Genomic DNA, 57,671 nt, shown 5'->3' on the forward strand with positions numbered 1-57,671 from the left:
ACTAAGCGCCAGAAGGCTGGCTGGGATAATGGCTATATGATGAAAATCCTGACAGTGGGATTTTCATCTGTATAAATTAGACCCGTTTGCCCTACCTTCTGGCCATCAAGCTATTAAATCTATACAGTGTCATCCTCGACCATAAATTTCAGTTTTCCTTTTCCCTCAAAGCCGCACAAACCCTGAATTTTTTAATAGGTTGCGGCTTTGTCTTTTGATCCATTCTTTCACGTAAAATAGAATTCCCCCTTTAATATCATTGCATTAATATTTTTACCGCGATCCGCTTTTGATCCAAAAACTGAAATTACCTGAAAATCTTTTCATTCCTTTCAGTTTGGGGTTTTTTCCACAGCGCCAGCACGGGCGCGCTCTGGCGATTCCCTTTGTCGGATTTTAAAACTGAAATAATTTTTTGATCCAAAACGGGCAGGCGGGTGCGGTGTAGTGCGTTTTACGTCAGGTTGACGTTTATTTCGTGGGGATTGTGCGGCGTGAGCGTGGTGCAATAACGCAGATCCAAATGAACCGTAGCAAGGAGTAAATTAAGGGGGAACAGTGCTGTGTACTTCTGGTGGCGTTTTATTGAGGGTGCGCTAGAAATGTTAAAGGCCACCGGGCGGTTAACCCGATGGCCTTATCTCCGTTTCCGCTACCTATTTCAAAAAGGTACGGATCAATTCTAAAAGCGCAATTAGTGCTTTTAGAACGATGATAGTGGTGTTAATAACCTCTTTCATCCGTTCGCTCCTATGAGCAGGAGCACGACTAAACCAGCCATTGCCTTTACGCTGCCTGTCCGGTTGGTTTCCGTCACGTCAGTTGTGGAATGCCGCGCTCTGACCGAGGCACTGAAGCAGTACCACCTGTTTCAGCCAGGGCTTTGATACATTCCGTAAAACCTACGAAACGCTGAATTCCTTTTCCATATCAGATGCTTTTTAGCGGCGGCCATTGCGCAAACTCAACTAACAATTATGAATTATAAATTTATTTTCAAATGATTCAATCAATTCAAGTGATAAGTAGATAAAACAAAAAAGCCAACTGGTGAGGTTGGCTTTTTTGTTTTATCCATACATGATGGAGTATGTTTGTGCTATTACTGAAGTTGGTAGCCTCAGTCACAGCGCGGCATTCCACAACTGACGTAACCAGTCTAATACCTATAGCATAAAATATCAACCTAGGGTATAGCGTAGAGGATCTCACACAAATAAACGATATTCATCCAATCAAGCCAACTGGTGAGGTTGGTTTCTTTGTTTTTACCCTTGGTGCAGGGTAATTATCTGTGTGCTAGACGAGATTGGTAGCCCCGGTTCTAGCGCGACACATCTAAACTAACATCATCACTCTACCGCCTGTCACGCTGGATATCAACCCGCGCATGTGGAAAAGATAAGTGACACTCACCCAATCACGGGCGAATATTTCTGTTTCAATCCATCGGATTTATACGCCGTGTTCCTTATCGCGCTAGCGTTCTCCGGTGTACCAGTGTTGTGATGGGTATGGGCGGCGGTCAGTTCGGCCAGTTCCCTGACCACATCCAGCGTGTCTAACATCAGGGTCATAACGTTAAGTTGCTGGCTGCCCACCCAGACTACAGGTGCAACAATTTCCTGTTTAACGCCCGCAATGCTCTGTTTCAGCAGGCCAATTTTCTCTATCAGCGTTTGGCCCACTTCAATATTGGCATTTTTCCCGACACTGGCGACGAAATTCGATGAGGTTGCCACGCTGTAGTCACCCTCGGCGATTTGCTGGACAGCACCCGCCAATAGCGTAGACGTGCCCAAGACCGTGATTTTATCCGTCGCCTGTACCGTGGTATCCCGTGCTACCACCGTGCGCGTTTCCGTATCGGCCCTGATTTCGCGGTGCATAGAGGATTCATTGATGGTCTGGTCAGTCTGGCGTATCCAGCTGCCTTCCTGTGTGACGCGCTGCGAGACTTCCGCCCGCTGCTGCTGCAATTGTTCGCCGGGTTGGATATCCGGCAGGGTATTGCCTTGGCTCAGAGTTTGGCGAATAAAGGGTTTGTCTGGTCGTCCGCCCTCGAACGCGATTTCAACCACCGTGCCGATGGGTGGGTACTGGAACATGCCCGATTCCCCGCCTGCCATCGGCAGAGGCAGCGGGACGGCACGATAAACCGGGGCGGCAGCGTCCTTGCCGTTATCATCCAGCAATTGCACATCGACCGCATAACGCGGGCGGAACGGGTCAGACATATCGCCGCTGGCCGTGCTTTCAGTGTGTGCCTCAATGCGGGCAAATTGGGGTAAATGCAGCCCGGCGGATAATTCAGGGTAAGCCGCATCAATCTGGCGCTGGGCAGGGGTTTTGTTCTCCGTCTGGCCTTTCGGTTGCCATGTGATGCCCATGTTTTCATTCAACAGGTTGACCTTGGTCAGCCGCTGCTGATTGACCACAAAACCGGGGCGCAGGGATTGGATCATGGGAATAGTCATGGCATTGCCTGCCGACTGGCTCTGGCTGAATTCATTCAGGATTTCGACAGGCTTTTCGGCAAACATCGAATGTGCCCAACTGCCCAGATAAACCGAACCGTCCGGCAACTGGTGCCAGAGATAATCGTCAATGGCAAAAAGCTGCCCCAGACTGCCCAGTAACTGATAGCCCGTGCTGTTATGGGTGTAGTGCGGGATGGGTTTATCGGTATAAGGGGCATCCGGTAGCGTGAACGTCAGGCCGCTGTGTTCCTGCAACCACGCCACTATCTGGCGTAACGTCGGGTGCTGAAATGAACACGGCCACACTTTATCAAACACGCCGACCAGTTCACGTACAAACAGGCGCTGATAGCCGTTCTGGGCAGGTTGTGAACGTTCCACATACCCGGTAAACCAGCGCAGTACCAAATCGGTATAGCCCACATCAAGGCGCACCAGTTTCCCGGTGTAATCGTTGGTGGTCTCCGCCGTGATAAAGCCCCGGCCACAGGCGGACAGTTCCAGCATGAGATTGGCATCCACCACATGCACCTCATCGCCGGATAAGCAGAGCCGCTGGATGGGTTTCATTCGCCTGCGCCTCCGATGCCATCATTAATGGGTTTCAATACCTCGCGTTCGAACCAGCTTAATTTTTCCGGGTCTTCCCCGGCTTTCGTGCCGCCCTGTCCGGTCTGTTTTTTCGCCTGAATCGCGCCGGTGGCACGGGCATCGCGTTTCTCCGCCACTGATAAATGCTCCCGCAAGGTAAACGTGACCTGCCATGCCTGTTTACCGTCCACCTTGCTGGCATCCATCGTGCCCGTAAAGGTGCCGATGCGAAAGTTAATGGCCTGTGCGGTCAGATTCGCCACCCGGTAGCGTTTCAGGTTGCCGTTGTCTTTGGCTTCCGCCAGTGCAAACAGGCGCGACAGGGTTTTCTGTTCAGTAAAGGGAATAATGCCCGTGATACGCAGTTCTTTCGGCTTGATGCCCTGTTCAGCGACGGCGGTACTGGAAGACTGCCCACTCTGGTCGCTGTCCTGAAACATCACAGAGGGCGTGACGGTCAGGCTTTTTAGCGGGATAGCCTCGCCATCAAGGGCGAGGGTGATAATTTGGCTCATGGTGTAGCATCCTTTCTAATGGGCGGATATCGTCCCCGATAAACAGCGTGGCCAGTGTATAAACGGCATCGGGTTCGGGGATATTCTGCCGCAGTTTTTCCGCCAAATGTGTACCGTCTCCTTTCCCTGAAAACGTCCAGACACTGGCCGATTTATCCCGGATACCGCTCAGGGCATCCGTCACCTTTTGCAAGGCGTTCTGCCTTGCCGTGGTAAACCCGCTTAACTGGGATTTTAATCCCGCAAGGCTGCTGCCCGCACTGGCTTGGGCTTTGGCCTGCTCTATCCGTTGCGCATTGACGGCCAAGCGGCTGGTTGCGGTTGACAACGGCTGAGGCAGCGGCAAACCGCCGCCCTGCTGGCCCGGCAATTGCATTTTGGTCGTTGTCAAACTTTCTGCCGTTTTTGCCATCCGTTTGACCTGAGCAAATGCTGGCAACGGCAGCACCGATGAAAATTGCGTGAGGTGTTGCATAAATTCATCATGGGTCTTGGCGCAAATCATAATAACCAGACTATTAATGTTTCCGGCCCCTGTAATTTTCTTTGCCAGATAGTCAATCGCGTTAGTTGGGCTTAGGTAACTGCCGCTGTCTGTCTGCTGCCCGGTGCCATAGATAAAGGGGTGTACGGACATAATGGTGGCCGATATCCCCGATAGCGCCGGGGACAGTTGCAGGGTTTTACGCTGCCACATTGGGCTGTTCCGGCCATGTAATATCCGTTGTTCCTGAGATATCAAGACGGCTTAAGGCAACGAGGTATTTTTTCCATTCAATCAATACCCGTTTTTCACTCTCTGTGGCTAATTCAGTCTCTATGGCATACTGTAGCAGCCTGATATTCTCTTCTGCCTGCTGGCGCAATTGAGCACGTTGTCTTTCCGCTAATTCAATTCTTTTGGCTTTTTGTGCGGCAAAGTCAGTGACCCATTTTTTACCGTTCCAGACATCAAAATCAGTATTGGGTCTTAACAGCGTCAACTCAGGCGGTAACGATCCCAGTTGCTGTATCACTCGCGACTCTCGGTTTTTGATATGGTAAACCGTCTTCCCACGGTAATCCGGCACATGTCCCCATGACAAGCCATCGGGGCTGCGACAAACCGCGACATTATCGGATTCTGGCAATGTGGGTTCATCCAGATACGCCCCAGCGGACAGGCTAAAACCCAAAACGGTACGCTCCATGTCTGCACAAAGGTATTCACCTGTCTCTGTATTCGCACGATAAACGGTGACCCAACCGTTAGATAGAGCAAAACCATTTTCATTAAATTCTGCTGTTTTAATATTCGTTGCATATTTCATTATGCTTCCCTCACAATATATAAAAAGGCGATGTTACGCGGGCGGGTTTCAGTTCCTATAGCGCCGTTATTGGTAAAACCGTCAAAATCACTGCCGTTATTCGTCATTGGCAAGGGTTGTTTACTATCATCATGAAATGACCCCGCGTATTTCCATTGTGTGGTGATACCAAAATTCCCCCCAGCTCTTCCACCATGTCCCCCTAAATGAGAATGATACTGCACCTGTTGATTTTGCCACGATAACGCGCCACGACCAGAATCAATACCGCGCCCGTTATCCAATCCCCGGATAAACTCGCCCCGCAAATCGGGTAAATAGCAGGACGGGTAAGCTTCTGCCAATTTTGGGCACTTTACCGGATCAAAATGTTGACCCTTACATTCAACATAACCCGCAGGCGGATTAGCATTAGGCCACGGTAGCGGTACGCCAACAGGAATATTGTGTTGATGGTGTTGCAGGTAACGATTATCGAAGTTACTGTAATCTTCAGGTAACATGCTTCCGTTTACTGAAAATTGCACCCCACCATTGCCTAGCCGATGGCTATACCAGAACCATCCTTGATTGTCGCCAGCTTCCAATACGGTGTGTCGATCTCCCCCCCGGGCAGCGTTGCCCCATATATGTATATTGACAGGCGATGCTGCTGATTTTTCAGAACTTAGCACCATGGGTGAAGTGTCGTTACTGCCCACAATAACACGCTTGTCAAAACGAACATGGTCATGAAACGTTCCTCCACGTGATGCAGAAACCGCATCAACATCAAAAGCCGTGGGTTTATTTTTAGTGGTATAGAATTCTGTCCACGGTTCTTCAAATCCAAAGCTATCCCTGGCTGAACGATAAGCGATGCTACCATTTCTGTATTGGGTTTTTAATTGTAGGGCTGGGGTACTGCCCTGACTCACATTAAAGTGGACAACCAGCAGGGTACCTCCCGGTTGTTTGGCAACATAAGCCCCGGACGCGGCATCCCACGGTACGGCATCGTCTCCTTCTACAACGGCTGCCGCCCCTTTGGGAAATGCACCCACATCAACCGCACCTAATACCACATCGGCTGATAATGATTTGCCGTTGATACTTCGGCTTTTAGGTACTGCATTTTCATTAACAGCATTTAGCGCAATATTCGTGGCATAATTGCCCTGCGGTTGCTTCCCATTTACACTATTTTCCAATGCTTGCTGTTTAGCCGCACAATCCTGTTTAACCCGCTCAAGTTCCCGGTTAAGTTCTGCAATATCACGGTCACTTAATGTCCCTTGATGGCGTAAGTCAGTAACATTACCGTTACCATCAATACGGGCAATGGCAAACACATAATGCGGATATCCCGCTACATCAACATAGTTTTTTAGATCATTCGTCGCAGTGATTTTCACCCCCGTTTTCCACTGACTGACCAGATTACCCTGATAACTAAAGTCCGCATACACACGGGTATTGCGCAGGCTGTTTAAGGTCTGGTCAAATGCCAGTACCCCACGCAACCCGCCCACATAAGCCAGCCCTTTTTTTACTGTGTATTTGTCACCACTGCGGATCACCGCAAAGCCATCATTAAAAAATGCCGCCTCGCCGTAACTGTCGGTGTTAATCAGGCGTTGCATTTCATCAATGCCCGTCAAACGCGCGGTAAAATCAATCTGCCATGTTTCCGCTGTGGTGGTGATAGCGGTTTCTGTCGCCGCGCCGTCAAACTCCAGTAAGAAAGAACGGGTTAACACATTGCCCTGCAAGCCATTGGCGGTTTTGATTTTCTTCTGCGTGGGGGCATGGGTGATCATGCCAATGACACCGGAGGCCTTATTGATAAGACCAATCCAGTTAAAATCAAAATTCCCCACTTCCGTACCCAGTGTCACGCTGTAAGCCACGGCGTTCTCACTGGCTAATCCGGTTTTATTGACTGCCTGACGGTGGACGATTTGATTTGCCGCAGGCAATTTTTCACTGCGGCTGATCTCTTTCGACGGATCAAGATTCGGCACATTCGCAAAGACAAATTCATCCAGTATCACAGTCGTTCCCGCTGCGGTTTGCTGTGCCTTCCATTTTTCAAAGTCTGCCGTTATCACTGAAGACATACTATTTCCTTATAATGACGCACCGTAGGTTACGTTCGGTGCGGTGCTTTCCTTGAGGCTGGCACTGTCACAGACGGCAACGCCTGCGATATGCCCCACTTTTAATAATAATGGCTGGGTCGGAATGGCAGCGGCATAAGTGCAATAGTCTGCACTGATACTGCCAACCCGCATCAATAACTGGTTTTTCGCTATCACTTCAAAACGATAACGGCGGCAGGTTCGCCCGTACTGACGGATGATATTCATCAGCAAATCAGGGTTGGCTGCTATCTGTCCGTCACTAAGGCGCAGGATAATCACATCCCAGTCAATATCTGGCTGGCGTTCCAGTAGCTCCACATAGCCCACGCCCAGCCGTTCAAAGATGGCAATAAATCCGGCAATACTGCCTGCGTCTTTCGCGTTGATAAAGGCGTACTTCACCCGCTTGCGAAACAGCGGCAACGGCTCGCCGTTAAAACGCTGGATATCCCGCTGATAGGCCAGCACCGATAACAACGACTCAGTACAGGTTTCGGCGTCCAGTTGGGCCAGCGGCCATGTCAGCCAGCCGTAAACCTGCGTCCAGAATGCCCGTGCTGCCCCCAATAATTTGGCAGGTTCGCCCTTATCCATCCATGAGGGCAGGGCCAGCCGCTTAAGGCGTTCCCTGAACTCAGACATTTTTCACCTCCACTGAGAGCGTTTTCAGCTTCGGTACACTCAGTTCACTGAGAATGTCACCCAATGAAAAAGTCAGTGATACAATCTCGCTGAATTCACGGTGTATTTCGCGTCCCAAGCTGGAAAAAGAAAAACGCGAGTAGGGCCATGTTTTCTTCACCTGATAGTCGGTATTTTCCCGAAAGGCGCAGCGGATAAGGTTTCCAACATCGGTTTTCAATGTCACTATCTGCTCCTGACTGTAGTTCGCCAGATTTTCCACAAACAGCGTGACCGACAAATTATGATGCGTTTCCGGCATCGGCAGGCACTGCATATCATCGCCGTGCCCATGATGCCCCTGATTGGAGATGTAATCGTTCACTGCCTCAATAAAAGGTTGGCTGATTACCCCCGAATCCAGCAACAGATACGCGTTGGCAGTTCCCGCACCACGGGGCGCATCATGCAGAAAGAAGATGCAATCAATACTTAAGCCCGCCACAGCCGCAATCATGCCCCGGTAAACTGCATCGGTATGATAGTTACCTACCAAGTTATATTGGTTGCGGCAACGGTCGCGTAAATCATCGTCCGATTCCGCATCCGCACCGGGGGTTAACAGCCAGCCCTCTTCATTCTGTACCCGCGCAATACCGGATACGGCCACGGGCAGGAGTCGGAAATAACCGGGGGCCAGATTAAATGCGCCGCCTGCGGCTTCTGCCCTCACAGGCAATAAGGCACTGGACACACCGTCAGCAATCACACCACTTTCCGTGGTGCTGACCCGGTAGATTTCGCCATTAATGCGCTCGGTCTGGATCACCGTTCCGGCGGGCACCGTCACGGCAGATGCCCCTGCTGCTTTATAAAAACGGATCACCCCCTGTGCAGCCGAAGCAGGCTTGCGTTTCAGGTTCACGCCCCAGGCAAACATATCCAGCCATGAACCGGATGCACTCGCCAGATACATATTCTTCAGCGTGACATTGATTAATGCCTCTTTCAGCCACAACACCGGGCGCGTGACAAGGGCGTTAATCAGCCGCCAGAACGGGGACATGCGCGAGGTATTGGTCACCAGCCCGGCTTCATCCACCACGTTGGCAAACGCTTTGCTGATGTCGGCTTCCGTGGTCGGCATCCCGCTGTCACGCAACACCTTTTCATAATCAAGGGTTGGCTTAGTGTCCATGTCCCACACTCACGCTCAGTCGGCCAAAATCATAAGTTTCTGCCGTGATCCACAGCTTCGTTGGTGTTTCTTCATTAATGATGACCGTCCCCGGAATAATCCGCTCATCTTCCTCAACCAGAATTTCAATCTGGGTACGGATATCCGCCCGCAAGGTTGGGCTGCGCTCTGCCACCAGTTCCGTGGCAAGGCCGCTTTCCAAAATGGCATGAACACAATCCTGACCGACTGACACGCGGTTATGACAAAATTGCGGCTCATTGCCTGAGTTGAGCGTAAAATTACCGCCCGTGATCAATAAATCAATGTATTTCGGCTCATCCATAAGCCACCTGTTCCCATTCCGTGAGTTGTGCCGGTGTGACGTTACCCTTAACATTCAGCGTCACATTTTCAATCCGGCGGCTGTTATCCGTGATGGTCTGTGAATTCGTTGTCACCGCTTTCATCAGACCTTGCTTGCCAATGCCCTGCTTTTTCCCACCCGTTAATACGCCCTCGGTTTCGGGCGGCTGAATGGCTTTCACCGGCTGGATCATCGCTTGAGGTTGTCCCTGCAAAATTCCGTTGGGCTGAGTCATTAATTTGGGATGATTTACGCCCATGCCCATATTGGGTATTGCCGCTCCTCCCATGACTTTGGGCTGTTCCTGCACCGGAGCCGCCGCTTTTCCGGTCGGTTCGGTGACCGTCTTCTCAATAGCTTGGGTTTCAATATTGATACCCGGAATGTAGTTCAGCTTGTCGATAATCCAGTTATAGGCGTCCCCGAACGACCCTTTCAGCCAGTCCCATAAGCCACTGAACAGATTGCTGACACTGTCCACCATGCCGGAAAACGTATCCGCCAGTGAAAAGTTGCTGAACCAGCTACAGAGGTTATCCCACGCTTCACCAATCCAGGCAAAGACTGCGCCGAAGATCCCGCCAACCCATTTCACACAGGCCGCGATAACCTTAAACGCCGTGGTATTCATAATGGCGGCTTTAATGGCATCCCAGTGCTTAATCAGCAGATAAATGCCCACAGCCAGCAACGCAATCGCAGCAATAATCAGCAAGACAGGCCAAGTCATAAAGCTGAATGAAATGCCCGCTAACATGGCCTGCATACGAACAGCCATCAGTGTATTACGTAATATTCTCAGTCCGACGTTCCATACGGTAACAGCACCATTGCAAAGCCAGACTGCCGCCGTCCACAGTTTCATCACCAGCGTACAGGCGGACCAAATTCCCTTAAGGCCTAGCCAGATAAATTTGGTCACCCCCATCACGATATTGGCCGCAGCACCCGCTGCCGCGAATCCGATAATGCCTGCCGAAATATAACCAATCCAGCGCGCGATATTGGGAAACAATTTCAACCAGCGCACCACTAGCTGGCTGGTATTCGCCATCCTGTTGACCAGCGAAGACACCGCAGGCAGCAGCGTTGAACCCACCGCAATGCGGATATTTTGCCAGATGACTTGCAGTCGTTCCCACGGGTTCGCCATCTGTTCGGCCATCTCCTGCGTGCGCTTCATACCATCATTCGCGCCCAGTGCCGTCATGTTCTTGCGCAGCACATCAACATTGCCGTAAAGCTGTTTGACCACCACGGCAGAATCCCCGAACGCGGCTTCAATTTCGGCTTGTGCTTTCAGGTTGCCTTCAATGCTTTTGCCGTATTTGGCCTGTAGTTTTTCCAGCATTTCCGGCATCGACAGCAATTTCCCGGAGGCGTTGGTAAAACTTAACCCCAGTTTCTTGCCGCTGGCTTCTGCATTGGTGATAAACGACTCATACGCGCCGCTGGCTTCACCGCCCAGCGCGCGGTTGAGTTCCCCCAAGACCGCCAACTGCTCATCAATGCCGACGCCGAACTGGGTTCCGGCGGCGCGGGCCCCTTCCATCAGGTCAGCAATGTCGGTCATGGACGTGCCGAACGTTTTCGACATGATCACCGCCTTGCCTGCCAGTTCTTCGGCAAACTGGAGGTGACCCACCGCCTTGGCATGACTGGAAAATTGGGAAAACATTTTTCCCATGTAACTGGCGGTATCGCTGGCGCTGGATTTGAGGGCGGCGGCAGTGGTATTGGCAATATTCGTCATCTGGGGCAGGTCGCTGTGTGACAGCCCGTTCACGGCCTTGCTGATTTCAGCGGCCGACTGCACAAACTCAATCGACGACTTGCCATACTGGGAACTGAACGTCATGGCATCGTTGGCGACTTTATCCATCACGCTGCTGTCAATGCCCTGCAATGAGGCGGATTTCAGCGCCTCATCCATTTCAATGGCGGGGTCAAGAAAGCCCTTGATTGACCAGAATGACGCGGCCAACCCGGCACCGCCAATCGCCAGTTTGCCGAACGCATCCTGTGAAGACTGGGCGAACTCTGACACCGCCGCTTTCGCCCCTGCCAGCGGTTTTGTGATTTTATCAATCAGGCTTAAGGTAAAATCTAATTCCTGACTCATGGTTCACCCCTGAACGCCAGTGCAATGCCATTAGCCGTGGCAATGCGCGTATTTTCCCAATAACGATTATCTAACCAGATGGCACGGGCTAAATTTTCCGTATTATCTTTTTCATGCGGTAAATAATGACGGCGTAATATTAAGACCTGTTCAAATAAACTATTCTCAATGGCCTTAACCCGTGCATTCAGTTTTTTATTTCGATATCCAGTTTCGGCGCATATTCGGCATTCACCCGTTCCACAATCTGCATCGCTGCACCGGGGATTTGCAGGAATTCGTCCAGCGCGGCTTTTGAGGCAGGCTGCACAATGCGGCGCAGGTAAGTGACAATCGGCACAATCTTATTGTCCATTGCCATGTCATTAATCATGCTGTTATAGGCAATGATATTCGGTTCAAAATGAATTTCAGTTTCGCCGATAATTAAGGTAATGATTTTATTTTCTTTGCTCATGAATGAATTCCTTTCTTTTATTAATTTCGTCCACTAATTGATTATGCCTTGCGGCACAGTTGCCATATAAGGCGGAATAATCGATTAAGATATTGGCTAAATTATTTCCGGTCGTTCCGGTTAATTTCGGTAATATTGCCTGACATTTTTTCAGCAGGTTTTCCTGATAAGGTTCGCCCGATGGTGTCGGCGGTGTCGTTGTACAGCCGGACAAACTCAGGGCTAACGCACACAGCAGTAAAAACAGGCTTGACCACTTCAGTACGAATCTCTCGCGGGGCGGCATTGGCGATCCCCTCCAGTTTATCTTCTAATTGCCGGGCGGAGGCGCTGGAAATGGCTTGCAACTCCTGTCGCATGGCCTCTTTTGCGCTTGCTGCTGCCCGTGTGATGTTCAGCTCGATGCTGTCACGGTAATAGTGATTGACGCGCCAGCCCGCACCGAACGCCAACGCCACCACAACAACATAGAGCGTCCGGGCATTGGACATCATTTCACCCCGTTATGTGAGAGCGAGAAATGATTGCCATCGGGACGGGAAAAGCGCCCGCCCCATGTACCGCCCAGCGACTCCCAATGTTCCCCCAGTGGCAGGTACGCGTCACTGCGGGTCTGATACTCGCCCTGAATAAACAGGTTGAGATCAACCGCCAGGCGCAGCGTATGCAGACTGTTGGCAATCCCCGTGCCTTTCCGGGCATTCAGTTTCGCCTGCTCCGGGGCGCGGTGCGCCTCACCCAACGTCACACGGTAGCCGCGTTCGTCCGCTCATAAGATCAACTGGGCAACCAATACCGCAAATAATTGCTGTTTTTCACTCAGTGTCATTGCTTTAACTTCCCTGTCAGCAATGCGCTGCCGCGCTTACGTAACCAGACCTCAATTAACTGATATCCGGCAATCCCTAATGCGCTGCCAATCCCCGTAACCGCAACTGGGCTGATGCCCGGCCACCAAATCAGCAATGCACCTGCCATCACTGACACTGCTGAACCGAGAATAATACGACCGATAAACAGCCGTAAGGTGATCGGTTCATTGCCGGTCAGCATCTTGCCTAACGCAATCAGTGCCCCCAATAGCACGAGCGTCACAAACGTTTTTTCATGCTCTTCCATGAGTGCCTATCCTTACCCTATCAGGCTTTGTGTCAGTTCCGCTTCCAGATAGGGAATGCCATTGATGCGCACAAAGTCCGGGCTGGTCACCACAAATTTCACCTTATGTGTCATGACACTGCCACCTTTCGGGTCAACGTCCAGAATGTCGCTGACAATCAGCTTGCAGCCGTAAGCCTCCACCTTGATTTCTTCGTTCCCGGCTTTGGCGTACCACATCAGGTCAACGGGCTGAATACCCCGCCATGACCCGGCTGAACGCGCTTTGGCGGTGACAATTTCCAGATATTTGGTACTGAGTTCAATCTCACCCTCCGCCGCCACATCCCCGGCGATATAGCCATCCGGTACGCCCTGCGTCTGGGCAGCGGCGGTGTTATCGGTAATGGACAGATTGACCTTTTCGGCATGCACCAGATCCCCGTCCATATTAAAATCGACCGACTGGCCTGAAATACGTTGGCTCATGCGCTTTTCTCCAGACTGCTATCCAGCAACAGGCTCACTGAAATGCCTTTCGGACATTCATAGGTGCGGATAGTGATATAAATTTCCACCGTGTTTTTATTACGCCATGTGATGGTGACATCGCCATCTTTCGGCGACTTCACTTCCCCCGGAAACGTCACGCCGTTAATCTCGGTACTGCGTGACATTTCACGCAAGGTGCGGGCAAAGTAAGCCTGATGGGTGGCGGTGCTGCCCGGCGTGCTGTTCAGGCTGCGGTCGGCAATTTTGGCAATCGCCTGCAAGCGCACCCGGCGGGCCACTTTATCAACCACCCGCAGATTTTCGATGCTTTGGTAATCGCCGCCTTCCACATCCAGTGTACGGCCATCTGACCAGTACAGGCCGTCATAATCGGGATACCACATCGGCACGCTGAAACGCAGTTTTTCCAGTGCCTGCAAGGTTGCCAGATCAATCGGCAGGCCTGTGCCATCCTTCGGGAAGTCACTGGCCCCCAAATCCATCAACGCCCCGGTCTGTACCCGTGCGGGGCTGTCGGCCACCGTGACGGCACGATTGCACAAGCGCCCGGCCAGTACACCTGCCTCATTGCCCCACAGACACGGCACCAATTGCACCGAGGGCACAGCTTCCCCTTTTTGCAGTTCCGCCAGACGGGTGACGTAATCCGCCCACGGCTCTTTAGACTGGGGGCCATCCACCGACAGGATCGCCCACTGCCAGCGGCCAAACTTGGCAATGGTGTTCGCCCGCAAGGTTTGTGCGGCCTTAATCACCTCTTTGGTCGCACCGCGGGTCAGCACGTAACCTTCAACACTGGCGACGGTCTGTGCCGCAATGACCGCATCCACGAACGCCCGTTCATCAGACAGTTCCGGCAATACATGCACATAGCCCGACCAGTTTTGCCCGGCATTGGCCATCGCCGCCCGTACCTGACGCTTGAGAGCCGTGCTTGCCGTGCCCAATACGGCATCAAAGTCCGTCTGGGTATTCACAGAAATGGTTTTGCCTGTGTTGGTTTTGCCTGTCCCCACGAACAGCAATACCCGTTCAATCTCCTTGGTTTCGCCTTGCAGTTGGTTAATCTGGTTAACCTGAACATGTGGCCACATAATGTCATCCTTTATTGAGGCGCTTACCCTGCGCCATATCCAATCCCTTGTAGCTGGCGAGCCAGCGCTTTGCTGAACTCGTCATCATTCATGCCTAAGAATGCACGGGCAGGCACATCCACTGTCCATGCGCTTTTGGCTGTTTCACCGCTCAGTTCGCGGATCAACGTCCCGGCCTGAATAAACGTCATATTGGCGGTCATTTCTTTTACCGGCGGTTTACGCCAGCGCTTGCCCTTTTTGACCTGATAGCCCAAATCACGCAGCTTTTTAGCCTGTTTAATGGTTGCCATCCGTTCACGGTCAACGGTCTTTTTCACCTGCTGCCGACTGACCTGAAAGCGCATCCCTTGCTGCTGAGCATACCCGACAACCCCGGCAGGGACTGGCTGATTGCCATTGCGGTAATGTCCGCCTTGCAGATAAACCCGTACCGCATCAATGTCGGGCATTTCCCGGATATGCAGCAGCTTCGGCATATTCCTGAGCATCTTCTTACGATACGAGCTTTTTCTGACTGGCCAGCTTTCTCCCTCCGGCGAGCGCTGATTGCGTACATTGCGTTTTGCTGCATCAATCAACCCATATTTTGCGATACGCCATAACAGGCGCTGCCGTTTCTTTTCCGGTAACTCAAGGTTGCTTAATGCGTCTTGCAGTTCCTTAAGCTGGTTGCTATTTAACTGGCCGTGGATCATGCCGGGCGTTTCCCAATCTGGGCGCCTGTCTCGTCCACACTGTGCACCGCACCTTGTTCCGCGAACCACACTTCGGTATCAGCCAGTGACCAGCGCCTGCCATCAAACGGGATCATGCCCTTGGGGTCTTCGCGTATCACGACAGGCTCTGCCAATGATAACGACACCAACACCACCGCCGTATCGCCATCCACTTCCACCGTCAGTGAGGGCCGTTCCTGCTCGACATTGGCATCATTAAAACCGTCACCCTGTCCGGTCAGCCAGCTATCAATCAGCAGCGGAATATTGCGCGGATCACAGTCCCGATAGGGGAAGCGCCCCCACGCAATCACCGCCTCATATTGCTGGACAAACATCTGGTATTGCCCCAGCCCTAAATCCCGTTGTGCCGGAATAAAGCGGATTTCGTCCATTTCACTGGTAAATTCGGTTTCACAAATCCGTTTTGGCAGATTTTCCCGCAAGAATGCGGTTAGTTGCTGTAATTTGCTCATATCAAACGTACCGTTGTGCGTCCTTTCCCTTTCATGTTGCGCAGTGTTACCGCTGATTCAGCCAGCAGGCGTTTTTGCACGTCGGGGCTTTCCTGCCCCGGATTGGGGGCACGGCTGACTAATGAGGTGTATTCCCCCATCAAATCGGCTTTTGCCCGGGCATACACGGCTCTTTTATACTGGCTGACCAGTGCGTTGCTGCCGTTAATCGAGATACCCGGCACAGCCGCAGCAGCCTGATAACCTTTGGCCTGTAAACGGGATTTCAGGTGCTGTAAATCAAGATTAATCTCGGCCACGGTCGCCAGCAGCGCATTGGCGAGCATGTCGTTATCCAAATCCGCAGGCAGCTTGCGATTGACCTGAAATTCCCGCAGGTTCAAATCCGGCCAAAAGCCGTCATTGGTCAGGGGTGCGTCCCGGTAATCCACGGTATTGCCATTAAACATGGTGCGTTCCTCCCTGAAGAAAAAGCGGGCTGTCCGGTTTCCACGGCCAAATGCCTGATGGCTTTGCCTCCACCGCGCCCGCTCCGGCTTGCGGTAGTCGTTATTGATTAAGGTTAAGCGTTTCGTTTGTCAGTGCCCGCAGACGGGCGGCAATCCGTTGCCGATAGGTTTTCACCCCGGATTTCGGGTTGCACTGATGGGCCTTTGCCAGCCAGCTATCGGCCTGTGCCAGCACATCCAGACTGTCCACGCTACTTGCCTTAATGTCGGCGTTATCCCCTCTTAACAGGCTTAACGCCGCGAATTTGTAGTACTTCGCCTTGATTTTCTCGTGAACTTTCCATTTCTCGGTGACATTGTGAAATGTCCTTGAAAAATAGGGTTCGACGGGGTTCCCGGCTTCCGCTTCCCGTTGTGCCCAGAGCAACACGGTGTCGGCCACGAACGCCGGAAAGTTACTGCGAAAATGGTCGGGGGTGAGCTGTCCCTGCTCAATGGCGATATCCGCCCAGTCCAGTCCCTGTGAGAACTCCCCGATATCAAATAACCAAATCACGCAGTAGGCGAAAATCGGGTTACAGTACACCTCGCCTTCATCCAGATAGCGTTGTGCCGTGGGTAAATAATTGGGCAGCAGTTCCTGCCGCTTCATTTCGACCTTTTCTGCCGTCAGTGTGAGCTGGCGCAGCCGCTTCACATCCTGCTCAATGGTACGGGCTTGCAGGTGCATACTGGCGCCATCGGCAATGGCAACCGCTTGCTGCCGTTCCAGTTTCTGGCGAAGTGCAACCTCTGCCCGGTGGCGTTGAGCAGGTGACAACATTAGTCTGTACCCAGTTTTTCAGCCGGTTCCGCCACCGCACCAATCTTCACGGCGTTTTCATCATAAGCCGCATACAACTCTGGCGTTTCCAGTGCATAACCTTCGTTGCGCAGGTATTTGTTTTCGAACTGCTTACGATCGTCCGCAAATTCCGTTTTACGCTGACGGGTATTGCGCTGAGTCAGAATTTGCAGGTTCGGCAACATCGTCACCACCATACGCTTACCCGGCATAAAGGGCGGCACCATGGCCGGACGCCCGGCGATAGAACTGCCCAGCATCTGTGCCGCAATTTTTTCAGTCGGTCTATCCGCTGCCTGATAAAGCCGGTACTGTTCGGCGGCAACCAAATCCGCACCAACCAGCACCGTTAAACGCGGATCATGACGGTATTGCTGTGGAATGCAGGTGTTAATCAGGTCGGAAGCCATCGCATCCAGTGAGTTAAAATCGCCGTGTTCATCCAATATCACAGCACGGGTGATCACCTGCTTGCCACCGTCCCACTCTTTGGCAATCTGGTGCCAGCCTTTGTTCACATCTTCCCCGTTTGGATACGCGTCCGGGTCAGTGGTCTCAGCCGCTCGCTGACCGTTAAAACCGACACGCAGCATATCCAGCGCAAACGACTCATTGATAAACGCCTGCATACGCTGGAAAAACTCCTGTTCATTGCCGGAGTTAGCCCAGATAGACAGGGTGTTCCATTTCAGGGCTGCACCGGAATCGGTTTCTCTCAGTTTGTATTCATTACCATCGACACCCGTAGCACGCATAAAGCGGCCATCTTTCTTACGCCCGGTAAACAATCCCGGATTACCGACCGACACCACCTGCCCGGAAAGCTGATCCACATCGGCACAGGTAATCATACTGAGTAACTCGACCGCCTCCAGCAGCGCACTGCGCAGGGCGGTTTCTTTTGGGTCAGTCAGTGCGAAGTAACGTGAGGTTTTCTCAACGCCATAAGATTCAGCCAATCCCGCAGAGTAGTTTTGTAAAAACTCCCGTGCCCGTTGATTTAATTGCATAGTTCTTCCCTTCGCGGTTATAGGAATTTAAAACGGGCGTTTTTATTGCCTTTCGGATTACGTGACGGCACACGGGTTGCCAGCGTATCCAGCTTGCCGAAGTTTTTCACAATCTTCTGCAAGTTATCGCGCAGGCAGGCAAAATCTTCGGTATCCACCACCTCTTTAACGGTTTCGACATCTTCCTGTACTTCTTCCACGGTCTGTTCAGTGGATTCCAGCTTGCTTTCGACGGCGGTTATTCGCTTATCCATCTCGGCCAACGCCTCAGCAATTGCCTGCAACGCATCGTTACCCGTGGTTTCGGCAGGGGTTTCTTCCGGCTCTTCCACGTTAAAAAAGCTTCTCCATCCTTTTTTGGCCTTTGCCATCTTGCTTTCCTTAATATCTTTAACTTCGTCAATCACCAGTGGCTTATACGCGCCTGACCGATGAGGATTTTTGTTTTTACTAAACTGTAGGCGTGTTGTACCTACACTCGCTGGCGAATCAGTAACTGCCAGTCCTTCCAGATAGGTTTTGCCTGTCCCGCGAAAATTACCGCTAAGGGTAAATTCTACGGAGGTAAACAGCAGTTGCCCGTCCCGGTTGGCATCCAACAAGCGGTGATTGGGTCGCAGTTGCGCATAGAGACGCAAAGCTCCGTCTTCCCCGCGTTCGGCCTTGACCGCGAGCACTTCCCCCATCGCCCCGAACCAGCGTTCGTGTTCCGGCCAGATTCGGGCGGTATACAGTTGAGGGTCGTAGAGTTCGGCGGCTTCCAAGATCCATTGTGGTTCAATTGCCCGGCCATCAACCGTGTCGCCCTCCATGGCAATACATATCCAGTTCGTCATTAACTGAGACATATCGCATTCCTTTCGTTTGCTTCCCCCACAGTATTGCGGATCCAAAAAAATGCTGCGACAGGCGCAATGCGAATGAATTCGGATATGGCGCATAACCGAATTGAACCGAAGTTGGCGGGGCGTAAGGCGGAAATTAGCCCGGCATAATGAGGGCTGAGAAATAAAGGATAGTCAGGAAAAGGAAGCATGGCGAAATATTCTGATGAATTAATTAACGTGGCGAAGTCGCTGTACCTGCGCCGCTATACCCCGGCTGAAATTGCCGGTGAACTGAATCTGCCCAATCGGCGGATTGTTTACTACTGGGCGGAAAAATGGCACTGGGCGGACATGCTCAGCCATGAAAGTGTGATTGAGGCGGTCAACCGCCGTATTGCCTTGCTCAGTGAACGCAACGATAAAAATGCGGTAGAGCTGGACGAACTCCAAGGGGAAGAAAAAACAGGGTCAAAACCCAAACCCTTGTCCGCAGCCAGCGGGCTGGATTTCGGCACAATCTTCCACTTCACAGTACGGGTAATAAAAGAAGAGCACTCGCCCAGACGGGGCGAGTAAATACCAGAAATACGCTGAACATCTTCACCGTAGACATTGCCTTGTTCAGTCACTTCGTATGCAAGGCGGACTGTAAGATCTTTACGGGCAACCAGTGGCCCACCCTGACATTCAATATAGGCTGACCAGTTGCCAACATCGGCCGCAAAGCGAACGTTATCCATATCCTCATCAGGTAAAATCTGCTCATCACCTCTCAAGCGACGCAGCTCACGCCAGACAGAAACCGGAGCACCGCCAATTTGCTGGAACTGACGGATGCGCCAGCGGCTCGCCCAGGCAGAAACCGAACGAGACATATCCTTGAGGTTTCCCCCTGTCTCGTTATCTATTTCGCCATCCAGCGCGTAGCCATCAATGTTCTTTGAAATGTATTTGGCGATATAGCCTGTTGCACTGCCCTTCTTGGGATCAATCGGCTTCACCAGAAAACGGGCATTGCGTGCCGCTTCACTGTTTAACTCGTGGGCATCTTCCTGAGTCGCATACTTCCGAACAATTTCCCGCATTTCTTCGACATGCTCAGGCTGCATAAATAGCAATAGATGCCAGTGTGGTGTCCCGTCATGATGAGGCTCTACCACACGAAAACCGAACACACTGATCCCCGCACGGGAATACGCCGCCCGAATTTTTGCCCAGACACCACACAGATACTTTTGCGTATCCCGTGGGCTTGCGCCGTTCCAGTTCTTCACAAAACCGCCACCGCTGTGTGCCGAATGGTATTTAGACGGGGCAGTGATCGTATAAAAATCACCGACACAACCCATTTCATTGGCTAAATCTTCAAAGCCACGCTGACGAACCATCAGTTCACAGCGACGAACAGCAGGGTTAGCAATACTGCCCAAGACCTTATCGCTTAGTGAAACCCGCTCACCTTCTTCATTTTCCAACTCAAACTCTTGCAGGAATTCCCAGTTGCGGCGCTTCTGTTCTGTCCATTCCTGCAAGGTCTTGCGTGAGACATAGGATGAAGCCGCTTTTTGTACCTGACCCACGGCAATGGCCATATGTTCAGCACGAATATCACGCATGCGCTTTAAGCGGGCATACCACCATTGATCGGACATCATGCGCAGTAAACTGGCGCATAACTGATCTTCGGTTGGTAACTCCCTCCCTTTGGTGAATTGCTGTGAATAAGGTGCGGTTGTCCCAATCTGCTGGGTCAATTTTGCCAATCGGGTATAGATATAAATTAACCTTTGACGGGCTGCCTGCTCATTGTCTGGAGTCGCTGAATGATTAACGAAATGTTCGTAACTGTCAGTCATATACCGCGCCACACCGTGCGCCAATAGTTTGATCTCTTTACGGCCTAATGTAGAAAGGCGGTCAAGTTGCTCAATGAAAGGAAAAGGTGCAGCACCCACGACCAGGCTTTGGAATTGATATTGCTCGCTGACCAGATTGAACCGGGGTAATACATTCTTGCTAAACTGGCGCAAAAACATATTAGCCCGGCGACGACCGTCGCGACCTGACTTGAAGAGGTTGGCATAACGATTGACGAAGTAAACCGCCAACGAATCCGGCAGGTGTCCAAAGTACTGGTGACACCATGTGTAATCGTCGGGATTAACTTCCCACATAATGCGTTCAGCCAGAGTTGCTATCTGTGGCATCTCTGGCTGAAATTTACTGTATTGGCGGCGCGGTTTGGATTGTGCGCCGCTGTTTTGTTTTGCTTTTTCTACAAGACTCATGCAAGCACACAATTCAGAGAAGATAATTCAAACGAAAGCAAAACAAATTCCCCACCGATATGCGGATACAAATCGCTATCAATGACTTCGACGTCAGGGTCAAGTATTCAATCTGTTGATCTAGCAATACACACGATAGCATTCGATTAGTTCAATCGTCTTATTCTACTGGCTTTGTTCGGCATTAAAATTGACTTTATAAAACCAGAATACACACATTGAATACATAACCCGACGTCAGTCACTTTTACGATAATAAAATCATCAGTTAAATTGTCTTTATCATCAACTTCATACAATCCAAGAAAATCACCTTTTTTATATTCATGGTCATTCATTCTAAATACAGCTTTTTTATCACCACTACTTATAACGTTAAAATCAACACTTCTTATTCCTAAATTACGTATTGTACGTACCGTGCCTTTATTCATTTTATTAACTCCGATAATGTTTATTAATTAATTCAAAATCAGCCTGACAATCCACACAGCGGGAACAACCAAGAACCTGAATACGGCGTATTTCAATAATTGGTTCGCCGCAGTCTTCACATTCAAATGCTGAAATACCTACGGGACGGTTTACATGCTGTGCAATTTTACGCGCCAGTATTTCCTCAGCCTGTTGGCAGGCGTAATCAATATCGACATCAAACATAGTTCCACTCTTGCACCTGACGCTCTATTTCACTGGCCTCGCTTTCCAGCAGGCTGACAATGGCATCGCAATCTAAGCGATCCCGTTTCGCAATCATGGCGAAGTGACGCAGGCGCGAAGCGTGACCATCTGCCCTGACACGTCTTTCATCTTCACGATTTTGTTTGATGCAGCGTTCAATAATGACCGCATGGTCATCGGTGTTTATTTCAGCAGGGGTAAAGATAGGGTCGGGTATATTCATTTTTCGATTTCCTTTTTTTAGATAATAAGAAACCCTGTGCGTTGGCACATAAAAGCAATTAAATTAAATCGATAAATTAATGCGATATTAATTCAGGCATTATCAGTTTATTCGGCAACAAACCCGCGACCGCTTTAAATTGATGAATGGCAGAAATTAATGAACGCTGCTCTTCAACCGTGAAGTCTTTAAGTTTGTTATTAAATTGCGATTTATCAAAACCCGCCAAATGGAATATTAAATGCAATACCCGCTCATTATTTCGGATTTGGTTATTATTGCGATCGCGCATCATGTCGATAAAATCAGCCAGCTGGCTGTTTAACTCGCCACTTTTTTAGACAGTTTAAAAATAATGGCATGGGCTTTAGCGGTATGATTCATGCCGTCAATTCTTTCATCAACGGTCTGTGATACCGCGCGGCACGGTTCAGTATTCGCCATTGCATCACCTTTACAGTATGGTTAAGTACTTCAACTATTTTCGATTGCATCTTGCAGCATGGCGATCAGGTTGACTTGAATTTTATCCTTAGCCCCTTTCTTTGGCCGGATGATTATCTCGCCTTTGTTAACCATGCCACGGCAAGTGTTTTCAGGGATACCACTAAGCTCAGCATATCTACCAATCGAAACGTAAGGTGAAACAACGTAATAATTGATAATGATGTTTTTCATTAGCTACCTATTCCACCTGAACTTGGGAAGATTTTTTCCCAGCCAAATAATAAATCCGAGCTAAACTTGCTTTAGAGCGGCTTTCTTTGAGTGACAAGGCTTCCAACTCTTCGTTCTCTTCTAAGGACAACCGTATTACAACTTGTTTTCCAGAGGCTACGCCTCTCGGCAATCGTGACAATCGAACATGTTTATCGTGTGACATAATGTTATATTGTGATCCGTTAAGTTATGAATATGTCTATTATTTGCAGAAAACTGCAATGTGTCAACAAGGAATTGCGAAAAAATGCAAATCTGTGATCGTCTAAGAACAGAAAGAGAGAAATTAGGTTTAACCCAAAGTGAAGTAGCAAAGATGTGTGGAGTCGCGTTCAGAACGTATTGCGACTATGAAGCAGGAAAAACTGAACCCAAAGCATCTTTTTTTTCAAAATTTAGCGAAATAGGCGCAGATGTGATGTTTATTCTGACTGGGCAGCGCATTATACAGGGAAAGATATCGATGGAAGAACAAGCACTGATCGAACACTATCGCGCTATGAGTGATGAATCGCGCGCAAACATGCGGGCAGTAGGTTCTGCTTTTGCACAAGCAACGCCTGATAAGAAAGCAAATAGTTAATTATAAATAAGGAAATTAAAAAAATGTGTACCACTGGCTCTAGGCTACGTGAAGAAAGGATGAACTTTAAACTTACTCAATCTGAGTTGGCTGATATAGGAGGGATACATAAAAATACACAAGGGAACTATGAAAATGATCAAAAATCTCCTGATTCCAAGTACCAAGTACTTAAAGAAATTGTCTGAGTTAGGAATGGATATTTTATATATCATAACTGGTGTACGTTCCACTCAACCAGAAATATCACAAGAAGAACAAAAATTAATTGAACACTATCGTGCCATGAGTGAAGAATCGCGCGCAAACATGAGAGCGGTAGGATCAGCTTTTGCGCAATCAACACCTAATAAACAGGTCAAAAATGTATAATTATTCAAATTTTAACCGTTTACATAGTTAACTACGGTTTAATTAACTAATTAAATAATAACAATACGTAATTGTGATCTGTGAATATATTTCTCTTGTGTCGTAATGTTACATTAACAACCGCTAGCTGGTTGTTTTTGCATCGTTAGTTTATACACATCCAAATATGTCGGAGACACTTTAATGAGCACAATGGGAAGTAGAATAAAAGAAAAACGTGAACACTTAGGATTAAGCCAGACTGAGTTTGCAAGTTTGGTCGGGTATTCGCTTATTCAGCAAATCTGTTATGAACGTGACGAAATTCCTCTGGGTGGGTTGTATTTACAGGCATTAGCAAAACACGGAATTGATACACTTTACATTATTACAGGGAACAGACTTAATCCTATAAATATATCGGCAGAGGAACAGGAAATAATAGAAAACTATCGCGCCATGAATGAGGCGTCGCGCTTAAAGTTACCAGAAGTTAGCCATGATTTTGCATACAAAAGACATATCGAAAGCATAGGGAATAAATAACTACAGTCCTTAGTTGGTATATATTTATTAATTAAGGCTGTAAATATTTATTTCCTATTTTGTTTTTCCATATGGTCAACCGCGTTATTGGCCGTTTAATTAACTTTCAAAAAATGAGCAATAAAATAACCTATGACCGTTAGAAAATTATCTTCTGGTAAATGGATTTGCGAATGCTACCCCAATGGTAAAACTGGTACTCGCATAAGAAAGCAGTTCGCAACCAAAGGCGAGGCTATGGCTTTTGAGAGAAAGCTATTCCCCAAAAACGTCTCACCGGATAGCGTAAAACAGGCTATTAAATTAAGTAACCTCGTTGAACGCTGGTATGAAATGCACGGTAAAACGCTCAATTCGGGTCACTCACGAAAATCTAAACTGGATGCAATCTGCTTGCGATTAGGTGATCCCTATGTGACCGAGTTTGATAAAAATATGTTCGCGGTTTATCGCGAGCACCGCCTTAACGGAAAGTGGAATGCAAAAGGCAAAGCCGCTCCAAAACAAGCAACCGTTAACCGAGAACAATCTTACCTGCATTCCGTTTTTTCAGAGTTAAAAAGACTGGGTGAATGGGAAGGTAGCAATCCTCTTGATGGCGTTCGCCAGTTTAAAGAAGGCGATCAAGAGTTAGCTTTTCTTTATGACGAAGATATAAAGCGCCTGCTTGCTGCCTGCGATGAATCGAAAAATAAAGACTTGGGTTATGTCGTTCGCCTTTGCCTTGCTACTGGGGCAAGATGGGGAGAAGCGCAATCATTATCTCAATCTCAGGTGATGCCTTATAAAGTTACCTTTACTCAAACCAAAGGTAATAAAAACAGAACCGTCCCTATTTCGAAAGATTTGTATGAGTTGCTGCCTAAAAGGCGTGGGGCGTTATTTTCAAATTGCTATGACGCATTTGAAGGGGCATTAAAAAAAGCAGCTATTGATTTACCTACCGGGCAGCGCACACACGTTCTCAGACATACGTTTGCATCACATTTTATGATGAATGGCGGGAACATTTTGGTACTACAACAAATATTGGGTCATACTACTATTATGATGACGATGCGTTACGCACACTTCGCTCCAGATCATCTGGATGCAGCAGTCACACTCAACCCTTACGACAAACTCAAAAAAAACTAAAAACTCCAAAAAAAGTGGCGACGTAAATACACATTAATTTATATTTATATACATTAGTAAATATTAACTTGATATTTTTCAGTAAGTTACTGTTTTGTAAGTAACACATAAAATTTTTAAAATCCCTCGACCTTTAGGTTGTGCGGGTTCAAGTCCCGCCCTGGGCACCAAATATAAGTTTACTAACGTCTACACTAGTAAACTAACTCCTAGAAATACCTGATAAATCAATCAGGCGTTTTCTTTTTAGGTCTACTCTAGTCTATTGCAATCAACATGCACGGCGGGGCATAATCAGGGGCACCTACACTTCTATTTTAAATGTGCCCCTTATAATGAAATTAAACGCACGACAAATTGAAACAGCAAAACCCAAAGAAAAAACCTACAAACTCACCGATGGTGGTGGTCTCTATTTAGAAGTCACGACACGTGGCTCGAAGTACTGGCGCATGAAGTACTACCGCCCCACTGATAAAAAAGAAGACCGACTGGCGTTCGGTGTCTATCCGGCCATCTCTTTAGCTGATGCTCGCACCAAACGAGATGAAGCAAAAAAGCTGATTGCTCAGGGTATTGATCCCAAAGCCGAGAAAAAAGACGCACATGCTGGAGTAAAGGGAAAACATACCTTTGAAAAAGTCGCCCGTGACTGGCACGCCAGCAACAAACGCTGGAGCGAAGATCACGGCAACCGCATTCTACGCAGCCTTGAACATTATATATTCCCGCATATTGGCAGGCTGGATATTTCCACTTTACGGACAAGCCAACTGTTAGCGCCGATCAAAACCGTTGATGCTGATGGAAAACATGATATTGCCCAGCGATTACAGCAACGTGTCACTTCCATCATGCGTTATGCCGTTCAGAATGATATCCTTGATTCCAATCCGGCTAATGATATGGCTGGTGCACTTTCTACTGTTAAATCTAAACATCACCCAGCCTTACCCCACGAACGTTTACCTGAATTTTTGAGCCGACTTTCTCGCTATCGTGGACGCTTAATCACCCGTATCGCGGTGGAGCTGACTGTATTAACGTTCGTCCGTTCCAGTGAATTGAGATTTGCGCGTTGGGAAGAACTCGACATTGAAAATGCAGTCTGGAAAATCCCGGCTACAAGAAAATCCATTGAAGGCGTTAAGTTTTCCGAACGAGGCATGAAAATGAAAACGGAGCATATTGTGCCGTTGAGTCGCTAGGCTGTTACTCTGTTCAAGTCATTACGCGAACTGAGCGGTGACTGTGAAGTCATGTTCCCTAACGATCACGATCCACAAAAGGTCATGAGTGAAAGCACGGTTAATAATGCCCTTCGGGGCATGGGATACGACACCAAAACCGATGTTTGTGGGCATGGGTTCCGAACAATGGCTCGTGGTGCAATGGGAGAATCAGGATTATGGAACGATGATGCCATTGAACGACAGTTAAGCCATGTGGAAAGAAAAAATGTCAGAGCTGCCTATATTCACACGTCTAAACATCTGGATGAACGGAGACTGATGGTGCAGTGGTGGGCCGATTATCTGGATGCCAACCGCGAAAAACATATCACGCCGTATGATTTTGCTAAGAAACGCCGGAAGTAACATTAATTAATATTTATAATATACTGAATAAAAGATGATTTTTTAGACTTTGTTGGCACTACCAACAAAGTCTGCTTTTTATACAACCCATAGTTGTATTATTTCATCTTTAATCTGATAATAGATGGATTAAAACATTTTAATGATCAAGGTAATGCCGATTCCTATTGTACCTATCAATGAGCAAAAGGAATACGAAGTTATTTCAGAAAAGGTAGCAACGTTGATTGAAAACTAATGCGAAGACAACGAGGCTACCAGCAACAATTTCTTATCGATCAGAAAAAAAAGCCTTTTCAGGCGAACTCTGAGGAGAGGACATGATCGGCGAAATCCAAATCAATTTACCGCTAGCTACCTACCAGAATCCTGCAAGGCTCAGTGATCTCCGCCGCATCAATTATATTTTTGGTGCAAACGGTACAGGTAAGACGACCATTAGTCGTGTGATTGCTCAAGCGCATGGCCATGAGCATTGCCAACTGCAATGGAAAAGTGGCATAGAGCTTGAGCGGATGGTGTATAACCGGGATTTCGTTGATCGAAACTTTAATCAGGATGGTCCTCTACAGGGTGTTTTTACCTTGGGTGAAAATCAGATTGAAGCTGAGCGCGAAATCGCTCGTTTACAGCCTGAAATAGCTAAAGTAACTGACCGAATATCAAGCCTTAATATCCAATTAGATGGTTCGGATGAACACCCCGGTAAACGCAAAGAACTCGAAGACCTCGAACCTGCACTGCGTGATAAATGTTGGAAGCAGAAACAACTACATGACTCCTATTTTCAGACTGCATTCAGTAGGCTACGAAAAAACGCCGAGAATTTTAAAGTAAAGGTGTTAGCTGAGCAGGCATCGAATAAGGCTGAATTACTCATGCTGGAAGAGCTGAAACAAAAAGCACAGACTATTTTTTCAGATAGCATTGAATGTACCACACTGCTTGAAAATTTGTTAGCCGATGATCTTGTCATCATTGAGGGAAATCTATTACTGCAAAAAGTGATTGTCGGGAGTCAGGACATTGAAATTGCAGCTCTCATCAACCGTCTGGGTAACAGTGATTGGGTAAAACAAGGTCGTAAGTATCACGAGCAGAACCCGGGGACATGCCCTTTCTGCCAGCAGCCAACGGATGATCATTTCTCTAATAATCTCGCGGCATTCTTTAGCGAAGCCTATGACAACGACATACAATCGCTAAAGGAGTTGCAAACGAACTACCAGAAGGCAAGCGACCGATTAACAGCTGCCATACAGCGCAATGTGGAAATTAATAACCCGTTCCTAAATATAGATCTGTTTAATGCAGAATCCCAGGTGCTTGTTGAACGACTGAAAGTCAATCAATCCAAACTGGTAAACAAGCTTGATGAACCAAGCCGAAAAATGGAACTGGAATCAGTTCAACCCCTGATCACACAGTTGCAGGCCTTGGTGATAGAAGCCAATGAAGCGACAACCCGTCATAACCAAACTTTGGCTAATATTACAACTGAGAAACAGACATTAACTTCTCAAGTCTGGCGTTATGTATTAAATGAATTAGCCGACGACTTGCAGCAATATCATCAAGCTAAGGATCGCCTGACAAGAACCATTCAAGGCATGGAAAAAAGCCTGAGGGAAGAGAAAATACAGCTTCAAGGTCTGCAAAATCAAGTAAAAGAGCTGGAAAAACAAACTACATCTATTCAACCAACTATTTCAGCAATCAACGATCTACTACAGAAATTCGGTTTCCATTCCTTTTCTATCGCTAAGGCCGACGAAGACTGTCACTATCGAATAATTCGTGCAAACGGTGAGGATGCAGGCCGTTCACTGAGTGAAGGAGAAAAAACGTTTATCACTTTTTTGTACTTTTACTACCTCATCAAAGGGGCTCAATCCCCCTCAGGCATTACAACAAATCGGGTAGTTGTGTTTGATGATCCCATATCTTCGTTAGACAGCGATATTCTCTATATCGTCAGCAGTCTTATGAAAAGTGTGATGGATGAGGCAAGAAACCAGAGCTCTTCGATCAAACAGATATTTATACTGACTCATAATGTCTATTTTCACAAAGAGATCAGCTTTAATAGGAGCAGACCAGCCGATGGAGTACTCAATGAGGAAAGTTTCTGGCTGGTCAAAAAGCTACAGCATGGTTCAGTTGTTGAGCGTTATGAAACTAATCCAATCCGTTCATCCTATGAACTTCTATGGGAAAATGTGAAATCAAAAAACATTTCTAGTATCAGCCTGCAAAATACATTACGCCGCATATTGGAAAACTACTTCACTATGTGGGGTGGAATGAGTAAAGATGAAATCTGTACACTCTTCGAAGGGCGTGACAAGTTGATTTGCCAATCTCTATTTTCCTGGGTCAACGATGGCTCTCACTCAATTCATGACGACCTGTATATCAACCATGGTGAGCAAACCAATGAAGCATATCTTCGTGTCTTTCAAAACATCTTCGGTAAAGCAGGTCAAATTGGCCACTACAACATGATGACAGGAGCTACCATCAAAGACTCTGGTGGGTCAAGTATTCAATCTGTTGATCTAGCAATACACATGATAGCATTCGATTAGTTCAATCGTCTTATTCTACTGGCTTTATTCGGCATTAAAATTGACTTTATAAAACCAGAATACACATATTGAATACATAACCAAAACGTCGGCTTCCGCGTCAGCCCCTTCGCTGATATCGTCAAAATCATCCACAGAGGCAATACCGCCGCCCGCGAATGCGTCACCGTCTCTCAGGAACTGAACGCCAGACAGGGATGCGGATATGCCTTTGCCGTTGTTTTCGTAGGCGAAAATACTGATAGTCGCGTTCACGTAACAGCCGGAATACGGGCGGCCATCTTGTGCGGTAAGTGGAGTGCGGTCACGGTCAATAACCAAAGGGCGCGCTTTATTATTGGCAGAAATAAACATACAACCTGCGTAACCGTCATAATCGGGTTTATCATCGCCATCGCGGAAATTAAACCGCATATGATTCAGGGCACCGGGCGCATATAACATTAGTTGCTCATTTGCCTCGGTGTCCACTTTTACGCCTCGGATATACTTCAGGTCATGTACTTGCAGCTCACTACCCTTGATAATGATAGCGTCAGCCGTACCGAAAGAATTTTCAACGCCGATCACCTCGGAAAAATCGACGCGCTGTTCAATCAGCAATTCATTGCTCTGAGCCAGTGACCACACCGTTTCGACATATTCACCTACTGCCTCCACCATTTCCCCATTAACGCACGGTGTGTCAGGTTTAAGCAGGACGTTTTGCCCCAGATATTCGGCGGTAGTTTGCCCCATTGTGAATGGCTCGCCCGCCAGTGTTGGGTCTTGGCGATTACGCAGGACATTTGCAGCGAGGGTATGGACGGCTGTTCCCTTCAGTGCGAACGGTGATTCAGTGTTTGGAAATCCTGCTTCCATCGCCAGGCTGCCGTGACAGCGTAGCCAACGATGTGCTGCTGAGGGTGATAGTTTTGCATGTGCCTCCGGCATGACTATTCCTCCACCCAAGCATCTTCGGCTAATTTTAGAACTTCAGCTAATTTCTCTTGAGGGATATCACCCAGTTTTTTAGCCCCGAATTTAGCCACGATACCCACAGCCTCGCTGCGGTAACCCCCTTTTGCCAGCCGCAAAAGTGTTTGTTGGGCCTTATCATAGAGTACGGTATAATCTGGCTCTGGCTCTGAGGTATCGGCTGTTTGTTTATCCTTATTTAATAGTAATACAGCAAATTCGCGGCGTTCGGTGATACCGGGGATATCGTCCCAACTTTCGACCATTTCCAGACACAAATCTAAAATAACAGATTTCGTCAGTGGCTTGCTAAGTCTGTTGATCTGAAGATCTGATCAAGAGACAGGACTAGTCAACGGTGGTTCGTTGTTTTCTGTCTGATCATTGCTGAAATTTTAGAAACTATATAACGGGATATTATTACCCATAATGAAATTAAAACCCCATTATTTAAATGAGGCTTATTAGGGAGGTGTAATAAGGAGATTTTTCTATTACTTTACACCTTCATATTTACCAACATAAACATTCATTCCACAGACATATAATTTTTTAAATCCTTTTAAATACCATTTAATTCCATTTTCATGACGTACATCAAGAAAAACAATACCCTCTTTAACAAGATATTTAGTATATATGCCATTATTGTATTCTTCAGGAGAAGAGTAACAATTGATCCAGGGAATATCTACGCTTGCCGATGCAGTCCCAATACCGTCAGTTAAGGTAATACTTACGGCCAATGCTCCGCCTATTAATAATTTCTTAAACATAAAACATTCCTTCAACAATGTTGCAGCTTACGATTTGAATTTATCACTTATAAAATCATATTTGATAATGTGCGCTAAATATAAATCATCATCAGATGGTTTTGCCATTTCAAAATTTAGAAATTGCGTATATTTTTATTTCAAATTAGAATTTGAACCGATATTATGAAAGGGAGTTACAACAGGTTGATAAAAAAAGCAGAGGATATAATTACGTAAAACCCCGTTATTTTAACGAGGTTTGCTAGTGTTCTGAAAGCCTATAATTAAGAGGTTTTTCGGTAAGGCTTTATCTTTTTTTACCTTATTTACTTATTAACGTCTATAGTGACCAGCCCATATTCCGTTGCCACAATTTTTAATACTACCTTTAAAATACCAAGTGCTCCCATTATATTTAAATACGTTTGCAAAATTTCTATAAGGATTAACAACCCACATACTATCTCCCACAATAAGTTTATCAGTAATTCCTGTCCCTTCACAATAATATGTCCTTCCATCTGCCGATGCAGTCCCAATCCCTGCGATTAATGCTGCTGCTAATGCCCCAGCTGTTAATAATTTCTTGAACATAACAATTCTCCTTTAATAATTTTTAAATTTTCAACTTAAATGTATCGCTTGCCATAACACATACTAAATCTAAATCACTACTAGATGACCTACAATTTTAAAATTTAGAAACCATCTATATATTTCATTCTGGATTATAAACCTAACTTCTATTATTGTGATTTATAACAAGTCATGATGATGCTATCAATTACATAAAGAAAGTTATTTATAATTGAAATTTGATTCACTGTTATTATATGGATTCAAATAGATTAGGATATTATTGAATCATTAACTCATTAGTGTTAGAAAAATTTGGTTGTTTTAATAAAAAGGCTATTGCTTCTGATAAATATAGATATTAAAAAAGTGGAGAAATTATAAAAAATAATGGATCTTATAAATTATATTCAGTCTACAGTACCAATATCACCTGTTATCAGTATGCAACAGTTAACCCGTGTTTATCAACATGGTGGAGAAAGCCAAACACCGGTTCTGAAAAATATCACGGCACAAATTTTTGCCGGTCAGAGTTGCGCTATTGTTGGAATATCGGGGTCAGGTAAAAGTACCTTACTGAATATTCTCGGTTTGTTGGATAAACCAACCTCCGGGGAGTATTTTCTTTGTGGCATTGACATGTCAACAGCAAACGCTGACCTTCGTGCCAGGATGCGTAATAAAGAAATTGGCTTTGTTTTTCAAAGTTTTCATTTATTAGCTGGAATGACTGCCACAGAGAACGTCGCTCTGCCGCTCTTTTACCGTGGTATCCCAGCCTCAAAGGCCTATAAAATAGCCAGAGAAAAACTGCATTTGGTTGGCCTTTTACATCGTGCCGTTCATTACCCGGCAGATTTATCCGGCGGACAGCGACAACGAGTGGCTCTCGCCAGAGCATTGGTAGGAGAACCCTCGTTACTGCTGGCTGATGAACCTACCGGTAACTTGGATCAACAAACGGCAGAAGAAATTTTATTGTTACTTTCTTCTCTTCATACAGACAAAGCGATGACGCTGGTCGTAATAACGCATGACCCTGTGGTTGCGAACCATATGCAGCGTGAATTACGTATCATTGATGGTCAATTGCATGAAACCAGAGGTATGGCAATTCATGCATGATAATAGCCGATCCGGCAACTATGGCATGTCGGTATTAATGATATGGAGAGAAGCCTGGCGTAACTTAATGGCAACGGGGAGAAGTACCCTGCTTGCTTTATCAGGTATTGCTATTGGTTGTGCGTCTGTTGTGGCATTTGTTAATACCGGGCATAACGCCACACTTTCTGTATTGAAAATGTTCAGCGGGCTTGATATCAACATCATTACAGCAAATCTGAACTCCTATAATCATGGGGTTGGTAGTGCGTCAATTAAAATGGCCGACCTGACAACGGCTATTCCTGGTTTATCTTCAGCAGCACCGTGGATCTATTTTCCTTCTTCCGGGCGCTATAGCGGGAAAACAGAAACATTTACCGTGATAGGCTCCTCTGCGGAGCTTGAGAAAGTCATGCAATTACAACTTCGTCATGGCCGCTTCATTTCTGATTATGACCAGCACTCTTCTCACCTGGTCATTGGCAATGAAGTGGCCGTTTCCCTTGGTCAAGGAGACGCATCCCGTGTACTTGGCAGTCAGATTCAGATTGGCAATTATTTATACACTGTGATTGGTATTTTTAATACACAAGGGCGAAATCCCATCTTTCCTTTTTCTTTGGATTCGGTGGTGATTGTTCCTATCAATGCCATGCGTAAAATATCACCCAATACTGATCTGAACGGCATCATCGCTCGTACTATAACAACCGCGACCACAGAAACTGATGCAAAGGATTTATTGGCGTTGCTCAAGCGTAAGTTTCCAGAGGTTGAAATTGATGTCCAGATACTTAAGAAATTACTGGAAGGAATGGCAGATCAAAGCAAAACCTTTTCTTTCATGCTGATCGGGTTGGCAGGCATTTCGCTACTCACCGGCGGTATTGCAATTTCAAATGTTATGCTTATGAACGTTTCGACCCGACGAAAAGAGATTGGGTTACGTATGGCTTTAGGCGCAAGACCCCATGATATCCGATGTCTTTTTTTGTATGAAGCGGCAGCATTGACTTTTGCCGGTGCAATCCTTGGTGCACTGGCAGGTGTCATCGTCTCCTTTCTTTTCGTACTTTATTCTGGCTGGTCATTTTCGTTAGCCCCTTTATCTATTCCTTTAGGGATAGGTAGTTCAATTGTAGCGGGACTTATCTCTGGCTTCTATCCCGCACATAAAGCCTCACAGATGGAACCTGTACAGGCATTACGTGATGATTAAAAAATATTTCCTTTATGGATCTTTGACCTTGTTTTTCCTTTTTCCTCGAACAGGAAGCCCTGCATCTGAACAGGAACAATTAACTTTATCAGAACCTGATTACAGTCTACAGGGGAAAACCTCAAGAGAGGTTATAGGCCTGTCGTTGAGCGATGCGATATGGCTTGGCTTAAGGAATAACTATGCGATCCGCAGTGTTTACCTGGATCGTATCGCTCAGAAATTTGATTTACGGGTGGCAGAAGATCGATTCACACCAAAGCTACAGCTGAGTGGGAGTTACATTACGGGTAAAAATCAGGATTCAAATTTTAGGAAAACTAACCTTTCTCCTAATGCCACATTACTTACTCCTCTGGGAACGCGTTTCACGCTTTCCTGGACTCGTGATAACACTAAATTGGGGATAAACAACTTTCACAATGACGGTGCCAGTATTACTGTGATACAGCCTCTTTTACGAGGAGCAGGATTCGATGTTAATAATGCTCCGATCTTACTGGCTAAACTCCGGGAACAAACCAATCGGCTAAATTTAAAAGCGACTATTTCCGATTCAATCACGCAAATTATTCTGACCTACCATGCGTTACTCCGTGCTCAGGAGCAACAATCATTATCTGCCGCTTCCCTTAAGCGTATGCAGAAATTAGTGGAGATCAACAAAGAGTTGATTAATGCAGGCAGAATGGCCCAGACAGATATAATACAAATGCAGGCTGATCTCGCCATGCAGGAGCTTTCGGCAAAAGAGGCTGAAAACAATGTGCATGCCACGAAGCTGGCATTGCTTAAGTTACTCGCTCTAAACCTCAAAACTCCCATCTATGCTACAGATACGCTAAAAGGAACTCACGTAAGCCTGAATATTGAACAATCAATTAAAAAAGCACAGGCTCAGCAGCCGGGTTATCTTATCCGGTTACTTACAGCAAGAGTTGCAGATATTCAATTATTGCAGGCCCGAAATAATCGGCTCTGGGATTTATCTCTGGTCGGAGGTGCATCCCAGAATCGCTCATCATCTCCTGAAACCCGAAACTGGGAAAATTTTGTGGGTATACAACTGGATATTCCAATAGGTGATATGACACAGAAACAAACGGAAGTTCAGGCCAGAGTAAACGTTCAGAAGCAGGAATTACACTTGGAGGAGGCAAAAATAAATCTGGAACAAGCAGTAACCAAAGTCATCCGTGATACAGAATCACGCTGGCAGGAATATCAGTTAGCGATAAAAGCCAGTTTACTTTCTCAAAAGAAACTCGAAATTGAACAGGAAAAATTACAGGCCGGACGATCCAGCAACTTTCAGGTTCTGAGTTTTGAAACTGACCTAAGAAATGCCGAAAATGCACGTCTGAATACACTTATCCAGTACCTCAACTCTCAGGCTGAACTGGATCAAACTCTTGGAACCACACTAGAAAGTTGGGAGATAACGCTCAATGATTAAACGTTATCGATGGGTCATAGCTGGCATATTTGCAATGATGGCCTGTTTTTTTGTCTTTTTGTCCTCAGGGAATTTGTCCTCAGGCTCTTTGTTTTCAGAACCACCGCCCGCTCAGGAATCAGTGCAGTGGATTGAAGTAAAACATGGTCTTATAGAAAAACGACTAGGTTTGGTAGGTAATCTGCAATCTGGACGTCTTGAAACCATACCCGCTCCGTTTGATGCAATTATCAAACAAGTCTTGATCAAAGAAGGACAGTGGGTGAACGCTGGCCAGACATTAGTCACACTTGATACCCGAAAGCTTGATATTGAGCTTCGGCAAGCGCAAGTTGAGATGATTAAGGCCTCATCTGTTGTTGACCAATTGCATGACTGGGAAAACAGTCAGGAAGTCATCCGAGCCAGAAGAAACGTTGAAAATACGAATCATACAGTTATGGAATTGAAAAATAATCTCGCAAAAACACAGGCTCTTTTTTCACGAGGTATCATTCCACGAATGGAAGTGGAAGCCCTCCAACAGCAGCATCGCCGACAACTAATGGAACTCGCTTCAGCACAGGACGATCTTAAATCCATTAGACAAAAAGGAAGTTTTAATAATTTAAATGTCGCAAAGATGGAGCTTCAGAATGCAACGAGCCGCTATCAGGCATTACAGGAACAATACTTACATAAAGAAATTAAAGCGCCATTTTCGGGGGTCGCACTTAGGACCAAACAGGGAGAAAGTGGGAAGCTCTTAACTATTCAGACAGGAGTTCGCGTTACCGAAGGAATGCCCTTACTGGAAATTATGGACACAGTACAATATCAGGTATTGGCGCAGGTTGAAGAAGCCGATCTCGCCAAACTCAAAGAAGGACTGACAGTAAAAATTAGTGGGGAAGGATTTTCTGATCACCTTCTGGATGGAGAAATTGAAACCATTGCCATGCAAAGCGTGAGTACGGATAAACTAGGATCGGCGATTTATTATGATGTTGTGATTAAAGTGACTTCACCCATGAGCCAGGGTTATCCCATCAGACCCGGTATGAGTGCCAGAGTCAATATTGTTATTTATCGCAATGAACAGGGAATAATTGTACCAGAAGCAGCACTAACTCATGATAGCAATGGACAATTAATAGTAAATTGGCGCCCGGATTTAAAACGTCAGGCCGTGTCTCGCCAGATAACTGTTGGGGAGGCTATGCCGGAAGGTATTGAGGTTCATGGACTGGAAGAGGGATTTATCGCACTGCCTCGTTGAAAACGATAATTCGAGATATATAAATGCCTTCACTTTTTAATGCCTTTTATTATGAGCTTACCTTCATCTGTTTTAATTTCCACTCCATTTTTGTTACGTCTAGAAAGGAAAATGTAATGCGATATAAATTAATGAGCATTGTGTCAAGGAGAATGTAATGACTAAAATAAAACTTTCTAATTATAACGCAAGTAACCATGAACAAATTACAAGTTGTACCTCTTACTCCGTATCAAAAAGAAATCTACTATGAAACTCAACGTAATCCAGAAAGCGGTCAGTTTACTTTATCTATAGCGAGGATATTAAAAGAAAATATTAACTTTGAGAAACTTTCTCATTCAGTTAATAATGTCCTTAGCCACGATGTTACATACCGATTGCGGATCGTTGAACAAGCAGGCGTTTTGAATCAACAGATACAAGATATTACAGTTAATCAGGCGGAATCCATTGATGCTGAAGGTGAGGATGTTACTGTAATCTTCAATAAATGGTCAGAGCGGGTTTTTAATCTGGATGATAAATCGCTCCTTGAGGCTGCTCTGGTACGAAATCTACAAAATGGGTGTAGTGCTATTTTTCTTCGTGCTCACCATATTGTTAGTGATGGTTGGGGAATGAATCAATTGGCAGAAAAAATTCTCCAATATTATCGGGGTAATGAAATTAATCAGGAAATATTGCATGACAATTATCAGGAATATGTCTCAACAATAATTGAACAGGAAAAATTTCTGTCACAACCAGAAATAGAGCAACAAATAGCGGAATTGGCCATATTAACACAACGCAATGAACCTGTTTTTTTTAATCGTAAAAAGAAAACTAGTCTCTCTCACTTTATACGCCACCGATATATATTGGCTAAAACTGAAGTTGAGAAAGGGATATCTCAAGAAATCAATCCCTACCTCGCTGTTATGTCGGCGGTAACCATCTTATTGTCAAGGATACATAATAATACCGAATTAACAATAGGTGTTCCTCTGCTCAACCGTCGCATTAATCAACTCAATATTGCTGGTCAATGGGCTAATACTCTACCACTTGCTATTATGGTAAAAGCGAACGATACCCTTATTGACTTAGCGGCTCGCATTAAAACAGAAACTACAAAACTGAAAACTTTTGAACATATTCCTCTCGGGCGTTTGTTTAAATCTCTAGGAGCGGTAAAGCGTCAATGGTTTGATGTCACTGTATCTTATAATCACTTCCCTATAGGCGATATTTCCTGCCATTCCTATAAAGATATAGAGGTTTGTGGGGCGGCTCATGAAGATGATGCAATTGTGATCCATATGAGTACTTATGGGGATAATAATGATGTTATTATTGATATCATCGGCGCTGTAGATATTTTCGATGAAAATTATACATTTGAAATGTTTACTGCCTCTATAAAGCATATTATCGAACAACTTATTACATCACCAACAAAAACAGTTTCAGAAATAAACCTCTCTTCGGTAGAAGAAGATGCTCAATTAGATCTTTTTGAGCGAGGGCCTATTACAGAATTCTCGAAACAAGAAACTTTATCAACGATATTTGATACGCAGGTTTCACTGCATGGGAAAGCGATAGCTATCGCAAATTCTGGCGAGCAATCTACTCTCACTTATTCTCAGTTCCAAACCCGTATAGACAATATGGTCACTGTTTTACTGAAAGAGGGAGTGAGAAAAGAATATATTGTTGCAATATTAATGGATCGTAGCACGGATATGTTAACAGCTATTTTTGCTGTATTAAAAGCAGGTGCGGCTTATCTACCTATAGATCCTAATTATCCGCAGGAACGGATTGATTATATGCTGAATGACAGTGGTGTCGAAGTCATCATATCCGACAAACTTAATCAGTCTTTAGTCGATAAATCTTATATTGTAATTGATGGTCATGATGGTCATAACATTTCTGCTCAAGAGAATGTAAAACAGCCCAATTTATCGACAGCAGATTCCTTGGCATATATGATTTATACATCCGGCTCCACTGGGAAACCTAAGGGAGTAATGATCGATCATTATTCAGTGGTAAATCGGATTGAGTGGATGCAAGAACGTTATCCACTGGATAATACCGATGTGGTACTGCAAAAGACTCCGATTTCATTCGATGTATCCGTCTGGGAATTATTTTGGTGGTCTATCTCTGGGGCATCTGTTCACTTATTACCACCCGGTGCTCACAAAGATCCATTAGAGATAATAAAAGCAATCAGTGTACATAATGTTACTACATTGCACTTTGTTCCATCTATGCTCCAGCCTTTCTTAGATATTTTGGAAAGTGAACCTGAATTAGTGGATAAATTAACCAGCTTACGCCGTGTGTTCACTAGCGGTGAAGCACTTCCTCCTGCATGGGTTAATCAGTTCCGTAAAATTTTTTCCCCCTTTGGTTTAAATGCGCCTATTTTGGTCAACCTATACGGCCCAACAGAGGCAACCGTAGATGTATCGTATTTCGAATTTCTGCCGGAAAATAATGATGTTATCAACCGAGTCCCCATTGGTTTTCCGATTAACAACATTTCACTGAGGATCATGTCTCAGTATGGCACTCGGCAATCAGTAGGCATTGCTGGTGAGTTACAGATTAGTGGTATTGGATTAGCCCGTGGTTATCACAATAAGCCAGAATTAACTGACGAGAAATTCATTTGGGATGGAGAACAGCGCTGGTATCGTACAGGAGACTTAGCAAGGTGGTTATCTGACGGTAGCATCGAATATTTGGGAAGAATTGACAATCAGGTAAAAATTAGAGGCAATCGCATTGAATTAGGGGAAGTTCAAAACGCTCTCGAGCGCATTCCTGGAATTATCCGAGCGGAAATTTTACCACAAAAGAACCATAATGATGGTACTTACCTTTGTGCATACTATATTTTAAATAACAAAGTCTTAAATAACCAAGTTTCAAATAACGAGCGTTTTACTTCTGCAAAACTACGTCAAGCCTTACTGGAATTTTTACCTGATTTCATGGTTCCACTGAAATTTTTTCAGATTCCTTTTATTCCCCTTACTCCGAACGGTAAAGTAGATCGTGAGGCTCTTAGTGCATTTGTGAAAACAGAAGCTTTGAGTAGCCATAATGATATTCAGACTGAAACTGAATATAAATTGGCAGAAATTTGGAAGCGTGTGTTAAAGATTGAACAATTTAGTGTGCAGGACAATTTTTATACTCTGGGAGGTGACTCTATCTTAATGTTGAAAGTTCGTTCTGAAGCTGAAAAGGCCGGAATGAATGTCACTTTGTCTGAATTATCGCAACATTTGACAATCGTTGAGTTGGGTCAACAAATTGATATCGGTCATAATGCTCCAAGAACTGTTGAGTTATTCCCTTTTGCATTGATCAAAGAAAAAGAACGTGCAGGGCTTTCTCAATATGCTGATGCATTTCCTGCAACTCAGCTCCAACTCGGCCTGATATATCACAGTCAGCAGAGTAAAGACTCAGCTACTTATAAAGATGTTTTCCGCTATACGCTGAAAGGAAAGTGGGAACCTGAAATCTTCCGTAAAAGCGCAGCAGCACTTATCCAACGTCATCCCGCTCTTCGTTCACACTTTAATTTGGCTGATTTCAGCGATCCTTTGCAAATCATTAATTACAAAATCGATCTTGATTATGCAGTAGAAAGTAAAGATCTTAGCTTATGTACATTGGTTGAGTCTGAACGACTGATTAAAGAGTATATGGAAAAAAGAAGTCGCCAGGACTACCGTTTTGATTGTGCACCACTGTATCACATCTGTCTGTTTAGAACCGCAGACACCATAGAAGTGGTATTTAGTTTCCATCATGCCATTCTCGATGGCGGTAGCGTAGCAAATTTGATGCATGAACTATTCTCTCGTTACCTTAATGATGGTAGGTATATTTCTGAAACTGATGTACTTCCATCACCTGCTCTATATATACAAGATGAAATTCACGCATTACAAGATCAGGAACACCGCGTGTTCTGGAAAGAAATGTTTAATGGACTTCCCCGAACTCAATTCCCCGGATACCGATTGTACGAAAGTTTGCCAAAAAATCAGGTTTTCAAAAAAACGGCAGCCATTCCAGAAGAGATTGAAGAAAAGCTAAAAATTCTAGTACAACAAGAACATGTTTCCATTAAATCTGTTTTCTTTGCTGCACATTGTTTAACGGTGGCTATGGTGACGAATCAGGATGAAATTGCTACTGGTTTGATTACCCACGGCAGACCTGACGCACAGAATTCAGAACAGATGCTGGGCTTGTTTCTTAATACACTACCAGTACGTTTCTCTATATCTAACAAAACATGGAAAGAGTGTATTCATGCTGTATTCAGCGCTGAACAGCATCATGCGCCATATCGTAAATATCCGCTTAATGCTATCCAGCAGGTGGCAGGTGAAGGAGCGACAATAAGTTCCGCATTTAATTACATTCACTTCCACGTATTATCTGAAGTATTTAGTGGTTCTGATTTATCTCTAATCGGATTTGACCCGAGGGAAGAAACTAACTTTGAAGTATTAATCAATGTTATGACCGACTTCAACACGGGTCAAAATCACCTACGATGTGATTTTGATGGAAGTGTTTTCTCACAAGTTCAAGCTGATACTTATATTGACACCTATATGACCATATTGAACAGAATAGTCAGTAATGGTGATCAATTGGCAACCCTGAGTCAGCCAGTCACAAAAAGAAACAAGGAAATATCATCTCAAGAATTTATATCAACGCTGACCATGATTGCGAAAAATGTACAGGAGCAACCTGATGCAATAGCGATTCGTTATCATGACCTGCAATGGAGTTATGCAAAATTATGGTCAGAGTCCGGTAAAATTGCTTCCGCGCTGATTTCTGAGGGCGTTGTTCAAAATACGCCTGTCGCGATTGCTCTTGAGCGTTCTCCTGCACTAGTTGCATCACTGATTGGCGTGATGAGGGCAGGGGGAGTATGTTTACCATTAGATCAGAGTTATCCGGCTCAGCGTATTGAAGCGATGGTGAAACAAGCTCAGCCAGTACTGGCTATCGTTGATAGTAAATCCGATACATTGCTCAACGTAGTGACAGTTCCGACAATGAGAGTGGACACGTTGATAAACGGTAATACGCGTGTACCAGATCATGTACCAGATAGAGAAATAGCCCCTGAACAGCTGGCTTATTTACTGTTTACATCGGGTTCAACGGGTAACCCCAAAGGCGTGGCAATGCCACATCGAAGCCTGTCGAATTTAATTATCTGGCAAAATAAGACTCATTCTGGTAAGAATATTCGCTCCACCTTACAGTATGCACCTCTAAGTTTTGACGTTTCGTTTCAGGAAATCTTCTCGACACTGACCGCTGGTGGTGAGTTACACCTTATTAGTGAAGATGAACGGCGTGATCCTTTGCAGTTACTACGTATTATCGATACTTATCAGACAGAAAGAATTTACCTGCCTTACGTTGCACTTCAGCAATTGGCTGAAACAGCAGTAGTACTGAATATCTATCCGAAAAATCTAAAAGCAGTTATTTCATCCGGTGAACAACTTCGGGTCACCGAAGATATTCGTCTGCTTATTGGACAAATCAATAATGGTATCCTTGAGAATCAATATGGTCCCACAGAAACTCATGTTATTACTGCATTTACTATGCAAGGTGATTCAAAATCTTTCCCCGCGCTTCCTCCTATTGGTAAGAGTATCGACAATTCAGATGTAATGCTCCTGAACAGCAAATTAGAAGAAGTGGCTTCTGGTGAACAAGGCGAAATTTATGCTCGTGGTTTACCTGTGGCGTCAGGTTATTACCGTCAGCCCGAATTAACAGCAGCGCACTTTATTATGCTTAAAGACAGTGATGAGCCACTGTATCGTACAGGTGATCTGGGCGTGAAGCTTAAGGATGGCAATATTCTCTGTTTAGGTCGCAAGGATACACAGGTTAAAGTTCGTGGTTATCGCATTGAGTTGGCAGAAATAGAATTAGCCATATCGAGTACGCCTGGTGCTAATGAAGTTCTGAAAGATGTTGCTGTTGTCGTTCAGCAACATGGCGAAAGTGATGGTTTCTTAGTCGCATTCCTGATCGGGGAAAAGAACGAAGCATTTACTGTGCGCGTACAGCAACATCTGTCTGAAATCCTTCCTAAACATATGCTCCCTTCCCAAATAGAGTGGCTGGGATCACTGCCCAAGACTCCTGGTGGGAAACGTGATGATGCGGCGTTACGTGGTATACGGATCATACATGGGCATAATGATGTAGAGGATATTGCTCCACGAGACAACTATGAGCAAGTATTGTGTGATTTGGCAGCGGACTTGTTGAAAATACCCAGTTTATCTGTTCATCAAAACTTGTTTGATATCGGCGGTACATCATTGACAGCCATGAGAATGATCGTTTTGGTAGAAAAATATTTCGGTACCAGCATTCATTTGTCTCTTTTCGTTAGTAACCCAACTGTCGCACAGTTAGCGACACATGTCAGAGAAAAGGGCGGAGATCCAAAATTCAGTCCTCTTGTCCCCATGCGTACTACGGGTAATAAACGACCATTGTTTTTTGTTCATCCAATGGGAGGGAACGTATTGTCCTATTTACGGTTAGTGAAGCATTTCCCCGAGGATAAACCTTTCTATGCGTTGCAGGCTAACGGCGTGGATGCGGGATCTACGCCATTGACCAGTGTGCAGGAACAAGCTGCAAATTATCTGGAAGCCATACGTCAAATTCAACCACATGGCCCATATTCAATCGGAGGTTGGTCTTATGGCGGATTTGTCGCATTTGAGATGGCGCGTCAGTTGAAAGATCATGGGGAAGAAGTTGCCGATCTTTTCGTCTTAGATACGGTTGCTCTTAACACGGCACCTCAAGAAAAAACGAATGAGAAAGCACTACTACAATGGTTTTTTTGGGAGTTATTGTGGCTTAATAAAGGGGCGACCCTCCCTGAGCAGATTGTACCGGAGCATATTACTTCTTTGCAGGAACGATTCGAATACATCACAGAGCATGCTATTGCTACAGGAGCAATTCCACAAGGCAGTTCTCGTGCTGTCGTACAAAGATTATTTGATGTGTATAAGGCCAATTGGAAAGCAGCTACAGATTATGTTGCTTACACGGCAGATATCAATATGACTTTATTACATGCAACGCGTCCATTGCCTGAAGTATTACGCTCTATGCATGATGCGGTAAGAAGCGAGTATCAAGATCCTAAAAATGGCTGGGCGAGCAAGACAACGGGCCATATTAATGTCATTGATGTACCAGGTGATCATTTGGAAATTATGGAAGAGCCGTATGTGGCAGAAGTTGCAAGAGTAATCCTTCAAGAAATGAATAAATCCTCTAAAAAACAAGCATTGTTGGTTTCGGAGAAAATATGAATCGTCCATTAAAAGTGATCATCGTTGGAGCAGGTATTGGTGGACTAACTGCTGCTATAGTTTTACGGCAGATTGGCTATTGTGTTGAAGTTTATGAACAAGCACCAACCTTACGTGCAGCCGGTTCAGGTTTATCTGTAATGTCCAATGCTGTTGCTGCCTTATCCTCTATTGGTATTAATCTGAAATTGGAGCACTTTGGTGCTCCAATTAAATGCTTTGAAATTAGGAATGCTAAAGATCATTTGATACGCAGATTACCAATATCTGAAGTCTCGTCTTCTAATGGATTTGATAGTGTTTGTATATCACGTAAAGCATTACAGGATGCCTTGCTACAACAACTTGATAAAAACATTATACATGTCGGAGCTAAGGTCACCGAGATTACTGAGAGAGATGATGGTATTTCCATCCGTTTTGCTGATGGTAGAGAAACATGTGGCGATTTGCTCATTGGCGCTGATGGAATCTACTCTTTTGTCCGTGACTATATTCAAGGGAATAAACCAACTCGTACAGCCGATTATATCTGCTGGTTGGCTATTACCCGCTATCAACATCCGCAGATCACATCTGGCTACGTTGGTCATTATTGGGGGGCAGGAAAACGAATAGGTTTGATCGATGTAGGTGGAGGTGAAGTATATTGGTGGGGAACTGCAAATATGCATATTGAGCAAGCCCGCAAATGGCAAGGAAACAATCAAGATATCTTGTCGTATTATAAGGGATGGCCGGATGTTGTTTCCGATATTATCCTACAAACTCCATCCGAAAATATCATTGCTGTTCCTGCACAAGATAGGCCTTTTTCATCTCTCTGGGGAAAAGGAAGGATCACGCTTTTAGGAGATGCGGCTCACCCTATGCTTACAAGCCTCGGTCAAGGTGCAGGTATGGCTATTGAAGACGCTGCTGTTTTGGGGCATGTACTCAGGCAGCCGTCAGACCCAATTTTTGCTCTGCGTCAATACGAAAGAATTCGTATTCCCAGGACTGAAATATTAGTTAATGCATCAAGAAAACTGAGCGGAATTGAACAAGATGATCGTTTCTTTCATTGTTTGAAGAGGGAATTGTCCTTACGGTTTGTGCCAAAGATAAAACTCAGGAAAAGTCTCGAAGAATCATTAAATTTTGCTATAGGAGATCTTGACCTCCATACTATTTGAGGCCTTATTTACCCAAAATCGCCGCAAAACCCCGTCGTTCAAGGCGGGGAAGATATTAAGAGCGTAATAACCAAAGATGAAACGCAACTGCCGTTTCATCTATTTATTTAAATGATGGCCGCTAACTCATTTAATAATTATTGCTTCCCAGCACACTTTTGCATCGCTTTGGCATGATGGGCAATATGCTCTTCGATAAAGCTGGCGATAAAATAATAGCTATGATCATATTCTGGTCGAAGATTTATAGTCACCGGATAACCCATTTTATCGCAAATATCTTGCAATAAATGAGGACGTAACTGTTCATTCAAAAAGTCATCATTGAGGCCTTGATCGATCAGAATAGGGAGCCGTTCTTTTGCATTCTTGATCAGTTCTACCGTGTCATACTGCTTCCAATCAGAGGTGTCTTCGCCAAGATAAGCCGAAAATGCTTTTGTTCCCCAAGGAACCTGACTGGGAGCTACAATAGGCGAGAAGGCCGAAACGCTGCAATAACGTCCCGGATTTTTCAATGCAATGAGCATTGCACCATGGCCTCCCATTGAATGTCCACTGATTGCTCGTATATCAGCAACTTCAAAATGTGTTTCAATCAAATGGGGCAGCTCTGAAACAACATAATCATACATACGATAGTGTGAAGCCCAAGGGTGTTTTGCTGCGTTGAGATAAAAGCCTGCACCTTTTCCAAGATCATAGGCTGGATCATCAGCGACATCATCACCCCGAGGGCTGGTATCTGGAGCAACAATAACGATACCCTGTTCAGCAGCATAACGCTGAGCCCCTGATTTTGTGATGAAATTTTGCTCTGTGCAGGTCAAGCCAGAGAGCCAGTAAAGGACTGGTAATCTTCTCTCTTTAATCTGAGGGGGCAAGAAAACTGAGAAGCGCATCTGACAACCCAAAACCGTTGATTCATGCTGATAGACATCCTGCCATCCACCAAAGCAGGCGTGATGTTCGATTCTTTCCATTACCTTCCTCTCTAATCTAAGGCTATTTGTTGCGGCGATTATTTTGTTACGTGTCAGATACCGTGTTGCAAGCCAACACGGTTTTCTTTCTACGATAGGTCTTTTTCTACAATTAAAAAATTAATCAGTGGTGAATGACCGTTCGGATCGATTTGCCTTTATGCATCAGTTCGAAAGCTTCATTAATATCTTCCAGAGGCATCGTGTGGGTAACGAAAGGCGCTAGCTCAATTTCACCTTTCATGGCGTTTTCCACCATGCCCGGTAATTGACTGCGTCCTTTTACTCCGCCGAAAGCAGTGCCTTTCCACGTACGTCCCGTAACTAATTGGAATGGGCGGGTAGAAATCTCTTGTCCGGCACCCGCGACACCAATTATTACAGATTGTCCCCAGCCCCGGTGTGCACTTTCGAGAGCGGCACGCATGACATTGACATTACCGATACATTCGAAAGTGTGATCAACGCCCCATTTTGTCATATCTAGAATGACTTGTTGGATAGGTTTGTCATGGTCATTGGGATTGATGCAATCAGTAGCGCCAAATTGTCTGGCGAGTTCGAATTTAGTTGGATTAGTGTCAATAGCAATGATGCGACCAGCTTTTGCTTGGCGAGCACCTTGAATAACGGCAAGCCCAATCCCACCCAGTCCGAAAACGGCAACAGAATCGCCCGGCTGCACTTTGGCTGTGTTGTGTACAGCGCCAATACCCGTAGTGACGCCACAACCCAACAGACAAACATGCTCATGGTTTGCGGCTGGATTTATTTTTGCTAGTGATACCTCAGCGACGACAGTGTATTCACTGAATGTAGAGCACCCCATATAATGATAAATAGGTTGTCCATTGTAAGAAAAACGTGTTGTACCATCTGGCATGAGTCCTTTACCTTGGGTATCGCGGACTGAGATACAAAGGTTAGTTTTTCCAGACTGACAGAACTCACATTTGCCACATTCCGCTGTATATAATGGAATGACATGGTCACCCGGTTTTACACTTGTGACACCGTCACCAACTTCGACAACTACTCCAGCGCCTTCATGCCCCAGGACAACGGGGAATAATCCTTCAGGATCGCTGCCTGAAAGGGTAAAAGCATCCGTATGGCAGACACCTGTATGACTGATTTTTATCATTACTTCACCTGCTTTTGGTGGAGCAACGTCAATTTCGACAATTTCGAGTGGTTTATTTGGCCCAAAGGCAACAGCAGCTCGTGATTTCATATAACTCCTTATTTTTGTTGCTAAGATAAGTTGATACAAAAAGCGAATGCTAAATTATCCATTCAATCAGCTTTAACACCAGAATACTTTAACACTTCTATTTATCCGTATTATTTGGTTGGATTTTTGATCTATAGACAAACTTTCAAAAATAGTGAAGATTGGGATGTTCACCACATTATTCATTTGACAACAAGTTATTTCGGGGATGAAATCGTAACTACAGTAATGGGTTTGCTGTTCTTGTTAATTTGAATAGGCGCGTACTGAATTTTTAATCAAATATGCATAGTTATTTGGCAGATTATTATGATAAACGCCAGTTCCTAAAATGCATTAGGAACTGGCTTAAATTAAAGATTGGCGAATTCACTATAATAATAAATAGCAATGTTTTTTTAATTTTTAAATAGGTACATAATAGAAGACTATGATAAGGTGATTTTGAAGTATGTAATGTATTTACTGTTGTAGTAGTTATTTGTGTAAATTAAAAACTAGGATAAGTATTATAGAGGGACTTAAATAAAAAACTAAATAGCTAACCTAGGAGTCTTAATCATGGCAATTGTATTTTCATCAATAGATCCACATAGCAATCCTCTACAAACATCAAGTCAAAATTATGTTGATATTCCTGGTTTGACACTTGATGTTTCAAAGTATTCGAACTCGCCAGGTTTAACAGCATTAATCACGTTAAACATACCAACTCCTTATGCTTCAGGTAATAATTATCCTGGAGGGAACTTTATTATTATAACCAATCAAGGCGAACAATTGGCTTTCGGTGGATTTACTTACAGTAATAAGACTCCAGAATCCTATGGACGTATGCCATTTACACTGATCACTAGTTGTTCTCTTGCATCTAACATTTCTACTATAAGGGCTCAGTGGAATAATGTACGTGGTAGTACGGTACATATCGATTCATATGCATCTATTTCTGCAGTTATTCAGTGTGGTCATTTAGTTTAGTCAGCTTCAATGATTAGGTTCTGTGGCATATATAGTGTATGGCATTAATTTTGAGTTAAGCCTTTATTGATATTTTCTATTCAAAAATGAAAATCATCAGTAGAGGCTTATTCTTATGAAAATAATTTTTGCTAATTCATAAAATAATGCTCAGTTTTGTTTTATATGGTCACATTTCCAATGTGGCGTATGCTTAAATGTATTAGAAGTTATATTAAAACAACTTGGATTCACATATTAAGCGCAACACCGTAATGAACGAAGTAAATGGGTGGGTATTCCTTTAAATAACTCATTCGGTGTTTTGTAATCTCGTGTTTTACGAGGACGATTATTTAATCGGTTTGCCACAAGGTTAATCTCCAGCTCTGATACTTTATTAAAATCCGTTCCTTTTGGGAAGTAATCTCTGATTAATCCATTCGTGTTCTCATTTATCCCTCTTTCCCAAGGGGAATACGGGTGAGCAAAATAAATTTTTGTCTCTAAATTTTTACTGATCAGTTCGTGTTCGGCAAATTCGAGGCCGTTATCAAAGATAATTGTTTTAATTTTATGTTTTATCAGTGATAAATGTCTTGTGGCCGCTTTTGCGACCCCTTCTGCTGTTTTATCTTCAAGTTTAATTATGATAGTAAATAACGATTTTCGTTCAACTAATGTCAATAATGCACTTTTATGATCTTTACCAACGATAGTATCTCCTTCCCAATCACCAATACGCTGCTTTTTATCAACAAGTTTGGGGCGCTTATCAATACTGACTCTGTTTTTAATTTTTCCTCTGCGCTCATAACTTCCATAGCGTTTACGATACGGTTTTTTCGCAATCCTAAGATGTTGCCATAAATCACCCCCATTAAGTTTATCCTTATAAATCAATCGATAAATTGTTTCATGATGCAAAGAGATGATATTTTCCCTTTTGAGATAACCGACTGTTTGTTCAGGACTTAAATCTTGCCAAATTAACTGTTTGATCCACATTTCTATCTCTGGTTTCACTTTTACTGCTTTTTTAGCACAATGTCGGCGCGCTACGGCCTTAAGCTGAGCCTGTTCAGGAGCATATTTCTTTGCCTCCCGATTTCGTCTCAATTCCCGGCTAATCGTTGATGGATTTCGATTGAGTGACTTTGAAATCTCCCGTTGTGAAAAACCGGCTTCTTTCAAGCTGAAAATCTGATATCTTTCTGTTTCGGTCAGTTGTTTATAAGTCATAGCGCATTTTCCTTTGGCGAGAAAGATGCCTACTATAGCAACTGACTGCCTTTCTTAGAAATTGCACTTATTAGGCGAATCCAAGCAATCTAATTTCACCGCAGGTAGTTTTATTCTCAAATAGCAAGTAGTATTCACAGCTAAAATAATTATAAAAATTTATGTATTATCTGATGCTCAATAAATTGAGACATCATTTCAAGCCCTTATATAAGGCATACTTTCTATTAAGAAAGGCAATTACAGCTGTAGTATTAGGAAAGGAAATCAGGGGGAGGCGGTGTTTTGCTCAATCAAAGATGGATCATCAGGCAATACACTCGTATGCTGGTTAACAATGGTTATAATCACCAAATGAAATTATCAGAGGATAAACTCTTCTTGTAGGCACAGAGGGACATGGAGCAACGAGGCGCTTCAATCCATGCCGATAAGTCACTGGGGATATGGGCAGGAAACAATATCGTTATTACTACATATTAAGGGGGCAAGTAGGCAATAGAATCTCCATCTATGTAGATCATGTCACCTGCACTTATGTGCGGGATGTAGATAGCGTCAGGGCGTAACCTGTAAATCGGTACAGGCTGTGTATTCTGACGGGAGAGCAACAGCAGACCCATGATGAATATATTATTCTGATTTCAAATGGAGGTCTTATGATTGGACTCAATTCTCAACCCATTCAATTTGCTTATTGGGTGCCTAATGTTTCAGGTGGATTAGTTATAAGTAAAATCCAGCAACGTACTCACTGGGATCATACTTATAATCGCAAATTGGCTCAAATCGCCGAAAATGTAGGTTTTGATTATGCATTAACCCAAATTAGATTTACCGCTGGATATGGGGCTGAAAACCAACATGAATCGGTTACTTTTTCGCAAGATCTGCTTTCGGTAACAAATAAACTGAAAGTTATCGCAGCCCTTTTACCAGGAGCTTGGAAACCGGTGCTGGCTGCTAAACAGATAGCAACAATCAGCCAGCTTTATGGAGCCCGCATTGCTGTTAATATTGTTAGTGGTTGGTTTCGCGGTGAATTTAAAGCGATTGGTGAGCCGTGGTTGGATCATGAAGAACGTTATCTGCGTTCTGAAGAGTTTATTCGTTGTTTGAAAGGGATCTGGTCACAACCCGCGTTTAGTTTTTCTGGTGATTTTTATCGTTTCCATGATTACGTCTTAAATCCTAAACCTCTTGCACCACTACCGGAAATTTTTCAAGGGGGGAGTTCCAGAGCGGCGAGAGACATGGCGGCATGTGTTTCTGATTGGTATTTTACTAATGGTGGCAGTGTAGAATATATTCGGACACAAATCGAAGATATCAAAGCTAAAGCGTTATCGAATAATCATCAGGTAAAAATAGGTGTTAATGGCTTTGCTATTGCCCGTGATGATGAGCAAGAAGCTCGTGAAGTACTACAGGATATTTTAGATAACAGTGACTTTGAAGCGGTGAAAAGTTTTCATCATGAAGTGCAAAATGCGGGAAATGCCTCGCCGGAAAAAGAGGGAAACTGGGCAAAATCGACTTTCGAAGATCTTGTACAGTATAACGATGGTTTTAAAACCAACCTTATCGGTACACCATTACAAATAGCTCAGCGAATCATTGAATATAAGAAGGCAGGTGTGAACCTGATGTTACTTGGATTTCTGCATATGCAAGAGGAGTTAGAGTATTTTGGTAGAAAAATAATTCCGCTAGTTCGTGAATTAGAGCAACAAATTGATCAGAGTTTATAATGAGCAACTGTTTTTCACTTTAAACCGTGTGGAGTGATTCGCTCCACGGTTTATTTTCTCAATATATACAGTGGGTTGGCGTATTTACGAAAGAGAGTCTCATTGCCATTGATGGAAAAAGTTTAGGCAGCAGTTCGGGGGACATTGGGGAATAGAAAACCGTTTACACTGGGTGCTTGATATGTCAATGAACGAAGATGTCTGTGTGATACGCCGGAGTAATTCAGCTGAAATGATGCGGCACCTGAGCCTGAATATGCTTCGGGCAGAAACGACAAAGAAGACCAGCATTCGCCGAAAACAGAGAATAGTTAAGCATAAGTAGTGAGTATTTGGATAAAGTGTTAATTGCGGGTTTTAATACACAGGGCAAGAAATAAGCATTCATGCTCTTGCCCTGTGAAGATTTCCCAGTACGGGATGTAGAAAAGTTGTCTCCTTTACTGATAATTACTCGATCAATATGCGAGTAAGAGAATTAATTCATTGTTAACTTTAGTGTTTAATTGTTTTTTTATTACAGGTATTGCAGTTATTTATTCCATCTGAGATTCTGGCGAGGAATAATAGAAAATAACACTCAATAAACATTGATTATATTTCAATGTTATTATTAATCAATAAAGCTAAGTAATTAAATATGTCGCTCAGTTATATCTTTTTTTAAGCATGAATTCAATTCGAAATTTCTAATAAACCTCATGTTTTGAAAGGAGTAATATGATGGCTGGAAAAATTGATATACTTCCTGCAACTCTCTCTAATATTATCAAAGGCCAACCGTTTAGTGTGCTTGTAACAGCGAGTGGTGAGTTAAATCTTAGTAAAGATACAGAAATCGATATCGTCAGTTCAACGGGTGTACATCTAATAAAGAAATTTCCAGGTATAGTTGTTAGAGCTAATTTTTCCCAACAAATGATATTCCTTGCGGATGACACTACTAGTGATTACAAAATCTCATTTACCGCGAAGACAACAAGCAAGCCAAACGGATCGGTAGACTATAAACCTGTCGACAATCCAGAGCTGATCCCAGATAGTTGTATACTGAAAGGTTCATCATCTTATCTGTATGACCCGAAGTCCGTTGGCTTATCTGGTACTCCCCCTGCACAAAACAACCCATTCATTCAGGCGTCAATTAATCCGATGATAATTGGTGGTGGTCCAATTTCGAAATATGAAATTCAGCTTCGTACAACGGCTCCTGTGCGGATATTTAGGATGGATGATACTGAAATTTTATCTTATAAAACTGACTCTCAAAATCAGTATTATGACTTTTTGATTGATAAGCCATCAACAGAAGCTGTTAATCTTAAAATATACGCCACTCAAGGTATCGATCAATTCATCAGACTTGAGACAATATTCAGCAAGAGGGAATACAACCAAAGACAAACTCTATTTATTGCTACTTCTCCAATTACTCCTTCCAATGATTTTGATCCACCGAGCATTCAGGAAACCTATCAATCCTCAACTTTAACAAGGCCGGATCAACCCGGTTATTTCCATTTCATGGTCCCGCAGAATAATTACTTACGTCCCGGTAATTTCTTAATCGGATTTTTGACGAATGACGATAAAAACCTTTATAAAAAAGAGCTGGTCTTCGGGGAGCTAACGGTTGCCGAAGATGGATATTTTAAATTTAGAGTTGATTATAGCGATATGTATGACGGTATCAATTTTATCAGCTATGTTACTCTTGACAACACCGGCAACCCGATTGGCTCTGAACCCAATTATATAGGTTATGAGAGCGGCGGTAATAAAAACCCAAATCCCGATGACCCAAGCCGGACTCTGGTTGCACCGGAAGTATATGACCAGTGGGGTCGATATATCGGTATACATGAGGCAGTAAATATCAACAGCATCGGTACAAAAGGAATTGAGGTTTGGCTGCCAGTAGCCCCTAATGATCCGAATAAAATCGCCGTGGGTGATTCGATCACGATTAAAGCCTATATTTCATACTGCGTTGATATGAAAACACCGGTACGTCAACTGCCAATCGTGGTTGTTGATAATTACGTTGTACAACATCCCGACGTAGATAGCGGTTATTACAAGCATACCATTAAGGCCGATAAACTCATGGGTTATGACACAGCGAAGGATGCTTATGAGGGTTCGATTTCAATAGACTACAGCCGTCTTGCCCAGAACCAGAAATCACAAATTTTTGCCAGAGGATTCGACACGTTTGTACCTGAATAGCCAAAATATCTGACATGCTAATAATTACTGTTATTAGTATGTCTCCTTTTATCAAAAAAATGGTTTGTGGAGAGATAATCGTATGTCTATAAAGAAAGGCAGTCTTTCTGCTCCTCTTTTACCACAAAGTTACGATGGAATCATTGATGAATCGAAATTGGATCAATCCATACTGTTGGTAAAAATAAACCGATATGAGGATGTTCATATTGGTGATACTATCATTGCTCATCTGAATAATTATATATCTTCGTTACCATATTATATGGTAAGTGAAAACCAAAATTCTTCAAATTATGAAATAACCATACCTTTTTCCACTATTCCTCTCGGTAGCTATGATGTGTTCTATACTGTCACCGATTCGTCAGGGAATTCATGGAATTCTGCAACTAACAGCGTCACAATTATAAAGTCAGACCCATCACCGCCCCCAATAATTGCCTCTCTGAAAGCCGAGTTCTTAGCTAATGGTATTCCAGCTAATGGTTATACTCCGAATTCTGTACTCATCACAGCCTTAGATGAAAAAAAGAAACCGGTATCCGGTGTGCCAATACGTATTGTTTCCGATGATGATATTTGTATTGCGCCGTCTTCCTGTGTCACAGACCAGAATGGGAAAGTTGCTTTTTATTCAACTTCAAGTGCTGATGGTATTTTCTCAATACAAGTATTATCGGGAGCCACATCAAATACGGTTGAGCTGTATTTTTCATCGGTTAATGAAGCAAGACTAGAAATAACCGGAAAAGAACAAATTGGCGAAGAATATGAAGTAATTACAATTCAGGTTAACGATAAACATACGCCCGAGCAAATTAAAAACGCGGTCGTCTATTATAAAATAAATCTAGCCAACAATATAAGTAGCGCGCTAGAAATTGGCTCTAACCCCGAGACAATACGCTCAATGATCACAAATGAATATGGACAATTCCAAATAAACCTGAAAGGTAAGGTAGGAGGACATTGTACTATATGGGTGACTGCTAATAATTATGTTGGAAGCGTGAAATATACTAAAGAACAATTAGAAGGATATTAACAATGGCTACGAAGGTACTTAAATTTAGTGATATAAAAAGTGGGTGGTATATTTCGTATTTCTTTATGACAGAAGCTGATTATGGTTATACAGCGACAATACACGATGACAACACAACATACAAAAGTTGGACAAAACCCGATGAAGGAGCGGGTACTTTACATAGACATGCTGATACATTTCAATACACAGGATCAGACGGAGCACTTAAATGCACTGTTGAATGTCCTGACAGTAATCGCCTTGATAATAGCTGGAATGAAGGTACGATACAGCCCAGTTCGGGATTTCCTATACTGGGAAGAGACTATTGTGCGGCGTTTGAGGATTATGGTGGCTCAATTGATTTCAATGACTTTTTTGTCTGTCTGGTCGGGTGGTCTCATGAAGGGTAAACATCCATTTTACAATTAGTGAAGACCGCTAATGTTTTCACCGTGGGGTATCATTCCCCACGGTTTTTGTTAGTTACAGTGGCACTGACTTAATCACCATGTCGTCTTTATGCCGATTTTGGCCTTCAGCTCGTAGCTGTCTGTAAAATTATTCAGGCTGGTGTTGGCTGAAGCCTGACCATAGACGGAAGATTTTCCATTATCCCAACTGTAGGAACCTCCTGCACCCATGTCCCCCCAAATGCGGTCATTACCACTGATAAAGGCAACATCGGCAACGTTGGTCAAGTCATTATGACCCAAGACCTCCTGATTAATATTGAAAAAACCATATAAGTGTGTGGCTTTTTCACCCTGACTCAAATCATCGTGCCACTTTTGCCGATAGTCTATCGTCGTGCCTACGCGAAATTTCATGCTCTCGCTTCGGTCAAAATGGATTTTGGCACCAAACGGATCATGGAACCCCTTCATATCTATGGAAGAGAACACCAGTTGTGCTTGTGGGGTCAATGACCATTCCTGATTCAAGTCAAGCCCTTGTCCTGCTTCCAGACTCAATGCATACCCCAGAGCGGATTTACTATTTCCCAAAGGCTGGCCGGCAGTCTTTGAATTCAGGTCGTTGTCAAAGTAGGTTATCTGGGCTAAGCCATCCAAATAAAACTTATTCTTGCCGTACCACGTACTTGTCGTACCAAGTGTATAACCGTTTGCACGAATGTGACCTTCACCATGCACAGAGCCGACGTTTGCATCAATATTCGAATATTGCAGGAAAATACCGCCAGTGACTGAACCCTGGTTATTTTCATAAAAACTCCTGTCCACGCCAACCTGAGCACGGACCATGTTATAGGTGGTTGTATCCGCACCGGATGTAGAGACACGTGGCGACAATTTGCCATAAGAGGCTGTCATTCGCCCCCACACCCCATTGGGCATTTGGCTTGTACTATCGTCTGTGCTGTCTTCACCAGCGGGGTTTCTGAACTCATCTATGCCAGGCACCTGATCCTTACGTCCTCCGGTGCGGTCACGCAGGGACTCTGGCGCATTCAGCGTCTGCAACATTTGCCCATAAGCCTCGTAAACACTAACGCCTGCCTGATAGTGCTGCGTCGGCTTCGGTACAGGCTCTGGGCTGGGTTTTGAACTGGTCAACGATGAGTGCAGATACCAGTTTTCATCTGAATTGTCGGTGCTATTCTTATAAAGACGGTAGGCATAAGCACCTGCTACAATGGCTGGTTCACCCCTATAACTATAGTCACCAGCTAAAGTGAAAGTTCCGTTTGATGTACCTTTTACATCAACAACTTTGATACCTTTATTCGTCGGTGCACCTGTTCCACCGACATTTTTGAACATGAGATGAGTTGTACCCGATGTGCTGCCATTCACCACAAGTTTGTCAGTCTTTGAGTTATCACCTTCCAATACAGTCGATAAACTCACCGTACCATTATTGCCATTATAGTTACCCGCAATTGTCAGCATACGCCCTACAGCTTTGTTATCTCCGCCCGCTACGACTCTGCCACTGTTATTTAAGGCGGAAATTGTCGTATTAAATCCCCCCATATCAAACGTACCATACTGCCCGATTGTATAGGATGACGCTGAGCTGAAAGACTTCACTGCTCCCTGGCGAAGTGTTCCCTTTTGTATTGCTGTCATGCCTGTATAGCTGTTAACTCCCGTCAGAAAGGTTGTTCCCCCCCCGTTTTGAACCAGTTTTCCCTTGCCGATGATATTGCCGCCAAATGTCACTTCGTCTGAACGGTTAAAGGCGAGTGTTCCTTCATTGCCTGTGACGACATTACCGAAGATATTGCCTGTCGTTCCGCCATCACCCAGCTGCAAGACACCCCGTGTCACTTTCGTATCGCCGGTGTAATTATTCTTCCCTTTCAAAACCAATGTACCGTAATCGGTGGTTTCAAGGGTCGCCGAACCCGTCAGGTCGGACTCAATCGTGGCAACACTGCCCGCCGTTGACTTATTGCCTATTCCAACACGAATTTTAGCGCTGCCTGTATTGTCATTTTTTAAAGCCAGCGGAGCGCCGGTGAGGGTGTAACCATCGGTGCTAAACTGCATGCCATTGACGGTGACCTGACCACCGCTATTATCTACCTGTACCTTTCCTGCGGTGCCGGAAAAGATGGCAAACTGGTCTGTATTGCTCCAACTGGCATTCGGCCGTCCTGCTTTTGACGTCCAATTATTCTCTCCACCGACCTGCCAGACGCCATGACCACCATCAATAGTACCATTGTTATGTTTGCTGGCGTTCTCCCCATCCCAATAGTTCAGGATCATGCCGCCAGTATTGGTGAGATAAACTTTTTTGTCCCTGTTCGTATCGAGAGAGAGTGCCCCTGGTTCTCCGCCAGT

The 57,671-nt window shown here is 44.8% G+C and carries 55 protein-coding genes and 4 pseudogenes (1 of these 59 running past the window's edge); 20 read left to right on the forward strand and 39 right to left on the reverse strand.

Translation table 11 applies throughout. From position 1 onward, the window contains the following. Positions 1-656: 656 nt before the first annotated feature. The 23 genes and pseudogenes from dinQ to BM135_RS08250 form a co-directional block, all read right to left on the reverse strand. Positions 657-740, reverse strand: a complete 84-nt coding sequence (gene dinQ / locus BM135_RS17920; protein ID WP_370630631.1) for a damage-inducible type I toxin DinQ — start codon at positions 738-740, stop codon at positions 657-659. 672 nt (positions 741-1,412) lie between these two features. After that, positions 1,413-3,050, reverse strand: a complete 1,638-nt coding sequence (locus tag BM135_RS08145; RefSeq protein WP_092519267.1) for a type VI secretion system Vgr family protein — start codon at positions 3,048-3,050, stop codon at positions 1,413-1,415. Then, on the reverse strand, positions 3,047-3,586 hold the full coding sequence (locus BM135_RS08150) for a baseplate complex protein (RefSeq protein WP_092519268.1): 540 nt from the start codon (positions 3,584-3,586) through the stop codon (positions 3,047-3,049). The genes BM135_RS08145 and BM135_RS08150 overlap by 4 nt, the downstream gene beginning before the upstream one ends. Next, on the reverse strand, positions 3,558-4,283 hold the full coding sequence (locus tag BM135_RS08155) for a hypothetical protein (RefSeq protein WP_092519269.1): 726 nt from the start codon (positions 4,281-4,283) through the stop codon (positions 3,558-3,560). The genes BM135_RS08150 and BM135_RS08155 overlap by 29 nt, the downstream gene beginning before the upstream one ends. Then, complete coding sequence (locus BM135_RS08160) at positions 4,270-4,896, reverse strand: tail fiber assembly protein (RefSeq protein WP_092519270.1); 627 nt, start codon at positions 4,894-4,896, stop codon at positions 4,270-4,272. Before BM135_RS08160 ends, BM135_RS08155 begins: the two co-directional genes overlap by 14 nt. Next, on the reverse strand, positions 4,896-6,995 hold the full coding sequence (locus tag BM135_RS17360; protein ID WP_092519271.1) for a phage tail-collar fiber domain-containing protein: 2,100 nt from the start codon (positions 6,993-6,995) through the stop codon (positions 4,896-4,898). Before BM135_RS17360 ends, BM135_RS08160 begins: the two co-directional genes overlap by 1 nt. 9 nt (positions 6,996-7,004) lie before the next feature. Continuing rightward, a complete protein-coding gene (locus BM135_RS08170) occupies positions 7,005-7,661 on the reverse strand; it encodes a phage tail protein (RefSeq protein WP_092519272.1) in 657 nt (218 codons plus the stop codon). Beyond that, entirely contained in the window at positions 7,654-8,838 is a 1,185-nt protein-coding gene (locus BM135_RS08175; protein WP_092519273.1) for a baseplate J/gp47 family protein, read from the reverse strand. Before BM135_RS08175 ends, BM135_RS08170 begins: the two co-directional genes overlap by 8 nt. Next, positions 8,828-9,163: a DUF2590 family protein gene (locus tag BM135_RS08180; protein ID WP_092519274.1), complete on the reverse strand. Its 336-nt coding sequence runs from the start codon at positions 9,161-9,163 to the stop codon at positions 8,828-8,830. The genes BM135_RS08175 and BM135_RS08180 overlap by 11 nt, the downstream gene beginning before the upstream one ends. Next, the gene (locus BM135_RS08185) at positions 9,156-11,306 is read right to left on the reverse strand and encodes a phage tail tape measure protein (protein ID WP_092519275.1); all 2,151 of its coding nucleotides are present in this window, start codon (positions 11,304-11,306) and stop codon (positions 9,156-9,158) included. The genes BM135_RS08180 and BM135_RS08185 overlap by 8 nt, the downstream gene beginning before the upstream one ends. Then, positions 11,303-11,584 (reverse strand): DUF6890 family protein, encoded by a 282-nt coding sequence (locus tag BM135_RS17925; protein WP_422646116.1) that lies wholly within the window; start codon positions 11,582-11,584, stop codon positions 11,303-11,305. The genes BM135_RS08185 and BM135_RS17925 overlap by 4 nt, the downstream gene beginning before the upstream one ends. After that, complete coding sequence (locus tag BM135_RS08190; RefSeq protein ID WP_092519276.1) at positions 11,494-11,763, reverse strand: putative phage tail assembly chaperone; 270 nt, start codon at positions 11,761-11,763, stop codon at positions 11,494-11,496. The genes BM135_RS17925 and BM135_RS08190 overlap by 91 nt, the downstream gene beginning before the upstream one ends. Before the next feature lie 101 nt (positions 11,764-11,864). Continuing rightward, the gene (locus BM135_RS08200) at positions 11,865-12,254 is read right to left on the reverse strand and encodes a hypothetical protein (RefSeq protein WP_092519278.1); all 390 of its coding nucleotides are present in this window, start codon (positions 12,252-12,254) and stop codon (positions 11,865-11,867) included. Further along, positions 12,254-12,592 (reverse strand): annotated as a pseudogene (locus BM135_RS08205) (M15 family metallopeptidase). Before BM135_RS08205 ends, BM135_RS08200 begins: the two are co-directional and overlap by 1 nt. Continuing rightward, a complete protein-coding gene (locus BM135_RS08210; RefSeq protein WP_092519279.1) occupies positions 12,589-12,882 on the reverse strand; it encodes a phage holin family protein in 294 nt (97 codons plus the stop codon). Before BM135_RS08210 ends, BM135_RS08205 begins: the two are co-directional and overlap by 4 nt. Positions 12,883-12,894: 12 nt before the next feature. Then, a complete protein-coding gene (locus BM135_RS08215; RefSeq protein ID WP_086110339.1) occupies positions 12,895-13,350 on the reverse strand; it encodes a DUF2597 family protein in 456 nt (151 codons plus the stop codon). After that, positions 13,347-14,471: a DUF2586 domain-containing protein gene (locus BM135_RS08220; protein ID WP_175486030.1), complete on the reverse strand. Its 1,125-nt coding sequence runs from the start codon at positions 14,469-14,471 to the stop codon at positions 13,347-13,349. Before BM135_RS08220 ends, BM135_RS08215 begins: the two co-directional genes overlap by 4 nt. Before the next feature lie 20 nt (positions 14,472-14,491). After that, complete coding sequence (locus tag BM135_RS08225; RefSeq protein WP_092519281.1) at positions 14,492-15,166, reverse strand: hypothetical protein; 675 nt, start codon at positions 15,164-15,166, stop codon at positions 14,492-14,494. Then, positions 15,163-15,663, reverse strand: a complete 501-nt coding sequence (locus BM135_RS08230; protein WP_092519282.1) for a phage tail protein — start codon at positions 15,661-15,663, stop codon at positions 15,163-15,165. Before BM135_RS08230 ends, BM135_RS08225 begins: the two co-directional genes overlap by 4 nt. After that, positions 15,660-16,094: a head completion/stabilization protein gene (locus BM135_RS08235; RefSeq protein ID WP_339385093.1), complete on the reverse strand. Its 435-nt coding sequence runs from the start codon at positions 16,092-16,094 to the stop codon at positions 15,660-15,662. The genes BM135_RS08230 and BM135_RS08235 overlap by 4 nt, the downstream gene beginning before the upstream one ends. A gap of 118 nt (positions 16,095-16,212) precedes the next feature. Beyond that, entirely contained in the window at positions 16,213-16,935 is a 723-nt protein-coding gene (gpM, locus tag BM135_RS08240) for a phage terminase small subunit (protein ID WP_092519284.1), read from the reverse strand. After that, positions 16,935-17,966: a phage major capsid protein, P2 family gene (locus tag BM135_RS08245; protein WP_092519285.1), complete on the reverse strand. Its 1,032-nt coding sequence runs from the start codon at positions 17,964-17,966 to the stop codon at positions 16,935-16,937. Before BM135_RS08245 ends, gpM begins: the two co-directional genes overlap by 1 nt. A 17-nt stretch (positions 17,967-17,983) precedes the next feature. Further along, positions 17,984-18,814, reverse strand: coding sequence for a GPO family capsid scaffolding protein (locus tag BM135_RS08250; protein ID WP_092519286.1), 831 nt, complete (start codon positions 18,812-18,814; stop codon positions 17,984-17,986). A gap of 186 nt (positions 18,815-19,000) precedes the next feature. Here BM135_RS08250 and BM135_RS17370 point away from each other — a divergent pair. Next, positions 19,001-19,129: pseudogene (locus tag BM135_RS17370) on the forward strand (terminase gpP N-terminus-related DNA-binding protein); the annotation flags it as partial. Here the strand turns inward: BM135_RS17370 and BM135_RS08260 are convergent. The 8 genes from BM135_RS08260 to BM135_RS08285 form a co-directional block, all read right to left on the reverse strand. Then, on the reverse strand, positions 19,114-21,081 hold the full coding sequence (locus BM135_RS08260; protein WP_245737334.1) for a replication endonuclease: 1,968 nt from the start codon (positions 21,079-21,081) through the stop codon (positions 19,114-19,116). The pseudogene BM135_RS17370 and the gene BM135_RS08260 sit on opposite strands and share 16 nt — an antisense overlap. 146 nt (positions 21,082-21,227) lie before the next feature. Then, positions 21,228-21,515: a DUF3850 domain-containing protein gene (locus BM135_RS08265; RefSeq protein WP_092519287.1), complete on the reverse strand. Its 288-nt coding sequence runs from the start codon at positions 21,513-21,515 to the stop codon at positions 21,228-21,230. Positions 21,516-21,519: 4 nt separating this feature from the next. After that, on the reverse strand, positions 21,520-21,741 hold the full coding sequence (locus BM135_RS08270; RefSeq protein ID WP_092519288.1) for a TraR/DksA family transcriptional regulator: 222 nt from the start codon (positions 21,739-21,741) through the stop codon (positions 21,520-21,522). Beyond that, entirely contained in the window at positions 21,734-21,985 is a 252-nt protein-coding gene (locus tag BM135_RS08275; protein ID WP_069317857.1) for a DUF2732 family protein, read from the reverse strand. The genes BM135_RS08270 and BM135_RS08275 overlap by 8 nt, the downstream gene beginning before the upstream one ends. Positions 21,986-22,061: 76 nt before the next feature. Next, positions 22,062-22,298, reverse strand: a complete 237-nt coding sequence (locus tag BM135_RS16605; RefSeq protein WP_281244125.1) for a DUF5347 family protein — start codon at positions 22,296-22,298, stop codon at positions 22,062-22,064. Between the two features lie 8 nt (positions 22,299-22,306). Beyond that, complete coding sequence (locus tag BM135_RS17185) at positions 22,307-22,429, reverse strand: DUF5347 domain-containing protein (protein ID WP_217644292.1); 123 nt, start codon at positions 22,427-22,429, stop codon at positions 22,307-22,309. Positions 22,430-22,459: 30 nt separating this feature from the next. After that, positions 22,460-22,663, reverse strand: coding sequence for a DNA-binding protein (locus tag BM135_RS08280; RefSeq protein WP_092519289.1), 204 nt, complete (start codon positions 22,661-22,663; stop codon positions 22,460-22,462). Positions 22,664-22,670: 7 nt separating this feature from the next. Continuing rightward, positions 22,671-22,868, reverse strand: coding sequence for a hypothetical protein (locus BM135_RS08285; RefSeq protein WP_092519290.1), 198 nt, complete (start codon positions 22,866-22,868; stop codon positions 22,671-22,673). 84 nt (positions 22,869-22,952) lie between these two features. On the opposite strand from BM135_RS08285, the gene BM135_RS08290 reads away from it, so the two are divergent. The 7 genes and pseudogenes from BM135_RS08290 (at position 22,953) to BM135_RS08310 (ending at position 29,508) form a co-directional block, all read left to right on the forward strand. Next, positions 22,953-23,288, forward strand: coding sequence for a helix-turn-helix domain-containing protein (locus BM135_RS08290; RefSeq protein ID WP_092519291.1), 336 nt, complete (start codon positions 22,953-22,955; stop codon positions 23,286-23,288). A 59-nt stretch (positions 23,289-23,347) separates the two neighbouring features. Next, entirely contained in the window at positions 23,348-23,476 is a 129-nt protein-coding gene (locus tag BM135_RS17930) for a hypothetical protein (RefSeq protein WP_422646117.1), read from the forward strand. Continuing rightward, positions 23,418-23,660: a hypothetical protein gene (locus BM135_RS16940; RefSeq protein ID WP_175486027.1), complete on the forward strand. Its 243-nt coding sequence runs from the start codon at positions 23,418-23,420 to the stop codon at positions 23,658-23,660. Before BM135_RS17930 ends, BM135_RS16940 begins: the two co-directional genes overlap by 59 nt. A 183-nt stretch (positions 23,661-23,843) precedes the next feature. Beyond that, positions 23,844-24,185: a helix-turn-helix domain-containing protein gene (locus tag BM135_RS08295; RefSeq protein ID WP_092519292.1), complete on the forward strand. Its 342-nt coding sequence runs from the start codon at positions 23,844-23,846 to the stop codon at positions 24,183-24,185. A 132-nt stretch (positions 24,186-24,317) separates the two neighbouring features. After that, positions 24,318-25,322, forward strand: coding sequence for a phage integrase (locus tag BM135_RS08300; RefSeq protein ID WP_092519293.1), 1,005 nt, complete (start codon positions 24,318-24,320; stop codon positions 25,320-25,322). Positions 25,323-25,657: 335 nt separating this feature from the next. Then, positions 25,658-26,920 (forward strand): annotated as a pseudogene (locus tag BM135_RS08305) (tyrosine-type recombinase/integrase). Between the two features lie 320 nt (positions 26,921-27,240). Further along, the gene (locus BM135_RS08310) at positions 27,241-29,508 is read left to right on the forward strand and encodes an AAA family ATPase (RefSeq protein ID WP_092519294.1); all 2,268 of its coding nucleotides are present in this window, start codon (positions 27,241-27,243) and stop codon (positions 29,506-29,508) included. Between the two features lie 24 nt (positions 29,509-29,532). Here the strand turns inward: BM135_RS08310 and BM135_RS17675 are convergent, their stop codons facing one another. The 4 genes from BM135_RS17675 to BM135_RS08330 form a co-directional block, all read right to left on the reverse strand. Further along, a complete protein-coding gene (locus tag BM135_RS17675) occupies positions 29,533-30,441 on the reverse strand; it encodes an ssDNA-binding protein (RefSeq protein ID WP_092519295.1) in 909 nt (302 codons plus the stop codon). Positions 30,442-30,443: 2 nt separating this feature from the next. Next, positions 30,444-30,731, reverse strand: a complete 288-nt coding sequence (locus BM135_RS08320; RefSeq protein ID WP_092519296.1) for a hypothetical protein — start codon at positions 30,729-30,731, stop codon at positions 30,444-30,446. Positions 30,732-30,959: 228 nt separating this feature from the next. Further along, the gene (locus BM135_RS08325) at positions 30,960-31,241 is read right to left on the reverse strand and encodes a hypothetical protein (protein WP_092519297.1); all 282 of its coding nucleotides are present in this window, start codon (positions 31,239-31,241) and stop codon (positions 30,960-30,962) included. Between the two features lie 315 nt (positions 31,242-31,556). Next, positions 31,557-31,817 carry an LCI fold-containing protein gene (locus tag BM135_RS08330; protein WP_092519298.1) on the reverse strand — a complete coding sequence of 87 codons (261 nt, stop codon included), beginning with the start codon at positions 31,815-31,817 and terminating at the stop codon, positions 31,557-31,559. Between the two features lie 372 nt (positions 31,818-32,189). On the opposite strand from BM135_RS08330, the gene BM135_RS08335 reads away from it, so the two are divergent. The 6 genes from BM135_RS08335 to BM135_RS08360 all read left to right on the forward strand — a co-directional run bounded on the left by BM135_RS08335 (position 32,190) and on the right by BM135_RS08360 (position 45,429). Beyond that, the gene (locus tag BM135_RS08335) at positions 32,190-32,927 is read left to right on the forward strand and encodes an ABC transporter ATP-binding protein (RefSeq protein ID WP_092519299.1); all 738 of its coding nucleotides are present in this window, start codon (positions 32,190-32,192) and stop codon (positions 32,925-32,927) included. Next, positions 32,896-34,128, forward strand: a complete 1,233-nt coding sequence (locus BM135_RS08340) for an ABC transporter permease (RefSeq protein WP_245737335.1) — start codon at positions 32,896-32,898, stop codon at positions 34,126-34,128. The genes BM135_RS08335 and BM135_RS08340 overlap by 32 nt, the downstream gene beginning before the upstream one ends. Beyond that, on the forward strand, positions 34,121-35,584 hold the full coding sequence (locus tag BM135_RS08345) for a TolC family protein (protein WP_092519301.1): 1,464 nt from the start codon (positions 34,121-34,123) through the stop codon (positions 35,582-35,584). Before BM135_RS08340 ends, BM135_RS08345 begins: the two co-directional genes overlap by 8 nt. Beyond that, a complete protein-coding gene (locus BM135_RS08350) occupies positions 35,577-36,842 on the forward strand; it encodes an HlyD family secretion protein (RefSeq protein ID WP_092519302.1) in 1,266 nt (421 codons plus the stop codon). The genes BM135_RS08345 and BM135_RS08350 overlap by 8 nt, the downstream gene beginning before the upstream one ends. Positions 36,843-37,039: 197 nt before the next feature. Further along, on the forward strand, positions 37,040-44,254 hold the full coding sequence (locus BM135_RS08355; protein WP_092519303.1) for an amino acid adenylation domain-containing protein: 7,215 nt from the start codon (positions 37,040-37,042) through the stop codon (positions 44,252-44,254). Next, positions 44,251-45,429 carry an FAD-dependent monooxygenase gene (locus BM135_RS08360; RefSeq protein WP_092519304.1) on the forward strand — a complete coding sequence of 393 codons (1,179 nt, stop codon included), beginning with the start codon at positions 44,251-44,253 and terminating at the stop codon, positions 45,427-45,429. The genes BM135_RS08355 and BM135_RS08360 overlap by 4 nt, the downstream gene beginning before the upstream one ends. Positions 45,430-45,566: 137 nt before the next feature. Here the strand turns inward: BM135_RS08360 and fghA are convergent, their stop codons facing one another. Next, complete coding sequence (gene fghA, locus BM135_RS08365; protein ID WP_092519305.1) at positions 45,567-46,412, reverse strand: S-formylglutathione hydrolase; 846 nt, start codon at positions 46,410-46,412, stop codon at positions 45,567-45,569. Between the two features lie 124 nt (positions 46,413-46,536). Continuing rightward, positions 46,537-47,646 (reverse strand): S-(hydroxymethyl)glutathione dehydrogenase/class III alcohol dehydrogenase, encoded by a 1,110-nt coding sequence (locus BM135_RS08370; RefSeq protein ID WP_092519306.1) that lies wholly within the window; start codon positions 47,644-47,646, stop codon positions 46,537-46,539. A gap of 561 nt (positions 47,647-48,207) precedes the next feature. On the opposite strand from BM135_RS08370, the gene BM135_RS08375 reads away from it, so the two are divergent. Beyond that, positions 48,208-48,627, forward strand: a complete 420-nt coding sequence (locus BM135_RS08375; RefSeq protein WP_092519307.1) for a hypothetical protein — start codon at positions 48,208-48,210, stop codon at positions 48,625-48,627. A gap of 237 nt (positions 48,628-48,864) precedes the next feature. Here the strand turns inward: BM135_RS08375 and BM135_RS08380 are convergent, their stop codons facing one another. Beyond that, positions 48,865-49,848 (reverse strand): IS30 family transposase, encoded by a 984-nt coding sequence (locus tag BM135_RS08380; protein WP_092519308.1) that lies wholly within the window; start codon positions 49,846-49,848, stop codon positions 48,865-48,867. Positions 49,849-50,507: 659 nt separating this feature from the next. On the opposite strand from BM135_RS08380, the gene sfnG reads away from it, so the two are divergent. The 5 genes and pseudogenes from sfnG to BM135_RS08400 all read left to right on the forward strand — a co-directional run bounded on the left by sfnG (position 50,508) and on the right by BM135_RS08400 (position 55,271). Further along, positions 50,508-51,599 carry a dimethylsulfone monooxygenase SfnG gene (sfnG, locus tag BM135_RS08385; RefSeq protein ID WP_092519309.1) on the forward strand — a complete coding sequence of 364 codons (1,092 nt, stop codon included), beginning with the start codon at positions 50,508-50,510 and terminating at the stop codon, positions 51,597-51,599. Positions 51,600-51,738: 139 nt separating this feature from the next. Then, positions 51,739-51,979, forward strand: a pseudogene (locus BM135_RS17375) (transposase); the annotation flags it as partial. Positions 51,980-52,319: 340 nt separating this feature from the next. Next, positions 52,320-53,828: a hypothetical protein gene (locus tag BM135_RS08390; protein ID WP_245737336.1), complete on the forward strand. Its 1,509-nt coding sequence runs from the start codon at positions 52,320-52,322 to the stop codon at positions 53,826-53,828. 82 nt (positions 53,829-53,910) lie between these two features. Next, entirely contained in the window at positions 53,911-54,876 is a 966-nt protein-coding gene (locus BM135_RS08395; protein ID WP_092519311.1) for an Ig-like domain-containing protein, read from the forward strand. Positions 54,877-54,878: 2 nt separating this feature from the next. Next, the gene (locus BM135_RS08400; protein WP_092519312.1) at positions 54,879-55,271 is read left to right on the forward strand and encodes a hypothetical protein; all 393 of its coding nucleotides are present in this window, start codon (positions 54,879-54,881) and stop codon (positions 55,269-55,271) included. A 93-nt stretch (positions 55,272-55,364) separates the two neighbouring features. On the opposite strand, the gene BM135_RS08405 is transcribed toward BM135_RS08400, so the two are convergent. Beyond that, positions 55,365-57,671, reverse strand: partial view of an autotransporter outer membrane beta-barrel domain-containing protein gene (locus BM135_RS08405; RefSeq protein WP_245737337.1) — the 3' portion only. It continues 2,205 nt past the right edge of the window; only the last 2,307 of its 4,512 coding nucleotides appear in the window; the start codon falls outside the window, past its right edge — the gene reads right to left on this strand; it ends in the stop codon at positions 55,365-55,367.

Source organism: Xenorhabdus japonica (genome assembly GCF_900115195.1).
Taxonomy (GTDB): Bacteria; Pseudomonadota; Gammaproteobacteria; order Enterobacterales; family Enterobacteriaceae; genus Xenorhabdus; species Xenorhabdus japonica.

Bases quoted from the DNA above. Each gene is read 5' to 3' on its own strand.
- BM135_RS08190 (WP_092519276.1), bottom strand. From the start codon at position 11,763: ATGAGCAAAGAAAATAAAATCATTACCTTAATTATCGGCGAAACTGAA.
- BM135_RS08280 (WP_092519289.1), bottom strand. From the start codon at position 22,663: ATGAAAAACATCATTATCAATTATTACGTTGTTTCACCTTACGTTTCG.
- BM135_RS08395 (WP_092519311.1), top strand. From the start codon at position 53,911: ATGTCTATAAAGAAAGGCAGTCTTTCTGCTCCTCTTTTACCACAAAGT.
- BM135_RS08180 (WP_092519274.1), bottom strand. From the start codon at position 9,163: ATGGATGAGCCGAAATACATTGATTTATTGATCACGGGCGGTAATTTT.
- BM135_RS08375 (WP_092519307.1), top strand. From the start codon at position 48,208: ATGGCAATTGTATTTTCATCAATAGATCCACATAGCAATCCTCTACAA.
- BM135_RS08290 (WP_092519291.1), top strand. From the start codon at position 22,953: ATGCAAATCTGTGATCGTCTAAGAACAGAAAGAGAGAAATTAGGTTTA.
- BM135_RS08400 (WP_092519312.1), top strand. From the start codon at position 54,879: ATGGCTACGAAGGTACTTAAATTTAGTGATATAAAAAGTGGGTGGTAT.
- gpM (WP_092519284.1), bottom strand. From the start codon at position 16,935: ATGTTGTCACCTGCTCAACGCCACCGGGCAGAGGTTGCACTTCGCCAG.
- BM135_RS08160 (WP_092519270.1), bottom strand. From the start codon at position 4,896: ATGAAATATGCAACGAATATTAAAACAGCAGAATTTAATGAAAATGGT.
- BM135_RS08310 (WP_092519294.1), top strand. From the start codon at position 27,241: ATGATCGGCGAAATCCAAATCAATTTACCGCTAGCTACCTACCAGAAT.
- BM135_RS08260 (WP_245737334.1), bottom strand. From the start codon at position 21,081: ATGAGTCTTGTAGAAAAAGCAAAACAAAACAGCGGCGCACAATCCAAA.
- BM135_RS08370 (WP_092519306.1), bottom strand. From the start codon at position 47,646: ATGAAATCACGAGCTGCTGTTGCCTTTGGGCCAAATAAACCACTCGAA.
- BM135_RS08275 (WP_069317857.1), bottom strand. From the start codon at position 21,985: ATGAATATACCCGACCCTATCTTTACCCCTGCTGAAATAAACACCGAT.
- BM135_RS08215 (WP_086110339.1), bottom strand. From the start codon at position 13,350: ATGAGCCAACGTATTTCAGGCCAGTCGGTCGATTTTAATATGGACGGG.
- fghA (WP_092519305.1), bottom strand. From the start codon at position 46,412: ATGGAAAGAATCGAACATCACGCCTGCTTTGGTGGATGGCAGGATGTC.
- BM135_RS08145 (WP_092519267.1), bottom strand. From the start codon at position 3,050: ATGAAACCCATCCAGCGGCTCTGCTTATCCGGCGATGAGGTGCATGTG.
- BM135_RS17185 (WP_217644292.1), bottom strand. From the start codon at position 22,429: ATGGCGAATACTGAACCGTGCCGCGCGGTATCACAGACCGTTGATGAA.
- BM135_RS08390 (WP_245737336.1), top strand. From the start codon at position 52,320: ATGATGGCTGGAAAAATTGATATACTTCCTGCAACTCTCTCTAATATT.
- BM135_RS08175 (WP_092519273.1), bottom strand. From the start codon at position 8,838: ATGGACACTAAGCCAACCCTTGATTATGAAAAGGTGTTGCGTGACAGC.
- BM135_RS08330 (WP_092519298.1), bottom strand. From the start codon at position 31,817: ATGTTCAAGAAATTATTAACAGCTGGGGCATTAGCAGCAGCATTAATC.
- BM135_RS08345 (WP_092519301.1), top strand. From the start codon at position 34,121: ATGATTAAAAAATATTTCCTTTATGGATCTTTGACCTTGTTTTTCCTT.
- BM135_RS08285 (WP_092519290.1), bottom strand. From the start codon at position 22,868: ATGTCACACGATAAACATGTTCGATTGTCACGATTGCCGAGAGGCGTA.
- BM135_RS08360 (WP_092519304.1), top strand. From the start codon at position 44,251: ATGAATCGTCCATTAAAAGTGATCATCGTTGGAGCAGGTATTGGTGGA.
- BM135_RS08340 (WP_245737335.1), top strand. From the start codon at position 32,896: ATGAAACCAGAGGTATGGCAATTCATGCATGATAATAGCCGATCCGGC.
- BM135_RS08300 (WP_092519293.1), top strand. From the start codon at position 24,318: ATGACCGTTAGAAAATTATCTTCTGGTAAATGGATTTGCGAATGCTAC.
- BM135_RS08270 (WP_092519288.1), bottom strand. From the start codon at position 21,741: ATGTTTGATGTCGATATTGATTACGCCTGCCAACAGGCTGAGGAAATA.
- BM135_RS08265 (WP_092519287.1), bottom strand. From the start codon at position 21,515: ATGAATAAAGGCACGGTACGTACAATACGTAATTTAGGAATAAGAAGT.
- BM135_RS08335 (WP_092519299.1), top strand. From the start codon at position 32,190: ATGGATCTTATAAATTATATTCAGTCTACAGTACCAATATCACCTGTT.
- BM135_RS08225 (WP_092519281.1), bottom strand. From the start codon at position 15,166: ATGATCCACGGCCAGTTAAATAGCAACCAGCTTAAGGAACTGCAAGAC.
- BM135_RS08210 (WP_092519279.1), bottom strand. From the start codon at position 12,882: ATGGAAGAGCATGAAAAAACGTTTGTGACGCTCGTGCTATTGGGGGCA.
- BM135_RS08350 (WP_092519302.1), top strand. From the start codon at position 35,577: ATGATTAAACGTTATCGATGGGTCATAGCTGGCATATTTGCAATGATG.
- BM135_RS08200 (WP_092519278.1), bottom strand. From the start codon at position 12,254: ATGTCCAATGCCCGGACGCTCTATGTTGTTGTGGTGGCGTTGGCGTTC.
- BM135_RS08250 (WP_092519286.1), bottom strand. From the start codon at position 18,814: ATGTCTCAGTTAATGACGAACTGGATATGTATTGCCATGGAGGGCGAC.
- BM135_RS08150 (WP_092519268.1), bottom strand. From the start codon at position 3,586: ATGAGCCAAATTATCACCCTCGCCCTTGATGGCGAGGCTATCCCGCTA.
- BM135_RS08155 (WP_092519269.1), bottom strand. From the start codon at position 4,283: ATGTGGCAGCGTAAAACCCTGCAACTGTCCCCGGCGCTATCGGGGATA.
- dinQ (WP_370630631.1), bottom strand. From the start codon at position 740: ATGAAAGAGGTTATTAACACCACTATCATCGTTCTAAAAGCACTAATT.
- BM135_RS08230 (WP_092519282.1), bottom strand. From the start codon at position 15,663: ATGAGCAAATTACAGCAACTAACCGCATTCTTGCGGGAAAATCTGCCA.
- BM135_RS08185 (WP_092519275.1), bottom strand. From the start codon at position 11,306: ATGAGTCAGGAATTAGATTTTACCTTAAGCCTGATTGATAAAATCACA.
- BM135_RS08325 (WP_092519297.1), bottom strand. From the start codon at position 31,241: ATGTTTAAGAAATTATTAATAGGCGGAGCATTGGCCGTAAGTATTACC.
- BM135_RS08355 (WP_092519303.1), top strand. From the start codon at position 37,040: ATGAACAAATTACAAGTTGTACCTCTTACTCCGTATCAAAAAGAAATC.
- BM135_RS16940 (WP_175486027.1), top strand. From the start codon at position 23,418: ATGAAAATGATCAAAAATCTCCTGATTCCAAGTACCAAGTACTTAAAG.
- BM135_RS08295 (WP_092519292.1), top strand. From the start codon at position 23,844: ATGAGCACAATGGGAAGTAGAATAAAAGAAAAACGTGAACACTTAGGA.
- BM135_RS08380 (WP_092519308.1), bottom strand. From the start codon at position 49,848: ATGACTTATAAACAACTGACCGAAACAGAAAGATATCAGATTTTCAGC.
- BM135_RS08245 (WP_092519285.1), bottom strand. From the start codon at position 17,966: ATGCAATTAAATCAACGGGCACGGGAGTTTTTACAAAACTACTCTGCG.
- BM135_RS08320 (WP_092519296.1), bottom strand. From the start codon at position 30,731: ATGGTCGAAAGTTGGGACGATATCCCCGGTATCACCGAACGCCGCGAA.
- BM135_RS08170 (WP_092519272.1), bottom strand. From the start codon at position 7,661: ATGTCTGAGTTCAGGGAACGCCTTAAGCGGCTGGCCCTGCCCTCATGG.
- BM135_RS17930 (WP_422646117.1), top strand. From the start codon at position 23,348: ATGAACTTTAAACTTACTCAATCTGAGTTGGCTGATATAGGAGGGATA.
- sfnG (WP_092519309.1), top strand. From the start codon at position 50,508: ATGATTGGACTCAATTCTCAACCCATTCAATTTGCTTATTGGGTGCCT.
- BM135_RS17360 (WP_092519271.1), bottom strand. From the start codon at position 6,995: ATGTCTTCAGTGATAACGGCAGACTTTGAAAAATGGAAGGCACAGCAA.
- BM135_RS17675 (WP_092519295.1), bottom strand. From the start codon at position 30,441: ATGCCGGAGGCACATGCAAAACTATCACCCTCAGCAGCACATCGTTGG.